Origin of the sequence: Photobacterium nomapromontoriensis (assembly GCF_050336815.1) — a bacterium.
Taxonomy (GTDB): Bacteria; Pseudomonadota; Gammaproteobacteria; order Enterobacterales; family Vibrionaceae; genus Photobacterium; species Photobacterium nomapromontoriensis.
In genome coordinates, this window is record NZ_JAKJSL010000043.1 from 1 (window position 1) to 57,671 (window position 57,671).

Genomic DNA, 57,671 nt, shown 5'->3' on the forward strand with positions numbered 1-57,671 from the left:
CTCAAGCTCTGGAAGAAGCCAAGTAAGCTTCATCGAGAATTGAAACAGCGAGGATATAAACCGCCGTTTAGTCACATACGAATGACAGGCTGGAGAAGCTCTGCGAGTCCGTTATCGAGCTACGCTATGACAAATCAATGGTTCAATGAACTTGGTTTAGTCAATATTGAACATGTTGTGACAGGGCATGTGTTCAGCACTTACGCTGAATGGAAATGTACATGAGCCGTATACGAGGTCCGTACGTACGGTTCTGTGAGAGGGATGAGGCGGCGACGCCTCACCCTACTCGATGTTTTAAGGGGCGGAGAGAGCGGCCCTGTGATTCTGTGCCCCTATGGAAAAAATAAGAACGGATAAGCTGGTCTAGTTAGGTACGAGTATGAAGGTACGAGTTGCTAGGACGAGCGATCTTACGGTTCTATGGAAAGAACCAGAAAGGATAAGTTTACAGGGTCATTTTTTCTCGCAGTTGGAATCCTACCTGCAGAATCACAGAACCACCTGCTTTTCCGCTCTTCCTCGCCCCTCGTCCCTTCTCTTGTTTTTCCTCGCTCCTATAAATCTTCTCTTCCGCTTCTTAGTTGCTGGTGGACGTACTCACGGATATACGGCACCACTTCTTCTTCAAACCATGGGTTTTTCTTCAGCCACAATGTATTACGAGGGGATGGATGTGGCATTGGAATATAGCGTGGTGCCCATTGGCGCCACTGCCTGACCGTGTCGGTCAGTGTTTTGGGTTTATCACTCAGGTAGCGCTGCTGGGCATACTGGCCGACCAGTAGAGTCATACCGAGGTTGGGCAGCAGGGGAAGAGTCTGTGGGTGCCATTGCGGAGCACATTCCGGTCGTGGCGGAAGATCGCCTGATTTTCCCTTACCGGGATAGCACAATCCCATCGGCATAATGGCAATCTGCTGTGGATCATAGAACGTCTCACGATCTAACTCAAGCCAGTGGCGGAGGCGATCGCCACTGGGGTCATTCCAAGGGATCCCTGTTTCATGAACTCGGATACCGGGCGCCTGACCGATGATCATCAGCTTGGCGCTGTGAGCGGCTTGAATAACGGGGCGCGGACCTAGCGGGAGATGATCCTGACAGATCGTGCAGTGGCGAATACGTTCTAAGAGGTTATCGAGTTGTTGCTGGTCGTGTGGTTGAGGCATCGGTCCTCCTCGGAGGATGTTAATAGCCACGGCTGAAGTCAACGGTATAGCGCAATGGCTGATTGTTGATCCAGTGTAGGTAGTTATCGGTAAAAATGGCCATGACTTGCTCTGGAAAGCTTTCTGCCGCGATGTGTGGGGTAATTGTGATGCTTGGATGACGCCAGAACGGATGGTTTGCGGGTAAGGGCTCTTGTTTAAAGACATCCAAGAAGGCATGGCGAATTGCTCCCTGAGCAAGTGCGTGAAGCAGGCCACTTTCGCAAACTGCATTGCCTCGTCCTACATTGAATAGCAAGCTGTCACGGCAGTGGCTGAGAGTTTGCTGATTGAGTAAATCATCCGTATCCCTTGTAGCTGGGAGAGTGGATACCACAACATCTGCCAGTGATAGGGCGAGGGGAAGCTCGGTAATAGCAAAGATTTGGTCAAATTCGGTGGCTGAGCTTTGTCCTGAGCGGTTGACGCCCGTGACGTGCATTCCTAATGCCCGAGCAGAGCGAGCAAGGTGACTACCTATACTGCCCGTGCCGAGGATCACCATGCGCTTGTTTACTAGGCTGGAGTATGGATGAGCGTGCCACTGACATTGTGTCTGTTGTCGGTGATAGTCAGGAAAGTGGCGGGTATGCTCCAGCAACAGGCCAAGGACGTATTCACTGATCAACTGGCCAAAGCAGCCTTTGATATTGGTCAGAAGGTAATCCTGTCGCAGGTTTGGCTGGATTAAGGCGTCAATACCGGCAAAGGTGGATTGAAGCCAGTGAAGGCGTGGAAATTGGTCGATTAACGGGAGAATAAGGGGAGGATCGGCTAAAATAATGGTTGCCTGCGCTGGATCGGCAGTAATGTTCAAATTAGGCAGTGTGGCGTCAAGCAGTAAGCTTTCGTAGAAATCCCGCTGACGAGAGACAACCATGACGTTATGCATTCTTTTTATATCCCTTGTTCATATATTGAAGTAGCCGGGGGATCAAAGTAAGATCCGGATCAAATCACTATTGCAGATAATCCCATGCTAAAGAACCCAGTTCAGCTTCGTCTAGAAAAACTAGAACCATGGCAACACATTACCTTTATGGTATCGCTTTGTGAAAGAATGTATCCCAACTATGTTTTATTCTGTGAAGAAACAGATTTTGCGGATGCGCAAAAGTACCGCTCTATCCTTGATAGCATTTGGGAAATCCTGACAGTTAAGAGCGCGAAAATTAACTTTGAAAATCAGCTAGAGAAGCTGGAAGAGTTAGTGCCAAGTGCTGCTGATTTTGACCTTTATCTTGTTCATCCTGCGATTGATGCTTGTGTGGCGCTGGCTGATCTACTGCATGCGATGCTTGATCGTGATCTGATGCTGGAAACACTGGAAAAACTCAGCTCACTATCAGCAGAAACCGTGGCTGATTTGGAGTATGCCCAAACGGGTGTTGAGATCACCAATGAAAACCAGAAAGAGAATGAAGCTGTCTGTGCGGAGTGGGATATGCAGTGGGCGATCTTCCGCGCACTGAAAGAAGCAGAGCGACGTGATATTGAACTGATCAAAGGACTGCGCAAAGAACTGCGTGACGAGCCAGTCAGCAATATCGGGATTGAATTATAATTCACTCCATGAACTGAAGAGAAAGAGCCGTGATTGGCTCTTTTTTTATGTCTTAGATTGGATGTTTGTGGTTGTTGTCTTGCGCTAAAGTATTCGCACAAGCTGTTCCGTGTTCGTTCATCGAGATGAAGTGCAACGTAATGCTTGGTGGAATATTCTTTAGTTTATCCATTTATTGGTGTTAGATTCTGGTTTTTAGCGGTGTGACTCTGGTATTACGCTTATTTTGTTTTGCGGCTTGTGCTTGGTGTTGGTTGACGTTTATAACTGTAGACGGACCAGAAAGCGTGTCGCTTTCTTTTAATTTTACCTGTTAGTGAGGAATGAGCATGCGTGGATTGGTAACGACACCGTTTATCGCTTGCAATGGATTGACTTCCGTTGCTGTTAGCCTGCTCCTCCTGCTCTCTCTGGATCTTATTCAGGGCTGACAGGCCACACCTATTTTCTGTCAGCTTGTGTTGAAGCTGACAGGTCCGAAATTTCTTCCGATATTTTACCTTTCAACTTCCTCCAAGCGACTGCTGTAGAGGATGACTATGTTAAGCACCCGTAATATTGCCGCTTTAGGCTTCATGACTTTTGCCATGTATCTTGGAGCAGGTAACCTGATCTTCCCCCCTTTTCTAGGCTATCAAGCCGGAGAGCACTTTGCGGCGGGTATGACAGGGTTCTTGCTGACTGGCGTGGGGCTACCAGCTTTGGCCTTGGTGATGGTTGCCATGGTACGTGGGTCTGATAACCTGACCGCAGCCTTACCCCGTCCTGTCGCAACCAGTTTCTGGATTATGGTCTTTATCGTTATCGGCCCAGCTTTTGTCATCCCGCGCGCCATTACTGTCGCATACCAATTTAGCGTCGTGCCCTTTTTCGGTGACAGCGGTCTTGCAATATTTACCGCTGTGTTCTGTACTGCGGCGATTGTTTTTGCGCTGTACCCGGGCAAACTGGTGGATACGATGGGGAAATGGTTGACCCCGATGCTGTTGGTTATCTTGGCCGCGATGGTGATGGTTGTCTTTATCTCGCCGGGAGTAGCGGTGGAAAATGCAACGGGGCCTTACCAGAGCGGGGCGTTTGCCGAAGGCTTGACTCAGGGGTATATGACGATGGACGCATTAGGGTCGATCGGCTTTGGCTGGGTGATATTCCGAGCGATCAAGAGTATGGGAGTTAATTGCCCGAAAGCCACGGCGAAATACACCTTAATTGCTGCCTTTATGTATGCTGTTGCGATGGCCATGGTGTATCTGGCGTTGGCTTATATAGGCGCGACGAGTGCCGATTTAGGGGAGAGGTTCACCAATGGCGGCGATATCCTGACCGCGTTCACGACAGCACATTTTGGTCTGTTTGGGGTGTTATTGCTGGGGGTGGTAATGATCTTGGCTTGCCTGACCACGGCTATTGGCGTGACGACAGCTGGCAGTGAATTCTATAGTCGAACATTTAGCCGAGTGACATACTCGCGCAGCGTGTGGGCGACCATGCTGGTGGCTGGGCTTGTGGCGAATATCGGGTTGGATCAATTATTGGCGATCACATTACCAGCCGTAGTGGCGTTACACCCGATTGCGATCAGTTTGCTGTTGCTTGCACCGCTGCGTAAGACGTTAAGTATATCTTCCGTTATGGCTGTCTTAGTCACAGCATTGGTCTTCGGCGGTATTGATGCGTTGCATATTCTGGCGATGATGCCGGTAGGGAGTGAGCCTTTCTTTATGCAGCATTTACCGCTGTATGCATATTATGCAGGTTGGGTTGTGCCAACGTTAATGGTACTGGGGACGGGATGGCTGTGGTGTATGCTGCGCCAAACACCGCCGGCTGATGTTGCTACGCAGCAATAATCGTGAAAAGGGACAGATAAAGAAAAAGGAGCCATCAGGCTCCTTTTTGCAAAAGAGGACGGTGTTAATGTTTATTCGTCGTCTTTGCTTTCAATCACACCGTGGGTTTTTTTCCACTTATCCCAACGCTGGTAAGCCAGCTGCTGCATGTCGGTGTTCTTATCGGCTTCATCGACAATCTCTTCGCCAACCAGATGCTCGAAGATATCTTCCATGGTTACCAGCCCCTGGACTGTACCGTATTCATCTACTACCAATACTAGCTGAGAGCGTTCTTTCATCAGTTGCTCAAACGCTTTTGGCACGCTGGCGTTATTCATGATAACAGGCAGCGGACGCATTAAGGAGCCCAGTTCTTTCTGGCCACGGCCAGCCTGACTTTCAGCAAACAGTTCTAAGCGGTGAACAAAGCCCAGAATATTGTCTTTCTGCTCGCTGTAGATCAATGGGCGAGAGAAGGGGCTGTCTTTGTGTTGTGATAGGAACTCATTAATGGGCTGTTCGGCTTCGACACGGAACAGTACCGGGCGTGGTGTCATGATTTTGGTGACATTGACATCACGGAACTCGAGCAGGTTGGTCATGATTTTTGACTCGCCTTCCGCTAGTTCGCCGGATTCTATCGCCAGCATTGCCATTGCAGACAGTTCATCACGAAGTTTCGGAGCCTGATGACCACGTGATAATCGACGGGTAATTTGCTCTGAGACCCAGACTAATGGGATCAGTAGTACTACCATCCAGCGTAATAGTGTTGCTGTCAGTGGTGCCAATTGGCGCCAGTAGGTTGCACCAATCGTTTTGGGAATGATTTCAGAAAGTAGCAGGATACCTATAGTTAGCACGGCAGAGAATACGCCAAGCCATTCGCTACCAAACACGACTGTGGCCTGAGCACCTGCGGTAGCCGCACCAATAGTATGGGCAATGGTATTAAGCGTTAAAATTGAAGCCAATGGGCGATCGATATTGTCTTTTAGAGCAGTCAGGCGCGCTGCTGCAGGGTGGCCCTGTTGGCGCAGGGTGCCAATATAACTTGGCGAAATACTAAGGAGGACAGCCTCTAGTACCGAGCAAATAAACGAAACACCTATCGCAACTGCGATGTAAATCGTAAGGAGTATCATGCTTACCTTGGTTAGCTATTATCGAATGACGTCTATATTAATTGGTGCACGAGTGAATAAATACAACTATTTCAGCTTTCACATTCGTAACATTTTGTGAACTTGCGCTCAGTTTATGGTTAAAGAGCCCGCACCTAACCACATGATAGCCGACAAACCTTTGCCACACGGGCTTCTTTTGAATTAGAGTTGTCCCGTCTTAAGAAAAAACCTTAGAAGGGAAACCTAATGAACAAGACCCAACTGATTGACCTGATCGCTGAAAAAGCGGATCTTTCTAAAGCTCAAGCTAAAATTGCTCTAGAGTCTACACTAGAGGGCATCACCAGTGCGCTGAAGGAAGGTGACCAGGTTCAACTAATCGGCTTTGGTACTTTCAAAGTGAACCACCGTGCTGCACGTACTGGCCGTAATCCTCAAACGGGTCAGGAAATTCAGATTTCGGCGGCAAACGTTCCTGCATTCGTTGCTGGTAAAGCACTGAAAGACTCAGTGAAATAATCTATACTCCGCCAGGTACCTTATCTGGCGGAGTTTTTCCATGAAACGCTTATTGACTGTATTTACCCTTTCACTCCTTGCTGGATGTGCTTCTACGCCCACGGTACCTGAAAATAATATTACTCCTGTCTTGACCCATACCGGCGGCCAGAGCCTCGGTAACTCTACTTATCTCTATTGGTATACCTCACAACAAAACCGTCCTGTAAAGCTTGCTGATACGGTGTTGGTCGGGGATGACGGTTACTACCAGTCAAACTACCGTTGGCGTGATGGTCAGCTTCGAGAGATCCGACGCCATGGTGAGCAGCGTGATGAACTACAGCTCAAGCCTTTTTCATTGAATGTCCGCTACGACATTCAAGGCAGTGCGGTATTCCAACGCTATACGCTGGGGGGGGACGTGATCCCATTGAGTAATACTCAGATGCGCCAATTGCAACAAGATGCCCAAGACGGGGTTGAAGTGGTCAAGCAGCAGCGCAATGATGATATTTCTTTGGTGCAGGGATATTGGGAGCAGGGGCGATTTTACCGCTGTGGCGATAATCGCCCGTTAAGTGTGACCTTCAGCCCTGCGCTTTCCGTGCATCAGGCTCAGCAGTTACAGTCTTTACAGCAGCAAGCTTTTATGGTGGTCACAGGAAAGGCGCATCGCAATACGCTTGACGCGAAGGCTTTGCTGATGTTGAAGAGGCAGCAAGCGACTTGCCTAGTTGTGCCGGATCTCCCAGAGTAATCGTCTACGGAGTGTATTTTTCCATCCCATAAAAAACGCGCCCTAGGGCGCGTTTCTGTTTTCGCAATACCTAGGCATCTTGTTGCTCGCGGGCAATGGCTCGGTAGCCAATATCATTACGGTGGAACATGCCATTCCAACTCACCTGTTTAGCGAGTGCGTAGGCTTGTTGTTGCGCTTCTGAAACCGTCTTTCCCAGTGCGGTGGCGCACAATACACGGCCACCATTGGTCACCGTCTCACCGGTTGCATTGGTGGTCGTGCCAGCATGGAAGATTTTCTGACCTTCAATTTCAATCTGTGGCAGCGAAATCACGTCACCTTTCGCATAATCTGCCGGGTAACCGCCAGCTGCCAGTACCACGCCAATCGAGGCGCGCGGATCCCAGTGCGATTCCGCTTGATCCAGCTTCTCGTCAATGGCCATCAGGCACAGGTCAACTAAATCAGATTCCATGCGCATCATGATGGGCTGGGTTTCTGGATCGCCAAAACGGCAGTTATATTCGATCACTTTCGGTGTGCCGTCTGCGGCAATCATCAGGCCCGCGTAGAGGAAGCCCGTATAAGGATAACCTTCGGCGTCCATCCCGCGAACCGTCGGGTAGATCACTTCTTCCAATATCCGTTCATGGATCTCAGGAGTTACCACAGGGGCCGGTGAGTAAGCTCCCATGCCGCCAGTGTTAGGGCCGGTATCTTTATCGCCCACGCGTTTGTGATCCTGGCTGGTGGCCATCGGCAGTACGCTAGCGCCATCGACCATCACGATAAAACTGGCTTCTTCGCCTTCCAGGAACTCCTCAATCACAACGCGATTGCCTGCTTCGCCAAAGGCATTGCCCGCCAGCATGTCTTTGATGGCGTTTTCAGCCTCCTCAAGGGTCATAGCGACGATAACGCCCTTACCGGCAGCTAGACCGTCGGCTTTAACGACAATCGGCGCACCTTGCGCTTTGACGTATGCTAACGCAGGGTCGATTTCCGTGAAGTTAGCATAGGCGCCTGTTGGGATGTTGTGGCGAGCCAGAAAGTCTTTAGTAAACGCTTTTGAACCTTCAAGTTGTGCTGCCGCTTGGGTCGGCCCAAAAATAGGCAGTCCCGCCGCACGGAAGGCGTCAACGACACCGATCACCAACGGCGCCTCTGGGCCAACAATGGTCAGCTCAATTTGCTTCTCTTTGGCAAAGGCAACGAGAGCGGTAATGTCTTCCACGCCAATATTGACGTTTTCCAATTTAGGTTCCAGTGCCGTTCCGGCATTACCCGGTGCGACGAAAACCGTTTCAACGTTAGGGTTCTGGGCGGCTTTCCAGCCTAAAGCATGTTCACGACCGCCGGCACCAATAATCAATACATCCATTTTGCAATCCTTTATAGCGGCGTCAGTGGCTCGATTTCGGTGTCAAAAGTACTCATTGATGGGCATCAACTGCGCGCGTTTTCCTAGAACTCGAGGTACTGACTTGCTCTAACGTATTTCAAATTAAAATTGTTTGATAAAACGTAGATCTGGTTTTATCAAAAGTGATGAATCTTTTCTCAAAGTAGTTGGTGCAGTGGCTAGGTAGAACTCATTAACAACGCCACTTAGTCAAACTAAGAGTAAGTACTCTCTAAATCATTGGGGCCGCGAACAAGGCGACAAGGGAGCTTATCCCTATGAGCATAGCTCGCTATGTGATTAGGGTAAGCGAGCGTAGTCAACACAGTTATCGCCCCAATGATAACGAGAGAGTTAGTGACGGAAATGGCGCATGCCCGTAAAGATCATCGCCATGCCATGCTCGTCGGCTGCATCAATCACTTCCTGGTCACGCATCGAGCCGCCCGGTTGGATCACACACTTAATGCCTGCTTCAGCGGCGGCATCAATGCCATCACGGAACGGGAAGAAGGCGTCAGAGGCCATTACGCAACCTTCCACTTGCAGGCCTTCATCAGCCGCTTTGATCCCTGCAATCTTGGCCGAGTAGACGCGGCTCATCTGGCCTGCGCCGACACCGATGGTCATGTCACCTTTGGCGTAAACAATGGCGTTAGATTTAACGTATTTCGCCACTTTCCAGCAGAACAGCGCATCGTTTAGCTCTGTATCTGTTGGCTGACGCTTTGACACAACGGTCAGATCATCCGCAGAAACCATGCCCTGATCGCGGTCTTGTACCAATAGCCCGCCATTGACGCGCTTCATATCAAATCCAGTGGTTTTGCTAGACCATGTGCCACACTCAAGCAGGCGAACATTTTTCTTCGCGGCAACTACGTCTTGTGCTTCTTTTGAAACTGATGGAGCAATGATGACTTCAACAAACTGACGCTCAACAATGGCAGAGGCCGTGGCTGCATCCAGCTCTTGGTTGAATGCAATGATGCCACCGAATGCCGATGTTGGATCGGTTTGGTAGGCGCGGGTATAGGCTTCGAAGATGTCTTTCCCCAGTGCAACGCCACAGGGGTTAGCATGCTTGACGATCACACAGGCTGGCTGATCGAACTCTTTGACGCACTCAAGCGCGGCGTCAGTGTCAGCGATATTATTGTAAGACAGCGCCTTACCTTGGATTTGGTGAGCGGTAGCCACCGACGCTTCTTCCGGATTGCTCTCGACGTAGAAAGCAGCAGCTTGGTGGCTGTTCTCACCGTAACGCATATCCTGTTTTTTCTCGAACTGCTGGTTGAAAGTGCGCGGGAATTGACTCTCTTCGTCACCTTCTTTGTTGTCACCATAGCTTGGCACCATGGTGCCGAAGTAGTTCGCGATCATGCCGTCATAAGCGGCAGTGTGTTCGAATGCAGCGATAGCCAGATCAAAGCGAGTAGTGAGAGTGAGGGAGCCATCGTGAGCGGCCATCTCGGTCAGAACGCGATCATAATCATGCGCATTAACCACAATGGCCACGTCTTTGTGGTTCTTTGCGGCTGAACGCACCATAGTCGGGCCACCGATATCGATATTTTCGACCGCGTCTGCCAAGGTGCAATCTGGATTGGCGACGGTTGCCGCAAAAGGATAGAGATTCACCACCACCATGTCGATAGGGGTAATGTCGTGCTCAGCCATCACGGTATCGTCGGTACCGCGGCGGCCAAGAACCCCACCGTGTATTTTCGGGTGTAGGGTTTTGACCCGGCCATCCATCATCTCAGGGAAGCCTGTGTGATCGGACACTTCAGTAACCGCAATGCCTTGCTCGGCAAGCAGGCGTGCAGTACCACCAGTGGAGAGGATATCGACACCTCGCTCAGCCAGAGCTTGGGCGAATTCAACAATACCTGTTTTATCTGACACGCTAATAAGCGCACGGCGGATAGGACGAGCGTTTTCCATTGCTACCATCTCTTGTTATACACGGGGGAATATTTGCCAAAAGCCAGTAGTAAAGTGGGCTGGCTTTTGGTAAATACCCTCGGCTAGAATCGAAGATACAGGGTGTGCCTAAATGGGATCGCAGTAACCGAGTTACGATTGTGATCTATCCGGCATATTTTACATTAATTCTGATAACGCGCAAACGTTTGCTTTTTGTGGTTTGTGTTTCAACGAAGGAAAGGGCTGGGTATGTATTTGATCGGACAACTGGCAAAGCGCTGTGAGGTCAGTAGCGACACATTGCGGTTCTATGAAAAGAACGGGCTGTTGGTACCCTCTGGGCGCAGTGACAGTGGCTATCGTCTGTATAGCGATGACGATCTGTCACGTATTCGTTTTATTCTTCGGGCCAAGGCTGTGGGTCTGAGTCTGGATGAGATCCGTGAGTTACTGGATATCCGGCTGGAGGCGAGTCAGCATAGCTGTGCCGAAGTAAAAGCGATCACTCAGGCCAAGTTAGACGATGTCGACCGTAAAATGGCTGAGTTAAAACGGATCCGAGTCGCGTTGAAAAAGATTAATGATGCGTGCTGTGGCCATGCCGATGATGATGCCAGCCACTGTTCGATCCTCGAGGCGCTGGGGGATGAGGAGAGTACGGATACGGAACATTTAGCATCCGGGTGCTGCCGGGGTCATTCCCACTTGTGAGCACGTTGTGCGTGGTGTGCTGTTTTGCCATAAATTCTATTGGGCGCACGAGAGAGTTGTGATAGCTTCAATCTATTAGATTGTTATTGATAGGGAAAGTCATGTTAAAAGTGAACGAATACTTCGATGGTCAGGTGAAATCACTGGGCTTTGAAACCTCAGGTGATCGTGCCAGTGTCGGCGTAATGGCCCCAGGAGAATACACCTTTGGAACAGCCGCTCCGGAACGCATGACGGTAGTAAAAGGGGCGCTGACAGTAAAATTGCCCGGCCATATTGAGTGGGAAACCTACTACGCCGGTGATGACTTTGAAGTACCTGGCGATTCATCGTTTGATTTGAAAGTGTCTGAGTCGACAGCGTATCTGTGTGATTACTTGTAGTTATATTGTTGATGCGAACGTTAGACATAAAAAAGCTTCGCATTGACGAAGCTTTTTTTAGGCCTGTATTTATCATAGGGGTCATTCACTGTGAACGCCCCTTGGTGGCTGACCCTCGTTATGACTGCGGTGGGATAAGCACAGTATCAATCACATGGATGATGCCATTGCTCGCAGGGATGTCAGCCGTGATCACTTTTGCATCGTTGACCATTACCCCATCATCCGTTTCGGTAATGGTGATTGGCTCGCCCTGTACTGTCGTAGGCAATTTTAGTTTGGTGACTTCTTTAGATGAAATTGCCCCGGGCAATACATGGTAAGTCAAAATGGCTTGTAGTTTTTCTTTATTTTCGGGTTTAAGCAGGGCTGCTAAGGTGCCTTCGGGGAGCTTAGCAAAAGCCTCATCGGTCGGGGCTAAAATAGTATATGGCCCTTTGCCTTCCAGCACCTCCGCTAAATCAGCAGCTTTAATCGCCATGACTAGCGTTTGGAAATCATCGTTATTGGCTGCGACCTGAACGAGATTTTTTTCTGCTTGTGCGGCTTTGCTGTCCCCTTCGTGGTGATCGGCCCAAGCCAGTTGAGTGATCGAGAGTAGCAGCGCTGTGAGTGAGAGTGAAAGGATACGTAACATCTGATTCATCAAGGATTACCTCTTCTGTGTGTATGGATGGCTCTAGGTAAGCTAACCAAAAGAGAATACGTACAGATAGGCAGTATGGTTCACTTGTGATGAGGACTGATCTTGAGACTGAGATAAACAAAAAGGCCTGCACAATAATGCAGGCCTTTTTGTTCGCAGAATTAAGCAATAATGCTTAGTTCATGCCGTATTTCTTAAGCTTCTTGCGAAGCGTACCACGGTTGATACCCATCATGGTTGCAGCGCGTGTTTGGTTACCACGAGTGTACTGCATGATGGTGTCTAGTAGTGGCTGTTCAACTTCAGCTAGCACTAGCTCGTACAGATCATCGACTTCCTGACCGTTTAACTGAGCCAGGTAGTTTTTTAGCGACGCTTTAACAGAGTCACGTAGTGGCTTCTGTGTAATTTGGTCTTGTGAAGTTACAGTTGTTACTGTTAATGCTTCGGAAGTCAGATTTTGTTCGAACATATTCTGTTAGCTCTTCTCGTATTTATGCAACGTTTTCGAAGTAGCCTTGCAGCGCATCGAGTTGCTGTTGGGCGTTCTCGATAGCGTTGAAGGTCTGGCGGAAGCTCCCTGCAGGGGCATGCTCTTTCAAGTACCAGGACACATGCTTGCGTGCGATACGCAGGCCCAGGTATTCGCCGTAGAAACGGTGTAGCTCCTGAATGTGCCCTAGCATAATGCCACCGACTTCATCCATGGATGGGGCCGGCAGGTGTTCGCCAGTTGTTAAATAGTGGTGGATTTCCTGAAAAATCCACGGCCGACCCTGTGCTGGGCGGCCAATCATCAAGCCATCGGCACCGGTGTAATCCAGTACAAAGCGGGCCTTTTCCGGCGAGTCGATATCACCGTTCGCAATCACCGGAATCGAGATCGCTTTTTTCACAGTCTTGATGTAGTCGTATTCTGCTTCGCCTTTGTACATACAGGCTTTAGTTCTGCCATGCAGAGCTAACGCTTGGATACCGCACTGTTCGGCAAGCTTGGCAATATCAACGCAGTTTCGGTTATCAAGATCCCAGCCGGTACGCGTTTTCAGCGTAACCGGTACATCAACAGCATCCACCACGGTACGAAGAATGTCTTCGATTAAATGCGGGTACTGCAGCAGGGCAGAGCCTGCCAGGCGTTTGTTGACCTTTTTTGCAGGGCAGCCCATGTTGATATCGATGATTTGCGCACCGTTTTCAACACTGAACTGTGCTGCTTCAGCCATCAGTTTAGGATCTGCACCAGCAATTTGCACCGAACGGATCCCGGACTCGCCTTCATGCACCATACGGTTCTGGGATTTGGCGGTTTTCCACAGGTCTGGATTTGACGACATCATTTCGCTGACAGCCATGCCTGCACCGTAGCGCAGACACAATTCGCGGAATGGCCGATCGGTCACACCTGCCATGGGTGCAACTATCAGCTGGTTATTTAGTTGATAAGGACCGATCTTCAAACGTCTATTCCTGACTATGCCAGTAAGGGCGCGCATTTTACGCATTTTTTCTCTTTGTGAAAAGGCCAATAATTGAGCATTTCGATTTTGGATTACAAAACTGTATGATTTTCAATCGATTGGCTATTTTTCAAGCAGAAAAAACGATTTATTGCAAGGTGGTTTATGCCTTGCGTCCGGCAATGCGGCACCATTCTTCGCGTACTGCTGTTGGGTCTAGCTGCAGCTCATCACTGTAGTAGGTCGCAACGTCTTCGGCTTGGCTTTCTAGTACACCAGAAATTGCCAGTAGACCATTCTCTTTGACGAGGCTCTTGATCACGGGTGACAGCTCACGTAATGGACCGGCAAGGATGTTAGCAACCACTACGTCAGCTTGGATCCCTTCTGGCTGATCCTGAGGCAAGAATAGCTCAAGCTGCTCAGCCACGCCGTTACGTTCTGCGTTATCGCGAGAAGCGAGAATCGCTTGTGGATCGATATCGATACCGATCACTTTAGCTGCGCCTAGTTTGATCGCGGCAATCGCCAAAATGCCAGAGCCACAACCGAAATCAATGACGGTTTTGCCGGTTAAATCTTGGCCGTCAAGCCACTCAAGGCATAGTGATGTTGTTGGGTGAGTACCGGTACCGAAAGCCAGACCAGGGTCGAGCATCACGTTGACAGCATCCGGTTCTGGCACTTCACGCCAGCTTGGACAGATCCACAGGCGGCGGCCAAATTGCATTGGGTGGAAGTTGTCCATCCACTCGCGTTCCCAGTCCTTGTCTTCCAGTTGCTCAACTTTATAGGCAAAGTCAGCAGCTAGCAGTGGGCTGTTTTTCAGCATGTCTAACACGAACTTCATATCGGTTTCTGCATCATACAGGCCGACAACATCAGTATCACCCCAGAGGCGGGTTTCACCTGGCAATGGTTCGAAAACCGGTGTGTCCTGCGCATCGAGAAAGGTAACAGATACTGCACCAGTCTCTTCCATCAGCATGTCGCCAAGAGCTTCAGCATTTTCTGCATTCGCGTTGAGTTTGATTTGAATCCAAGGCATGGTTTATTCGCTTTTCGGTTAGCTACGGTTCAAGGGGGCGGAGTCTAGCATGAATTTTAGACAGTATAAAAAAAGATAGCACCCGAAGGTGCTATCTGATGATGGTTTTTTGGGGAATTTAAATCTGTGGCAGCGGTTGCGCCGGTACTGGTTTGATGAGGCTGCCAGTGATAAAACTGATCAGGCCGATAACCAGTGTTGGGATAATTGCGTGAACGCCACCCAGATCCGGTTTGACCACAGACAGGGCAATGTAGCAACTCAGGCCGCAGATCATAGAGGCAAATGCGCCAGTGGCAGAGGCCTTTTTCCAGTACAGGCCTAACACCAGCGGCCACAGGAACACGGCTTGTAAGCCACCAAAAGCCAGCAGGTTAAGCCAGATGATCATATCGGGAGGGTTGGTTGCCGCGACAAAAACCAGTAAAGAAAAAATACCCGTAACCCACAGCGACAGCTTCGGTAGACGGCTTTCTGCCTCTGGGCCTTCTGCTGCTCGTGGATTGATGTAGTTGATATACAAATCCTTAATCAGCGTTGCGGAGGCTTGAATTAGCTGGGAGTCGATGGTGGACATAATGGCAGCCATGGGACCGGCGAGGAACACTCCGGCGATAGCCGGCGGTAGTACCGTCATCATTAAGGTCGGCATGATTTGATCCGGACTGGCAATATCCGGAATGATAGCTCGGCCCAATGCGCCCGCGAGATGCATTCCGAGCATCAGAATTGCCACCATCGCCGTGCTGACCACCATCCCTTTATGTAGCGAGCCGCTGGATTTATACGACATACAGCGAACAGCGGCGTGGGGTAAACCTATCACACCAAAGCAAACCAGTACCCAGAAGCTGAGCATAAACGGCTGGCTGAGGAAATTATCGGGTCCAAACGGGGTGATCAGTGCAGGATCGATGTCATGCAGTTTAGTGATCATCTCACCGACACTGCCGCCAGCATGGATGATCCCAATCAGCAGGGCAATGGTGCCGATGATCATCATGATCCCTTGCACGGTATCGGTCATGACCACTGCGCGGAATCCACCAATGGTGGTGTAGAGCCCGACAGTGATTGCAAACAACATTAAGCCGTGGTTATACGACAATCCTGTGACCGTTTGCAGCAGGCGTGCCCCCCCGACAAATTGCACCACCATGGTACCGAAGAAGGCGAGCAGTAAGGCCAGTGAGGCAAAAATAACGACGCCGCGATTTTTATAACGGGCATATAAAATATCATTCAATGTCAGCGCATTATGGCGACGGGCTTCGATGGCAAACTTTTTACCCAGTACCCCCAGCGTTAACCACGCAGCAGGTAGTTGGATCATCGCCAGTAACACCCAGCCTAAGCCCATTTTGTAAGCGGCGCCGGGACCGCCAATGAATGAACTGGCACTGGCATAGGTCGCGGCGAGTGTCATGGCTAGCACAAAGCCACCCATACTGCGGCTACCGACTAAGTATTCGTTAAGAAACCCCGTGCTGCTATCACGATGGCGACGAGAGTAGAGAGCCAGTGCGAAAACAGCCATAAGGTAAAGGATTAGCGGAATAATGAGTTGGCTATTCATCGTTGGTCTCCGGTTCGATTTCCAGCGACATGTCTTGATAGCAATATCTCACCATCAGGGCACAGAGCAGGGTAAAGACAATGGGGCCAATAATGCAGGCAAGCAGGAACCACAAGGGAAATCCCCAGTAGAGGGTCGGCAGGGTTTGTTCAATACCTGCCGGCGCAAAAGCATAGGCAGATATATACCACCAGGCGAAGTAGGCCAAGGCCAGGGCGATGGCCCATTTGGCTTCTTTATGGGCCTGCTGATAGCGCGCAGTCAGCGTTTTCATGGTGTTGTTTCCGGTTGATGAGCATCCCGCTAGCAGGATAACCTGAGCAGGTTGCTTATTCTTCACACAAATAAAGGGGGGGTATTGTGGCAAAAGTTGGCGGGGATCGCTAGAACGACAGTAATCTGCCGATAATGGAAATAAAAAAGGCCGCCGAGGCAGCCTTTTGTTTTGCGGATGAATCGCGGCTTATTGCAGGCCGAGTTTTTTTTCCAAATAGTGGATATTCGCGCCACCGTGCTGGAAGTTTTCGTCTGCCATGATCTCTTTTTGCAGCGGCACATTGGTTTTGATGCCGTCGATGATCATTTCGCTCAAGGCGTTTTTCATGCGCGCAATCGCCACATCGCGGTTTTCACCGTAAGTGATGAGCTTGCCGATCATAGAGTCATAATGCGGTGGTACGGTGTAGCCTGCATAGATATGAGACTCCCAACGCACACCCATGCCACCTGGTGGGTGGAAGCGAGTGATTTTACCCGGACATGGTAGGAAACGCTCAGGATCTTCGGCGTTGATACGACACTCTACCGCATGGCCTTTGATCTTGATGTCATCCTGAGTGAATGACAGTGGTTGACCGGCAGCGATACGCAATTGCTCTTTGATCAGGTCAACGCCGGTGACCATCTCGGTCACAGGGTGTTCAACCTGAATACGGGTGTTCATTTCAATGAAGTAGAACTCACCGTTTTCATACAAGAATTCAAACGTACCAGCACCGCGGTAGTTAATTTCCAGACATGCACGGGTACAGCGCTCACCGATGTACTTACGCATTTCTTCAGTGATGCCCGGAGCCGGTGCTTCTTCAACCACTTTCTGGTGACGACGCTGCATTGAACAATCACGCTCACCAAGGTGGATCGCGCCACCTTGACCATCAGCCAATACTTGCACTTCGATATGACGAGGGTTTTCTAGGTATTTCTCCATGTAAACCATGTCATTACTAAAGGCCGCTTTAGCTTCTGCGCGGGTCATGGCAATGGCATTGATCAACTCAGACTCATTACGTACAACCCGCATACCACGGCCACCGCCGCCACCTGATGCCTTGATGATCACTGGATAGCCGATGCGTTTGGCGAAAGCTTTGTTTTTTGCTTCGTCGTCATCCAAGGGGCCGTCAGAGCCAGGTACACAAGGTACGCCCGCTTTTTTCATTGCATTGATAGCGGCCACTTTGTCGCCCATAATGCGGATGGTTTCCGCTTTTGGGCCGACAAAAATAAAACCTGAACGCTCTACCTGCTCGGCAAAGTCAGCATTCTCTGATAGAAAGCCGTAACCAGGGTGAATAGCAACGGCGCCAGTGATTTCCGCTGCACTGATAATACGCGGAATATTCAAGTAGCTTTCAGCACTTTTGGCTGGACCGATACAGATTGACTCATCGGCCAGCAGGACATGTTTCAAATCGCGGTCAGCTGTTGAATGCACAGCAACCGTTTTGATGCCGAGTTCTTTGCATGCGCGTAAGATACGCAGCGCAATTTCGCCTCGGTTGGCAATGACAATTTTATCTAACATAACGCGTCCTGGTTATTCGATGATAACGAGTGGCTGATCATACTCAACGGCATCACCGTCTTCGGCCAGAATAGCGACAACAGTACCGGCTTTGTCTGATTCGATTTGGTTCATCATTTTCATCGCTTCAACGATGCATAATGTGTCACCGACGTTGACTGTCTGACCCACTTCAATAAATGATTTTGCTTCAGGGCTTGGCGCACGGTAGAAGCTACCGACCATAGGAGAAAGAACTTGATGGCCAGCTGGAGTCGAAGGCGTGGTGGTTGCGACTGGTGCTTCAGCCACAGGCGCTGCGATAGGTGCAGGAGCGGCAACAGGGGTTGGCGCAGCGAACATTTGTGGTTGTGCTGCAACAGGGGCAACAACAGCACGGCTGATGCGTACGGATTCTTCACCTTCTGAAATTTCTAGCTCAGCAATACCAGATTCTTCAACTAGCTCAATCAGTTTTTTGATTTTACGAATATCCATTTATTCTTCTCTTATATGTTCAGTTGGCGTCTGCTTGCAAGCGGCGTACCGCAGCGTGCAGGGCGAATTCATAACCTTCCGGACCCAGGCCACAGATCACCCCAACAGCTTTATCTGACAGGTAGGAGTGATGGCGGAATGGTTCACGGGCATGGACGTTTGATAGATGCACTTCGATAAATGGGATACTGACCCCTAGCAGAGCATCACGGATAGCTACGCTGGTATGCGTAAAGGCGGCCGGATTAATTATGATGAAATCAACGTTGCCATAGGCCGAGTGGATAACATCAATAAGCTCATGCTCTGCGTTTGATTGAATGTGGTCTAGCGTCACACCTAATTCAGTTGCTTTGGCAGTTAAATGCGTCACGATTTGAGCCAGAGACTGCTGGCCATAGTGCCCAGGCTCCCGTAAACCTAACAGGTTCAGGTTCGGGCCATTGATCAGTAAAATGCGTTGAACGGTCGACATCTTGACGTAATATCACTTATTTTTGAGGTTTTACTCTAACAACGTGCAGAAGCCTGCTGCGTTGCTTCCCTGTGTTCCGATTTTAACTGCCAAAACATGTTTGATGAGCAATTATAGAGACTTCACCGCAAATCGCAGCAAAATACTGGTCTAATCAGCGCTTTTTAATCTGAACACGTGTAAGCCGTGATGATTATGAGGAAATGCCTTGCCAGGCAGAAAAGAGGGTTAATCACTGACAATGCTTGACCTTTATGGTTCAGACAATCGCGGTTAGGGATGATTCCATGCATTTTGGTCGTTGTTCAAAAAAGCCGCACAGAGGCGGCTTTTGATTTGCAATAAGTTGCAAAAAGTTGGTAATACTGTGGTGTTATAGCACTTTTTGTTTCTCTGCGATCAGCTTATCCACCACACTTGGGTCGGCTAAGGTTGAGGTGTCACCCAGAGTTGCGGTATCGCCGGTGGCGATTTTGCGCAAGATCCGGCGCATGATTTTGCCTGATCGGGTTTTCGGCAATGCATCAGTCCAATGCAGGAAGTCTGGTGTTGCGATAGGACCAATTTCCTTGCGCACCCAGTCTTTAACTTCTTTATGCAATTCCGCACTGGGGATTTCACCGTCATTAAGGGTGATGTAGGCATAGATAGCCTGACCTTTAATATCGTGCGGAACGCCCACAATCGCGGCTTCGGCTATTTTATCGAATGCGACCAGCGCTGACTCTATTTCTGCTGTTCCCATCCGGTGGCCAGAGATGTTCAATACATCGTCGACACGGCCTGTAATCCAATAGTAGCCGTCTTCATCGCGGCGAGCGCCGTCACCAGTAAAATACATGCCTTGGAACGTTGAGAAATAGGTTTGTTCAAACCGCTCGTGATCGCCCCATAGGGTACGCATTTGCCCTGGCCAAGAGTCGATTATTACCAGGTTACCGTCGGTGGCATCGTCGAGAATATTGCCCATATTATCGACCAGCGCGGGCTGGACACCAAAGAATGGGCGGGTGGCAGATCCGGGTTTTAGCGCGGTTGCGCCGGGAAGCGGGGTGATCAGAATGCCGCCGGTTTCGGTTTGCCACCACGTGTCAACTATCGGGCAGCGGCCATCACCAATGGTACGGTGATACCATTCCCAAGCTTCGGGGTTGATGGGTTCGCCGACCGATCCCATTATGCGTAGTGATGAGCGGCTAGTGCCGGCTATTGCTTCATTACCTTTCGCCATCAGGGCGCGGATCGCGGTGGGCGCCGTGTAGAGAATATTAACCTGATGCTTATCGACCACCTCACTCATCCTGCTAGTGGAGGGGTAGTTAGGCACCCCTTCGAATAGCAGGGTGGTTGCTCCGTTGGCGAGCGGACCATAAACCAGATAGCTGTGACCCGTGATCCAGCCAACATCGGCGGTACACCAGTAGATATCGCCCTCTTGATAGTCAAAAACATATTTAAAGGTCATCGTCGCATAGACTAGATAACCGCCGGTGGTGTGTAGTACCCCTTTGGGTTTTCCGGTTGAACCGGAGGTATAGAGGATAAACAGGGGATCCTCGGCATTCATTTCTTCTGGCTGGCAGTGCGCAGAGGCAACGGCTGTGGCTTCATGCCACCAGACATCCCGATCACTGTTCCATTCAACATCCCCACCGGTACGTTTTAGCACTAGCACTTTTTCGATACTGGTCACCGCGTCATTGGCGATCGCATCATCGACGTTCTTTTTTAGTGGGACGGCTCGACCGCCGCGCACGCCTTCATCTGCGGTGATCACCACTTTGGCGTTAGAGTCAATAATACGACCTGCCAGTGCTTCCGGTGAAAACCCCCCAAAGACGATTGTGTGAATGGCGCCAATGCGGGTACAAGCCAACATGGCAACAGCCGCTTCGGCTACCATGGGCATATAGAGGCAAACCACATCGCCTTTGCGTACGCCCTGACTTTTTAGCGCATTGGCAAATTTACCCACTTGTTCGTGTAGTTCGTTGTAGGTCAAGGTTGCATCATCATTGGGATCGTCGCCTTCCCAGATAATCGCGGGCTGATCACCGCGGGTCGCAAGATGGCGGTCAATACAGTTGACAGAGACATTCAGCGTGCCGTCATTAAACCATTCAACATTGACGTGACCGGTATCAAATGAGGTGTTCTTGACGTTGGAAAAGGGCTTGATCCAGTCAACAATCTGGCCGTGCTCGCGCCAGAAACCTTCAGGGTTGATCACTGACTGTTGGTACATTTCACGGTATTGCTCGTCGGTGATGTGGGCGCTGGCTGCAATGTCCTGATTTACTGGATACACATGAACCTCACTCATTCTTATTCTCCTTGTGTTCCGTCACTGTCCATTCTGGACCGGATTCTCTGGTGTGCTGGATGATGTTGTCTAGTTGTTAACTTCCGCTAGTTCGCCGTCAGTCTCAATTAGACTTTAGGATGAGATAGGTAAAAATGGGCGTGCCACCTTGCTGTTGCATTGTGTTTGCAATGAATTTTTTGCACTTGGGTCGGATTTTTTACGCTCTGGAAATCACCCTCGAGGTATGGATGTCCGAGGCGTGTCGCCATGTTTAAGCCGAACATAAATCATGGCTGCGGTGATCGCATCTTGTAAGGCGTCATGACGGGTGGGAACAGGAAGATCAAGATGGCGGCTGATTGCTTCGAGGCTGAGGTCGAAATAGGCATTGGGCAACAGGCGCTCAAGTTGTGCGTGATAAAGGTGACTCACTTCCACCAGCTGGTTGGGCAGCGGGAAGCCGAAATGGCGCCGAAAATAGCGGTTGAGGATCGTTTTGTCGTAGCGGATATGGTAGCCGACCAGTGGTCGATTACCAATAAAAGCCAGCAATGTGTCGAGCGCCTGTTTTTCATCTAATCCATGGCTGAGATCTTGATGACGGATGCGGTGGATGGCAACCGATTCTGCATCGAGGCTGGTAGGTGCTCGCAGGGTCAGGTGAATGGATTGACTGGTTAAAATACGATTGGCTCGGATCCTGGTGGCGGCAATGGTGACCAGTTCAGCGCTATGAGGATCAAGACTGGTAGTCTCACAGTCGAGTGACACCAACTCATCCCCCTGATAGTCCTTGAATAAGGCGGCATGTTCGCTATCGCGGTATTGGCGTTGATACCACCATCGTCTTAAGATATTCACCGTCGTTACCCCTTTGGTCTTGAATATTGATATTCTATTTTTTAGCTTTTTGTTCCTATCTAGCCCCTAGATTTTAGTCCCTCGAACCTCGAACCTGATTCCCTCTTACCCCTAATCTCTGATCTGATAATGGTAGCCGAGCCATTCTTTGAATTTTTTAACAATATGCAGACTGTGGCGGAGCAGATCGCGGTCGGTACGGCTAAGGCGATTGAGATTAAGATGTTGCTGCAGGCCGCCAGCTGGTAGATCAAGCTGTTGGCGTAGGCGAAGTTTTATAAACAGTTTGAGTGCTTCACTGAGGTTAGAAGCGGTGGTCGGTTCGAGCACTTTGCGGGCGGCTAGCTGTTCGATCCGGGTGAAGGTGTTGGTGTCTTGGATATTCGCCTCTAAGGCAAGCGCCCGGCAGCCATGTACAACGGGGAAAATCCCGCCTTGTTTGATGTCTAATCCGTCTTTACCAGCCTTGAGGTTGCCAAACAGCGACAGTGGCACACTAAAATGCAATGCCGGACGGGTAAATGTTGCCAGTAGGAGTGCATTGTCAGTCATCTGCCGATGCAGTTGTTGCTTAAGTGGTGTGAATAATGTCAGGTTACCGGCAATCGCATGACTATCGGTCAATATTGCGAGATCCATCATGGCTTGCTCGTTGCCTGTCGTGGTGATGTCTGTGAGAGCATGACGCCATGCCGATTGTGGCTTGACCCATTTGGGATTATTCACCATGACCTTGCCGGGGCAGGGCGGGTAGCCGAGTTGACTCAGGGTATGAGTCAGGGTGGCCATGACGGCGGGTAATGTTGGCCAGTCGAACCCGTCTTCCACAATCAGACCGTTATCCTGATCGGTTTTGAGGATTTGCTCGCCGCGTCCTTCCGAGCCCATCACAATCAGGCAGCAATGGGATTGCAGATCATACGGCACTACCAGCCGGAAGGCTTTGTCGATGATCTGTTCGTTCACTGTCGCAATCAGTTCCATCACAAACCGGGTATGAATGCCGTTATTGAACAGGGTTTCCACTAAGCGTTGCTGACTGCTTGCGGCCAGTGCCAGTTCATCGATTGAGCGGGCTCTGGCGATACGCAAGGTCAGGACATGGGAATGCGTGGAAAAGAGACTCAATACTTGAGTGAGATCCAGCATCCCGGCCAATTGGTCGCCATCATGGACCGAGACCCGTTTTACCTTGTGGCGGGTCATCGCCAGCATTGCATTAAACAGATAATCTCCTTTGTTAACACAGATCACCGGCGCCGTGGCGACATGATCGATTGCGGCTTCCGGCGGGAAATTGTCGAGCATGACGGCATGAAGCAGGTTGGTACGGGTGATGATGCCATAGGGGTGTTCGTCTCCCGCTTCGACCAAGGCGGCGTCCATGCGATGTTGTTGTAACTGCTCGGTGGCCGCGCGCAGTGAGCAGCTGCGAGGCAAGAGCAGGCAGGGTTGGATATTGCTATCGTCAATTTTGGTCAGAATAAACTCGGCTAAATTTTGCTGGTGCTGGGCGGATTCGATTAATTGCCGACGGCGTGCGAGATCGGTGTCGAAATAGGCCGCAAACAGTGGATTACCGTGGTAGAACTCGAGAAATAAGGGCTTTGGCAGCAGGTAGCATAATGTGTCTTCTAACGCGGTATAGCGATGGCGGCAGTCGGGCTCAAGCTGGGCTCGAACATCAAACAGATCATCACTGGTGTAGTGGGCATGAGTGGCCTCTTTACTGGTTTCTTCTACGCTGCCTTTAATCATGATGTAGAGGTGATCGCAGCGGCTTCCCGCGTCAATCAGTATTTCACCATGGCGGTAATAGGCGACATCCAGAGCGTCAGCCAGCTGTTGTTGTTGGCTTTCCGATAGGCGATCAAACGGAGGCTGGGTAGTATTAAAGGGCTCGGTCATGGCTATTTTCCGACTGGTGAAGGCGTGATGTAAGTGTCGGTCGGTTGGGGGGCGGATACCAGACGACTTTAGTCTACCCTGATAACAGACCGCTGCAGAAACAGTAAAAGAGGAAGGAAAGTCGCGGGATTATTTCATTGGGGCAATCGATTGTTATAGGCATAATGTCGCCCTTCACCCTTTTTCCACTTTCCACATGATAGGACATGGCATGTTTAGAAGTAGCCCCTATGGATGGACCTCGCAGTACCTGCTCGGTTTTTTCTTTAACTATGGCGTATATCTCCCATTTTGGGCCCTATGGTTAGCACATTTAGGTGTGAGCGCCCAGAATATCGGTTTGTTATTGGGATTGGGTTTTGGGGTGCGTTGCTTAGCCAATTTGTTTATTACCCCGCGTATTCATAAGGTTGAGCATCTTATTCCTGCGTTACGCTGGTTGGGGTTCGCCGCATTGATCAGCTGTATCGCGTACATCTATTGCGGTGTAAGTTTGTGGGTACTTACTGTCATTACCGTGCTCTATAATGCGATGGTGGGGCCGATTGTCGCCTTGTCAGACTCATTGACCAACTACTATGCCAAACAAAGCCTCCTCGACTATGGTCGCACACGTCTGTGGGGCTCGGTGGCATTCATTGTCGGCTCCACCGTCGTGGGTTTGTTGGCTGCTAAGTACAGCCCGGAAGTGATCCCTTGGGTGGCTGCTGCAGGTTTGATGGTGGCACTAGTGCTGGCCATGCGTCAGCCGACCATTATTCCGGTTTCAGAGCCGGAGAGTGAGGAGCAAGCGCGTCCAGCCCTGATGCACATTCTGCGTGATCCTAAGATTTTCCGTTTTCTCACCATCATTGCTCTGCTGCAAGGCAGCCATGCGGCTTACTACAGTTTTAGTGCGATTTACTGGAAAAATATCGGTTATAGCGAAGACATCATTGGCTACTTATGGAGTTTCAGTGTGGTGGCCGAAGTGGCGGTGTTTGCCTTGAGCTCGCGTCTGTTTGCGGGCTGGAGTATCGCCGGTATGTTTCGTTTGGCGGCTGTTGGGGTGATGATCCGTTGGGGGCTGACCGCCAGCATGACAGAACTGCCGATCCTAATTGCTGCACAGGCCTTGCATGGCATCACATTTGCCGCTGCCCACTTAGCGACGATTCGTTATATTCAACAGGCAGAAAGTAATCGGATGGTCGCTTTGCAGGCACTGTACAATGCCTTGCCGATGGGAGCATTCATGGCTCTGATGACAGGATTGAGTGGCTATCTATATGGCCAGTGGGGGGCGAATATTTTCTGGTTGATGGCTGCCATGGGGATCCCGGCGTTGTTGATGAAAATTGACCCCACGCCGCGTCGCCGTTTGGTGTCTGAGCCTTAATCCCAAGTCTGTTATTGGTGATCACAGCGGAGAACTGTGATCACCCTGATTGGTGAGCGGCAGTGGTTTGGTTACACTGTGTTCACAATGTTGATTAGGGATAACACATGACGCAGGGATGGATCGTCGTGCCAGTAACACTGGCCTATCTCGGGTTACTGTTCTGGATTGCTTGGTATGGCGATCGCAAAACACAATGGATGGCCCGCTGGCGGCCATGGATTTATAGCCTTTCTATTGCCGTCTACTGCACCTCGTGGACGTTTTACGGTACGGTTGGTCAAGCCAGCCGTGATATCTGGTCTTTCTTACCTATCTATGTTGCCCCCATTCTGGTTTTTACCTTGGGCTGGCGGGTGCTTGCCCGGCTGATTTTGATTGCCAAGCGTGAACATATTACCTCGATTGCTGACTTTATTGCGGCCCGGTACGGTAAGTCTCAGGGATTAGCGGTGGTGATCACCGTGATCGCTGTGGTAGGGATCTTACCTTATATTGCGCTGCAGCTGCGTGGGATCACCATGGGGCTTGAGCAAGTGGCACCAAAATTGGGGCAGGATGTCGGGCTGTTTGGTACCGGAAAGGCCGATATTGCCTGGCTCGTTACCGCGGCGTTGGCGGGATTTACCGTGTTGTTCGGTACCCGCCATATCGATACCACTGAGCATCACCGTGGGATGATGATGGCGGTGGCGTTTGAATCGCTGGTGAAGCTTGCGGCTTTTTTGATCGTCGGGGTGTTTGCACTAAGCTTGCTGATGGATTTGCCGAGCGACTTATCGGAGGAACTGTCATCGCTGGGTAGTATGAGCCAAGGGTTGCTGCAAGCGTCATCGCCGAATATGGGCAGCTTATTGATCCATACTCTGTTTACGATGGCCGCCATTATTTGCTTGCCGCGTCAATTTCATACCACGGTGGTGGAAAATGAACGCGCACAAGATCTGCATCGTGCCCGTTGGGTGTTTCCTGGTTATTTACTGTTGATGGGGATCTTTGTGGTGCCGCTGGCCCTTGCTGGGCAAATTTTATTGCCGCATGTTGCCGCTGATACCTATGTGATCAATCTGCCGTTGTTGAAAAATGCAGAAGGGATCGCCTTACTGGCATTTCTGGGCGGCACATCGGCCGCCAGCGGGATGGTGATTGTCTCGACCATCGCATTGGCCATCATGGTTTCTAATGATTTGGTTTTGCCATTGTTATTGCGCCGACTAAGGGTCTCTGGGCGTAATTTTGATGCCTTTTCCGGTATTCTGCTAACGATCCGCCGGGCGCTGATTGTCTTGTTGCTTCTTGCGGCCTGGGGCTTTTACCAGATGCTGGGTGATATCCCATCTCTGTCAGCCATTGGGTTATTGTCCTTTGCCGCAATCGCTCAGTTTTCTCCGGCCTTGCTGGGGGGGATCTACTGGCGAGAAGGCAACCGCAAGGGAGTATATGCTGGTTTGTCAGGGGGGATTGCCATCTGGGTGGTGACTATGATGGGGCAGACTAACATGCTAGCGGGTAGTGCCGAAACTAATGTGCTGCTGTGGCTGTTATCCCCGCCAAGTCTCCCAGTGCTACATGCGTTGTCGAGTGTCGATTGGGGCATGTTGCTCAGTCTGTTGGTCAATATAGGGTTGTATATCACCATTTCACTACTGACCCGATCATCGTTGACCGAACGACTGCAGGCTGCTTCTTTTGTCGGGGCTCCGGTGCCAGAAAATGGGGATACCAGTTTATATCAGACCCGAGTGACGGTTGCCGAGCTGGAGATGCTCGCGGCTCGGTTTGTGGGGCCGAATCGGGTGCGCTATGCCTTCCGGCAATACAGTGATCAACACCTTGAGTCCCCTCAACCTCAGCAGCAAGCTCCCGCCGCCTTGATCCGCCATACCGAGCGAGTACTGGCGGGGGTGTTCGGTGCCTCATCGGCCCGGTTGGTGCTGACCTCTGCACTACAGGGACGCAAGATGCAACTCGAGGAAGTGGCAACCATTGTTGATGAAGCGTCTGAGTTGTTTGATTTTAGCCGAGGGCTATTACAAGGTGCGATTGAGCATATCAGTCAGGGGATTGCGGTGGTTGATAAGCAGCTCCGGCTGGTGGCTTGGAATCAGCGTTATCTGGAGCTGTTCACGTTTCCGTCTGGGCTGATCCAAGTCGGTCGACCCATCGCGGAGGTGATCCGCTATAACGCAGAGCATGGATTATGTGGTCCTGGCGATCCTGAAGCACATGTGGCCAAGCGGGTTGAGCATTTACTGCGGGGTTCGGCCCACACGTCATCTCGGATCCGGCCTGATGGTCAAGTGATAGAGGTGCAGGGCAATCCAATGCCTGGTGGTGGCTTTGTCATGAGCTTTACTGACATTACGGAATTTCGAAATGCCGAGCAGGCGCTGAAAGAAGCCAATGAAACCTTAGAAGAACGTGTTCGGCAACGCACCAGTGAGTTAGAACTGCTTAACCGCCGTTTGGTCACGGCTACGCAGCAGGCTGAGCATCAGGCTCATTCTAAAAGTCGGTTTTTGGCGGCCGTCAGCCATGATTTGATGCAGCCGCTTAATGCCGCGAGGCTCTTTTCTTCATCCTTGTCCGAAGTGGCCCGAGATGAAGAAAGCGCGAAGCTGGCTCGGCACATTGAGAGTGCGCTGGGGGCGGCGGAAGATTTGATTGGTGATTTGCTGGATGTCTCGCGGCTTGAAACCGGCAAACTGTCAGTGAATACCCATGCATTTAGGATTCGTGATGTGTTCGATACCTTGAGTGCCGAATTTGGTGCGTTGGCTCGTCAGCAGGGGATCGCGTTTAAGGTAGTGCACAGCGAGGCCGTTATCCACTCTGATCCTAAGTTATTACGCCGGGCACTACAGAATTTCCTGACCAATGCATTTCGTTACAATCCTAAAGGTAAGGTACTGCTGGGCGTTCGCCGCAAAGGCAGTGAGATGGTCATTGAAGTGTGGGATAACGGGCCTGGGATCCCAGTATCGAAGCAGGCCAATATTTTTGAAGAGTTCACTCGCATCGAACAAAGTGGTAGTGAGCATGGTCTTGGCCTCGGGTTGGCGATTGCTCGTGGGATCAGCCGGGTACTGGAGCATCCATTATCGTTACGCTCATGGCTGGGGCAAGGTACGGTGTTTGCACTGTCGGTCAGGCGTGGCTCCTTAGTCGTCCCAGTGACATGTACTGAGGCTGTCGAGTCACGGCCCGCACCGTTGGCTGGTGTTAAGGTTCTGTGTGTTGATAATGAGCCCGATATCTTGCTGGGAATGGAGACGTTATTATCGCGTTGGGGCTGTGAGATCCGACTCGCGGAAACCGTGATGGCAGTGATGCAGCAACTCGATGATGGCTGGCAACCGGATTTTGTACTCAGTGATTACCACCTCGCTAATGACCAAACCGGTTTACAGGTGCTACAGCAATGTAGCTTGCGGCTTGGTCAGACATTCCGCGGTGCCGTGATCAGTGCCGACCGAACTAAAGCGACGCGTAGTGCTATTGAGGGACAAGGTTTTGCTTTTATTCCCAAACCGGTTAAGCCTCTGAAGTTGCGAGCACTGCTTAACCAACATCACCAGCAGCCAGCCTAAGGTTGACGGTTACATTATCGATAACGGTGATTTTGACCAATAGCGAGCGATAAAAAAGGCCCGGTATACAGAGATACCGGGCCTTTGCTATTTATGGTGTATTTTTAGCCTAAATGGCCGACTACCGAGACACTGCGATTATCTGGGATCTCATTGAACGACAACACTTGCAGACCTCGAGCACAGATGCGGGCATAGCGGGCCAGCAACGGTCGCAGTTGCGGCATTACCAACAGTATCGGTGGGTGGCCATTCAGGCGCATATTATCCAGTGCTTCTGGCAAGCTGCGTTGCAGCTTTTCAATTACCGTAGGTTCAAGGGTAAAGCCATCGAGTTGGACATGGCCGCCTGCCTGTGCTTGACTGAGTGCACCGAGTAAGACATTTTCCAATTCGTTAGATAAGGTCAAGGCTGGTACTTCGGTGCGAGAGCCAACCAGGCTGGCTAAGATGACTCGGCGCAGTACGCAGCGCACATCAGCGGCGAGCAGGATCGGATCTTTGGTCAGCTCAGCGGACTCAACCAGTGAGTTGGCAATGGTGATCATGTCAGACAGCGGCACCCCATCGACCGTCAGCTGACGGAATACGCGCAACAACTGCTGAAGGGTCAACTTTTGCTGCAAATCATCGGCCAGCTTACTATTGATGTTGCCCAGGCGTTCGAGGATCCCGCTGACCTCGACAGGGCCAAGAATGTCTTCGATATGGTCGTTAATCACCTTGCTGACATGGGTCGAGATAATGGTCGCATGATCCACCACGGTGTAGCCAAGGTTAACGGCTTTATCTTTATCGTTAGCCGTGATCCATACCGCTTCCATGCCATAGGCCGGGTCTTTGGTCAGGATGCCATCGACACTGCCATAGACCTGGCCAGGATTGATGGCCAATAGCTTATCGACTTCGACTTCGGCACTGACCGCCACGGCGCCACGAACGGTAATTTGGTATTGGTTAGCATTGAGAGCCAGATCATCGCGAATATGAATATGCGGGATCACAAAGCCTCGTTGCTCCGTCAGGGTTTTACGTATCCCCAGTAAGCGGTTGAGTAACTCCGCACCTTGCTGGCGATCAATCAGGCTTACCAAGCGGTAGCCGACATTCAGATTCATGGCATGGATCTGTGGAATGTCGCTAGTGGCCAGCTCTTTGCTTTCCGGCTGGGTATTTTGCTCAACAATTTCTTCTGCCCGCTGGAGATCGGCATCATCAATCTCGGGTGCTGCCTTAAACGAATGCATTCGCCAGCCAGCAAAGCCCACAATGGCACTGAAGCAGAGGAAGGCGATGTGTGGCATTCCCGGGATCAGACCGAGTGCAAGCATGATACCTGAGACCACAAACAAGGCCATCGGCGAGGCCAGTACCTGCTTGCTGATTTGATCCGACAGATTATTGTTATCCGCTACGCGGGTCACAATGATCGCGGCTGATGTCGCCAGAAGCAGCGATGGGATCTGGGCAACCAGACCGTCACCAATGGTTAGCAGGGCATACGTTTTAAAGGCGTCAGAAAAGCTTAGGCCAAATTGGAATACACCAATACTGACACCACCAATAATGTTGATAAACAGGATCAACATACCCGCGACGGCATCACCGCGGACGAACTTAGATGCACCGTCCATTGAGCCGTAGAAATCAGCTTCTTGAGCCACTTCTTCACGGCGTTTTTTTGCCCCCTGATTATCAAGGATGCCAGCATTCAGATCAGCATCAATCGCCATCTGTTTACCCGGCATTGCGTCCAGGGTAAAGCGGGCACTAACTTCGGAAATACGCTCTCCACCCTTGGTGACCACCACAAAGTTGATGATCATCAGGATCACGAAGACTACGATACCGACAACGTAGTTACCGCCGATCACTACGTCACCGAAGGCCTGGATGACCTTACCGGCGGCGTCCCCCCCGAGGTGGCCATTAAGCAGTACGACACGGGTCGAGGCGACGTTAAGTGCTAGCCTGAGTAGTGTCGCCACCAGCAAGATACTGGGGAACACGGAAAAATCCAGTGGCTTGCGGCTGTACACACTGATAAGCATGACCAGCAGAGCCAGAACGATATTGAAGGTAAACAGCATATCCAACACGATGGCTGGGATAGGCAAGATCACCATTGCCAAAATCGTCATCAGCAACAGCGGTACACCGAGCTGACCTTTGGCTAATGCCCGGAGGAGCGGGGAGAGTTTCTGTTTCATAGCGTCATTACACTTCCGTTAACGGCGTAGTTCTCGGGGGATAGTGACCCGAGGGAATGGAGGTTTGCTTGGCTGTCGTCCCTGGCGGTATTGCTCCATCTGGAACACAAACGTCAGGATATGGGCAACGGCCACATATAACGGAGCAGGTACTTCCTGCCACTCGTTGGTTGAGTAGTAAACGGCCCGGGTGAGAGGCGGTACCTCGACCACCGGGATATCATGTTGCCTGGCAATGCTTTGCATTTGCAGTGCCGATTGATCAAGCGCCTTAGCCACCACATAAGGTGCTCGGGCTTTGGTCAGATCATATTTCAGTGCGACCGCATAATGGGTTGGGTTGGTGATCACCACATCGGCCTGTGGCACGGTGTTCATCATTCGACGTTGGGTCATCTGCCGCTGTAACTGACGGATCCGGCCTTTGATTTCCGGGTTACCGTCGGTATTTTTATGCTCTTCCTTGGCTTCTTGCTTCGTCATCTTCAGCTGCTTGGTGTAGTCCCAACTGGAGTAGGGGACATCCAATACCGCGATCAAGAGTAAGGCCAGTCCGAAACTCAATAATCCGAGCATTAAAAAGTCCACACTTTGACTCATTGCGCTGTTCAATGGCATCCGCTGGATGGCCATAATTTCCTTGATATTGTTAGTGATCAGGTAATAGAGCGTCGCCGTGATTAAGGTGACTTTCAGAATGCTTTTCACCAGCTCGACCAGTGATTTAGCCGAGAATATTTTTTTTATGCCACTGATAGGATTGAGCTTGGAAAACGTCGGCTGGGCGGCTTTGCCGGAGATATTCCATCCACCACGGATCAGATTCGCCAGTACGGAAATCGCCATCATTAACCCCAGCAAAGGGGTAATGACGCGCAGCATCACGATGACGCTGTCAACCAACACACTGAGCATCATTTTGGGATCAAAAATTTGGGCCTTGGTCAGGCTAAAACTCGTCTGGCTGATTGTCATCGCCATCTGCATCAGTTCACGGCCAAAGGCCCCAAATAGCAGGGCTGCACCCAGTATCAGCAAGGCTGTGACCAGTTCGCGAGAACGCGGAAGGTTACCCTCTTCTCTGGCCTTACGGAGTTTTTGCTGACTGGGCTGTTCCGTTTTGTCCTGACTACTGCTATCACTCATGGCGTGCCCCCTTCGAGTAATCGCATCATTTCTAAGGTATCGCTACTTAAGCGAACAAAATTTTCTGGGATCCCAGTGTTAGACAGTAATAGGCAGATCAGACCAAGTAGCATGGTCATCGGGAAACCAAGTGCAAATACATTCAGTTGCGGGGCCGCTCGGTTCATCATGCCAAAGGCACCATTAACCAGTAGCATTGCGGTTACCGCCGGTAAGGCTAATAGCAAAGCGGCCGCTATCATCCAGCCAAAGCGAAGAATGATTAGGTATAGCGCATGTTGGCTGAAAAACTCGCCGACAGGCCAGATTTCAAAACTACGGACAAAAATCTCCAGTGCCACCAGGTGACCATCTAGCGAGAGGAACAGCATGAAGGTGTACATCTGGTAGTATTTTCCTATCGCTGGCACGCTGACACCGTTAACCGGGTCATTCATCATTGCCATCCCTAGGCCCATCTGCATTGACAGGATCTGTCCCATAGTGGTGAAAACGGCGAACAGGAACTCAAGCAGTAAGGCGAGCAATGCACCGATCAGTACCTGCTGTCCGGCATAAATGAGTGCTTGCAGTGAGAGGGGGTCAACCGCGGGCATGGCTGGCATCAGTGGCGCAGAGAGTATCGAAATCATCAAGGCCAGAATGACCCTGACTTGTGCCGGGATGCTATTGCCACCGATGATCGGCATGACCATCAGGGCGCTGCCGAGGCGAACAAACGGCCACCAGATCTGGCCAAACCAGGCGGTTAGCTCGGCAGCAGTTAATTCGTACATGGGTCAGCCAATCAGATTAGGAATATCAAGGAACAAACGGGTGAACAAATCACTCATGGTGCGTAATAGCCATGGGCCAGCAAAACCCAGCATCCCAAGGGTTACCAGCAGTCTTGGCAGGAAGCTTAAGGTTTGCTCATTGATCTGTGTCGCGGCTTGGAAAATACTCACGACCAGTCCGACCAGCAAGCTAGGTACAATTAGAACGGCGACCATACTGATGATGATCATCAAGGCGTCGCCAAAGAAGGTTGCGACAAATTCAGAACCCATAGGTTTTATCTCTTATCGGCATGTTTGCTGTGACAGGTGGATGAAGAGGGGGAAGCCCCCTCAGTCGTGTAAGCCAGCACGGTTTGATGCTAGCCAAAGCTGGCGCTGAGTGTCCCTACAGTCATAGACCAGCCATCGACCATGACAAAAATCATGAGTTTGAACGGCAGTGAGATGATCAGTGGTGACAGCATCATCATACCCATCGCCATCAGTACACTGGCAACCACAATATCGATGATCAAAAAAGGGATAAACAGCATAAATCCAATTTGAAACGCTGTCTTGAGTTCACTGAGCACATACGCTGGCGTCAGTAGCAGGAAGTCCAGCTGATCATAGTTATCCGGGGCTGGCTCATTGGCAATACGCAGTATTTGCTCAATATCGGTCTCTCGGGTCTGCTGCAACATAAAGTTTTTGAGCGGTGGTGCCGCGGTATCCATGGCCTGCTGCAACGTTATCGTGCCGGCCTGATAGGGCATCACGGCATCGTTATAAATGGTGGTTAGCACCGGCCGCATGATGAACAAGGTTAAGGTCAGGGCGATCCCGACCAAGACTTTGTTGGGCGGGCTTTGTTGCAGACCAAGTGCTTGGCGTAAGATCCCCAGTACGATAATGATCCGGGTAAAGCTAGTGACCATCAGCAACATGGCGGGTAAGAATGACAGTGCGGTCATCAGCAGGAAAACCTGCATTTTAACACTGTATTCTTCTTGGCCGCCAGGGCCGGTAATACTGAGTAACGGGATATCTTTTGCCAGTACCGGCTGGCTCAGTAAGAGTAGTCCGAACAGTGCAATGCGGAGCAGTGGGCTCACTTTGCTAAGCCTTTTAGCATGTCATTTTCATCCATCACATCAATCAGACGCAGGCCATATTTGTTGTTCACGATCACCACTTCAGCATGGCCAAGTAAGGTACCATTGACCTTCACATCCATGGGTTCACCGCTCAGCTTATCGAGTTCAATCACGGTACCGAGACCGACATTCATCAGATCGCCGACCATTAGCTCGGTGCTGGCAACTTCTAGCGTCAGGTTAACCGGGATATTGCGGATAAAGCTCATGTCTTGCGCAGAGCGGCCAGCGGCCCCAGCGTGGACTTGCTGGTCCAGCGCACCAAGGTCGAGATCATTAAGATCGATATTTAAGTCAGTAACTTGTTCAGACATGATTATACCTGGGATGGGTTAAGAATATGTTGGATATGCAGTACTAAGCTAGCGTTATGCTCTGCCACTTTGGCTTCGAATAACGGGGTGCTCCCGGCCCTTACCGTAACCTGCTCAGGTAGCTCGACAGGAATCACATCGCCGGGTTTAAGATCCATGATTTGACCCAGCATGAGTCGTCGCTCTGCCAGCGTTGAGTGCAGGCGAATAGGGGCCTGACAGATTTTTTGCTGGATTTTAGCTTGTAGCTCAGGGTCGGTATCGACGTTTGCAGGCTGACATTGTTGATCGCGGAGGAAGTCCAGTCCCGCAAAGGGTAATGCGACCTCCATCCAACCTGTTTTCTGGCCAGCGATATCAATGGTAAATCGGCAGACCTGATACAGCTGGTTATTTTGTAACGGGCTGAACAGATTCAGGGTGTTTTTGGCGAGCAGCTGGCTTTGCCAGTCGGTAATACTGTGCCAACTGGTCGAGAACTGCTGCAAAATGGTATTAAAGAAACGTTCAACCAAGCGGAGCTCGGTATCGCTCAGTTCTTTATTTTTGGCGCTGGCAATGCCGTTACCGCCAAAGAATAAGTCCACCATAAAAAACAGCAGTTCACCATCCATTGCAATGGTCCCATGCAGGTCATGAGGTGTTACCATAAACTCGCGATAGACCGAGGGCTTTTTCATTTGCTGCAGGTATTCTTGCAGCTTAAGGGTATCTTGCTGCGTCAGCTTGAAGTCCGTGGGTTGACGAAGCATGTGATGGAAAGAGTGTCTTGCCAAACGCTCAAACTGTTTGCCGATATTGTCGATAATCGATTGCAGTGCACCTATGCGATGTTCCGGACTTGCTAAATCGAAATCACGGATATCTACCTGCTCAGTGCTGGCAATGACTTTACTCTTTTTGGTTAGCTTCATTATTGTGAAAAATATTCTAAACTAGTGGTTTAAATTCACGCCTTATTTCACACAAATAAACAGACAGTGCATAGGCCTAAAGTGCAGAGCGGTAGATTATAATTAATGCGTCGTTATTTACTAATGGATGTTGGGAAAAAAGTTGATCTTTTTTCCAATATTGAAACAGATGCTATTATAAACACCTAACTGCTGAAAAAACAACCACCAACATTCGTGTTGTTTGAATTAGAATGTAATCGAAAAGTAATACAGTAATTACGTCTTTTTTGTTAAATCACCGACCAGAAAGTCAGTGGTGTTAATTAACGCGCAAATTATGAGCATTGTTTAGTGTTTATTTTACTTGCCTGATTTTTTGTGCAACTTGTATTATATTTCCGCTGTCAAAAAAATGACGATGCAATTGTTTCAAGGAATTTTATTGCGATGGCTCTATACGGAGAATGCCATCTTATATTACCCTATACCCTTTAGATATGCCGAATGAGGCATTAATAAATGTGACCTTCATATTAACACGATGTGAAGGTCTGTTGGCGTCTGTTAATTGCTTTGTCAGAAATACAAATCATGACAAATAAAAACAAATCCGGACGTGTTTATTGTCTGAATTAATGCGTGTAGTTTTATATTTTATTCACGTTGGATTAATCATTTTCATTACGGTGTTGTTATGTATACCCGGATAGTGCTGGCGTCTTTTCTGTTATTTTTTTCTTTTGCGTCAAATTCATCCCAAAATAAATGGAATAATGACCTGGATGACAGCACTTGGTTATTTAAAGGGAATGCTCATCAATGCAAAATTAGTCAGGATATTGACGGATTTGGTATGGTGTCATTAATTAACAATGCAGGCGAGTCATTATCGTTGCATATAAAAAGCAATGAAATTGATTCGGCCACAAAATATGTGGGGATGAACGCTATTCCTGCCAGCTGGGAAAGGTTTAAACCTTATAAAATTAAAGGACTTGGCAAAATAACGCTTTCACCACTGACTGGGGAAATGGTGATTGCTGATGCGGCACCTATTTTAGATTTGCTCCATCGTGGCGATTGGTTTGAGCTTTCGTTATCCGTTGCTGGTCAGGTGACGCTGGTTGATGTGTCGAATGTGCGTTTTCCAGCGGCTGTAGCAGCCTTTTTAGATTGTAAAAATCAGTTGCTGCCAATGAGTTACCGTCAAGTGCGCGATAGTACATTTTATTTGTCGCCGTTCTCGACCGAGTTAACCACTGAAGAGTGGTATCGCATTGATGGCATTGTTAAGTACATAAAATCACAACGTAATATCAAAGCGGTATTGGTTGATGGTTATATGAATAGCCATCAGCGTGACAGTATGAAGCTACGTCAGTCCAAGGAGATGGCAGATGAAGTGGCTTCATTGTTTGTGGAGAAAGGCATCGCGCCTTCTTTAATTGAAGTTCGAGCTCATGGTGGCCGATACCCTAAGGAAGAGGGCCAGCCTGCCAGTAAAGGACGCGTCAGAGTTCGGATCGTTCAACTGTAAGGGGGCAAGACATGTTGCAAAAAAGTCATATCCTACTTTTCCATCCTCATCATGAGGCATTAGAGAGTGTATTGGCGGCATCGGCGACACCTGAGATAGAGATTACTTGGGTTCGCGAGCTTGGCCAATTTCTGTCTGCTGTGAGTGAGCGACGGTGGGATATGTTACTGATTCCCGCTATTTTGGACGATGGCCGAGAGGCGGCGGAGGTGATGCCGTTACTGACGTGGCCGGGGGCTCGTACTGCGGTGGTGATTCTGTCTGAAGTTCACCAGGCCGCTCAAGTTACACGGGCATTGAAAAAAGGGGCGACAGATTACCTGCTGTTACCTTTCGAGACGCGTCACCTGTCACAGCTGTTGCAACGCATGGCGGTGATGCAGACCCAATCAGCGCAAGTGGTGGCTGAATCAGAGCAGAGCCGGCAGTTATTCCAATTGGCCCAGCGTGTGGCTCAGACGGATGCGTCAGTATTGATCAATGGTGAAAGTGGTACCGGAAAAGAAGTACTGGCTCAGTTTATTCACCGAGCCTCTTCCCGCGCTCAGGGCCCCTTTATCGCGATTAACTGTGCGGCGATCCCTGAAACCATGATTGAATCTATTTTGTTCGGTCACAGTAAAGGGGCGTTTACTGGTGCCTCCGCAGCCCAAGCGGGAAAACTAGAAATCGCCAACAATGGTACGCTGTTTTTGGATGAAATCGGTGAACTGCCGTTAGCGCTGCAAACCAAGTTACTGCGCGTGCTTCAGGAGCGCGAAGTGGAGCGCTTAGGCAGCCACCAGAAGATAAAATTAAATATTCGCGTGCTTGCAGCCACGAATCAGAACCTTGAACAGCAAGTTGAGCTAGGGCTATTTCGAACCGATTTATATTACCGCCTGAATGTCTTTCCGTTGACCTGCACCCCATTGCGTGAGCGTCCTGATGACATTGTGCCGCTGGCCAACCATTTACTGCAGTGCCATGAACCGCATGGGGCGACCATGTTCACTGAACAGGCAAAGTTGCGATTACGTGAGTACCCTTGGCCGGGTAATGTCCGCGAGCTTGATAATGTGGTGCAGCGGGCGTTAGTGATGAGTCGTGGCTGTTTGATCCGAGAAGAAGAGCTGATGTTACCCGTGGTTAGCGCTGTGGATACGGTGGCTTTTGCTCTGGACTGCATGTCATGCGAGGAAGCGTCATTAGATACAGTGTCATTTGATACGGCATCAATCGATGTTGTCTCTGAGCCTATTCAGCCAGAGCGCCCAGCCAAGCCCAACTTGCAGCAGAGTCGCAAACAGGCGGAGTTTGAGACCATTATCGCGACCCTGCGTCGATTTAACGGTCACCGGAATAAAACCGCTCAAGAGTTGGGTGTCACCGCACGTGCTTTACGTTACAAAATTCAGACCATGCGTGAGCAGGGTTTCGATATCAATAAATTGCTCGCTGGCACTGAGAGTGCGTCAGAGAAAGCGATGATCAATTAAGCCTCAAAAAATAGATGACTGAGATCCGATAGATGCAAGACAAAATCATGAACATGCAGCTTCCTTTAAGCCAGATGAGCGAAATTCAGGCCCAGATACAAGCGGGTGAACCATTGCAGATTGCTGCAAATCCACGTTTTGCGGGTCAGGGTGCGGGTGTCGACTTCTCCGATATTATTGCCAATGTGGTGAAAGATGTTGACCAAAGTAGCCGCGCCGCCTCTGCCAAGATGGAAGCCGTAGATATGGGTAAAAGCGATGATTTGGTGGGTGCGATGGTTGCCAGCCAGAAAGCAAGCTTATCATTTGCCGCTATGTTACAGGTACGCAATAAGCTGTTGAGTGCATATGATGATGTTATGCGTATGCCGGTGTAAAGGAGCGTTTTAGTGACTGAAGTGATGAAACAGCAATTACGACGCTTTACGGGGCAAGGTGTATCAGGTACACGCTCGACGGCCTTACGTGGGATCTTATTGCTCGTCGTGGTGGCGATTATCGTCGCCGCCGTTGTCGTCTTTGCACTGTGGCAGGGCAACAGCCAGTACCGACCGCTTTATGGCGAGCATGAGCAATATGATAGCTCACAGGTCATTGCGGTGCTGGAAGAGAAGGGCATGGACTTTTACGTTGAGCCCCAGCAAGGCATTGTCATGGTTGAGCGCAGTGAAGTGGGTCAGGCGCGTATGGCACTGGCCGCTGCTGGCGTCAAGGCAAAGATACCGACGGGGTTAGAGATCTTATCGCAGGATGTTAGCCTGGGTACCAGCCAGTTTATGGAAAGTGCGCGTTATCGTCATGGCCTAGAAGGTGAATTAGCGCAAAGTATTATGACGCTGGATCCGGTGGGTAATGTGCGGGTGCACCTAGCGATCCCGAAACAAACCCTGTTCGTGCGTCGAGATAAAGAGCTGGCCTCCGCGTCGGTGGTGGTGTCTTTATTGCCTGGCAAGACGTTGACTCCGGAACAGGTGACCGCGATTGTTAACTTGGTCTCTGGCAGTGTGACGGATTTGCCTGCAGATCGCGTCAATGTTATTGACCAACATGGTAATTTATTGTCTGCACATCAAGGTCAGGAGCATGGCGGGCAAGCCAACGGCGCTTACCTTGATTATTTAGATCGCCTTGAGCAAAGCTATATCGAGCGCGCGACGAAAATGCTGCAGCCTATGCTTGGCGCGGGTAATTTTCAGGTAGAAGTGGCCGCCAATATCAATTTTGACCGTACTGAAGCAACGCAAGAAAGTTATGCCCCACAAGGCACGGTACGATCCGATTTTAACTCTTATGACCGTCGAACTGCTGCCGATGCGAAAGGTGTACCTGGGGCATTAAGTAATCGTCCGCCGGAAGAGGGGGATGAGGTTGAGCTTAATAAGGCCAATGAGCGCGGTGAGTCATCCCGTGAGTATTTGGTCGATCGCACCATGAAGCACATTAAATATCAGCAAGGGTCTCTAGAGCGCCTAAGTGTATCGGTGTTGTTGAATGGTAAACCTGACAGCTTTACGGCCGCACAGCTTGCTGATATGCAAACTATGTTAAGTAACGCCATGGGGATCAGTACGGCACGGGGTGACTCTATCAGTTTGAATGTGTTTCCATTCAATCTGGTGAAGAGCAGTGATATTCAGGACGAGCCAGTATGGTGGATGCAGCCGATTTGGCTGGAATACTTGCGTTACCTGCTATCTGCCGTTGTCGTCTTGGTGATCATGTTAGTGGTTGTTCGACCATTGATGCGCCTGCTAACGGGAGGTTCACGTGCTCGCGGGAGTGTCGATGCCTTACCGACTGGGACGACTGCCTCGTCTGTTGCTCCGACTAAATCGGTACCTGCTGTGACCGATTCCGCCGTGAATACTCCGTCGGTTCAAGGGACACAATCTGCATTGGTTGCGACCGTTAATGGGACCAATCCGGTGATGGATCACGACAGTATGATCGCGGATCTGCCAAGTCCGGAGACCGGCCTTGAAGCACAGTCCTCTTATTTGCAGATGTTGTCAGAGAAAGAACCTGAGCGTGTTGCACATGTTGTTAAACAATGGATAACCCCGAAAGATGCAGACAACTGAAATTAAACCGGATATTGAACAGGCAGCAATTCTGCTGCTGAGTATGGGTGAAGAAGCAGCAGCCAATGTGCTAAAGCAGCTAGAGCGTGAGCAAGTGCGTCAGCTCTCTATCGCGATGGCTGGGATCCCTGCGGTGAAAAAAGATCAGGCAGAGGCGGTTTTTCGCCGTTTTTTCGATGACTTCAAGACCGAGTCAGGCATTTCTGGGGCGTCACGTAACTACTTGGAACGCACCTTAAATAAGGCGTTGGGACAGTCATTGTCCCAGCCGCTGCTGGATTCTATCTACGGGGATTCACTCAAGCACAATCTGCAACGTCTGCAATGGCTTGAGCCGAATAAACTGGTTGAGCTGATTGCGGGTGAGCACCCGCAGATGCAAGCGGTGTTCTTGGCTTATCTGGATCCTGAAGTGGCGACCAAGCTGCTAGCGTTGCTGCCACAAGACGGGCTGGATGACTTGCTATATCGCCTGGCTAACCTCAATGAAATCCACCCGGATATGATTTATGAGGTGCAGGTATTGCTAGAGAAATTCCTGTCTCAGGTGGGTCAGCAGAACAGCACCCTGATTGATGGTACGCAAAAAGCCAGTGAGATCATTAACCGCCTTGACGGTACGCGCAGTGAAGGGGTGATGGCTGGCTTGCGTAAGCTCGATCCGGCGTTGGTTAGCCAGCTAGAAAACAAGATGTACAACTTCAGCGTACTTATTCGTCAGAGCGACGAAACCCTTGAGCGTCTGGTGGAAGAAGCCGATCAGGACATGCTGGCAACAGCATTGAAAGGCGCCGATAGTGAGTTGATGGATCGCCTGTATGGCACGATGCCAAAACGTGCTGCTCAGTACCTGCGTGAAGCAATTGAAGGTAAAGGCCGGGTGCGCCTGAGTGCGGTCGAAGAGGCGCGTACTCAGCTTATCCAGCTACTGCGCACGCTGGCCGAACAGGGTGAAATTGAATTGCAAATGTTCAGTGAGCCGGTGGTTGAATAATGAAAAAAGAGAGTTCCATATCGGTACTTGCTCCTCGATTGGGGGAGTTCCGTAATTACCGTTATCCTCCTTTGGTTAATGCGCCGGATGATGATTTATTTGGTGATGAGGGCGGTAGTAACTATCAAGATGAATTTAACAATGGTTTCCAAGATGGCCAGCAAAAAGGCCATGAGCAAGGTTATCAAGATGGTTTAAACCAAGGGCTGCAGGCTGGGCAGATGCAGGGGTTGGAGCAAGGCCATCAGCAGGGTTTGCAAGAAGGTCGGCAGCAGGCTCAGCAGCAAGTAGCCAGCACGATTCAGGCGACGAAACAGCTCAAAGAGCAGATTCAGCAAGCATTTCATCACCATGTCCAGCAGCAGAGTGAAATGCTGTGTGATTTGGTGATGAAGGTGGCGCGACAGGTCGTCCGTGCTGAGTTGACACTGCAACCTGGGCAGATGGTTAATCTGATCGAAGAAACCTTGGCGCAGCTGCCAGAGCATAAGCCAGATCTGACTGTCTACCTTAGCCCGCAAGACTGCCAGCGGTTGCATGAGTTGGTACCGGAGCAAGTGGCTCAATGGAACCTCAAGGCTGATGAGACGTTGCAGATCGGTAGTTGCCGAGTGGTGACTGCGGACTCTGAAGCCTTGGTCGACAGTGAAGAGCGACTGGCAACCTGTATGGATGTGGTGAAGGACACCTTGCTGGCCGATGCGTAATTTATCCGAAGAGCTTGCGGCCAAGCTCAGTATGGCAATGGATCGGGTACCTGATGTCCCCGTGGCCCGCACTTACGGTCGCTTGGTTCGCATGGCCGGCCTGACAATGGAAGCGGTCGGCTGCCGCTTGTCGACCGGGCAGCGCTGCATGGTGGAAAATGATCGCGGAGACTTGATCGAAGCGGAAGTGGTTGGGTTTGATCGGCAAGCCTCGGTATTGATGCCGATCCGTCATGCCACAGGTCTGCGACCAGGTAGCCGGGTATTGCCGTTGCATGGCGACAGTAAGATCAATGTTGGCTACGGTATGCTGGGCCGGGTATTTAACGGCCTTGGCGAGCCGTTAGATGACAAAGGCCCTGTGGCTCAAGAACACCGGATTTGCTTGCAGGGCGAGAGCATTAACCCGCTGAAGCGTTTGCCTATTTCTCAACAGTTGGATGTCGGTGTTAAAGCCATCAATGGCATGCTTAGTGTCGGCAAAGGTCAGCGAATGGGCTTGTTTGCGGGTAGTGGTGTCGGCAAAAGTGTGTTGTTGGGAATGATGACCCGTAACACCACCGCAGAAATTACCGTGGTGGGATTGATCGGTGAGCGTGGCCGTGAGGTACGTGAGTTTATTGAGCACTCACTCGGTGAAGAAGGGATGAAGCATGCGGTGGTGATTGCTTCGCCAGCCGATGATTCGCCCTTGATGCGCTTACGTGCCTCGGTGCTGTGTCACCGGATTGCCGAGTATTTTCGCGATCAGGGCCATGATGTGCTGCTGTTGATGGATTCTCTGACCCGTTATGCGCAAGCCCAGCGTGAAATTGCGTTGGCTGTGGGTGAGCCTCCCGCGACCAAAGGCTATCCGCCGTCGGTATTCAGCTTGCTGCCTCAGCTGGTAGAGCGAGCGGGTAATGGCGCGACGGAGCATGGGTCGATTACCGCGTTTTATACCGTGCTGTCCGAAGGGGATGATCAGCAAGATCCTATTGCCGATGCCGCCCGAGCGATTCTAGATGGCCATATCGTATTAAACCGTGAGTTGGCCGAGCAGGGGCATTATCCGGCCATTGATATTGAACAGTCGATCAGTCGTGCGATGCCGCAGGTCGTTAGCCCAGAGCAACTGGCTCAGGCGCAGCGGACCAAGCAGCTCTATGCCCGTTATCGTCAGGTTCAGGATCTGATCTCGCTTGGTGGTTATCAACCGGGACAGGATCCACAGTTGGATTTAGCCGTGCGCAGTTACCCGGCTATCTGCCAGTTCCTGCAACAGAGAATGGATGAAAAAGTCACCTTGCAAGATAGTCAGATGCAGTTATTGCAGCTGACTGGAGGGATGTTCTGATGCGTCGTTTAGCCGTTTTGAAAACCTGGCAGCAGCAACAACAGGGACAATTTGACGATCTCAAGCAGAACCAAGGTCAGCTGCAGCAGCAATATCAGGCACACCAGCAGCGCTTAGCGTTATTGGAAGATTTGCCCAGTCACTATATCGTCGCTTCTGGCGACCAGACCTCGGCAATCATGCTGAAGGGGATTGGGCGTTTTCGCCACCAGGTCGACAATCTGGCGCAATTGCAGCGTCAGGAGATTGCCTTGACCGAGGTGGAGTTGCGTAGTTTGAATCAACGCCTGGTTCATCAGCACCGTCAGCTTAAGATGGGCGAGACGGTGGTGGCTAAGCGGGAAGGCATGATGCAGCAGCGCCGTGATAAGCAAGAGCAAAAGATGTTAGATGAACTGGCTATGCAGCGCTTTATGCGTCGTTAGAGCGCCGGGCCGTAGCAATACTGCTGCTCAGGTTTGAGCAACTTATCCATCAGCTGTTTCTGATGTGCCAGTTGGCGGCCATTTTGGTTATTGAGCATCTGGCACTCTAGAGTTAGCTTGTGAAGTTGTTGCCAGAGTTGACGTCCTTGCTGACCTAATTGGGCCGGTAAGGCGGCAAATAACCGCTGCATCCCCTGATCATCCTGACTCAGTCCCATGGTGGCCATACTGGTTACACGCTGTTTGGCATGTGTACTCAGTGTTGCCATCAAGCGATCAAGCTCTTGGTTCAGGCTCAGCAAGGCTGCGCTATCACGATTGGTCAGCAATACGTGCTGCTGCTTGAGCTGCATAGCGAGTTGCTGATAGCCTTTCACATCCTGAGCTAAGTCATTTAATAGCTGTTTGATCAGCGGACCATGACTTGCCATTATGCGTCATCCTGATAAAAATCAATCATTTTGCTCGCAAGGCTGTCAATATTGACGCCTGTATCACGGCTGCGCAGTAAGGCTTTAGCCGCCGCGACTTTGTCCATATCTACATCACTTTGCTGCGCCGACTCTTGACGAGCTTGCTGCAGTGGGGTGAGCGACGGAGCGTTGATCTTGGCCTTTGCGGCCACTTTGGCTTCTGGCTGGCTTTGAGGCAGCGCGGCCGGTTGTGTGTTATAGGTGATTTTTCCAATCATGGTGATAGCCTGAATATCCGTAGGTGCAACAGCGTTCCAATATGAATAAGCGACCGGAATTTTACCCGCTTAACTCTTATTTATGAAATAGCGAATTTATGAAATAACGAATTTTTGAAATCGCATATGTGTACAAGCGCACGCTAGTGTTGCAGTGTTACCGTCTCGGTAAGTGGCCTCACTAAAATTGGGTTGCGACGGTGTGCGATGATTCAACACTTGCCATGATCTTCTTGCCTGACGAGAGATTACGAACCCAAATTTTATCCCCTTTATGCCCGCTTTCTAGTGCAACCCCCTTCATTGACGCTTTAAATCCCTGACGCTTGGCGATGATCGTGATCACGTCGTTGCGGGCGATCAATTCTGCCGCTTCGATCATCCGTGGGGTGATCACTGTCCCGGGTTGGATCTTGCGCCGGCTGTGTTTCCCGACCACTTGATTGAACCGCGTGAAATATCCCTGACGATGGTTACGCAGGCTGGTTCGGGACAAGGTTAGCGCTTGACGGGTGACCACTTCGTCACGTCGCAGGGGGCGACGGGTGGTGATTAGCTTTAGGTAGACATCGACATCGGCATAGGCACGAGCCTTCCAATAGTGTGGTTGTTGGCATTCCAGCGACACCGTGACTCGCCCCAGCGGTTGCTCGGGATTGCTTAGGCGCATGGTCACAGGGTGATCACAATGGGCATCGCTGGTCATCGGTTTGAGCTTAATCTGGATATCTTTGCTTCCTACGGTACGGGCATAGTCTCGGACTTCTTGTTGCAGGTAACGCTTGACCTGCTGCGATAGCGAGTCAGCTTGGGCCGGGAGGGTGATACCAAGCAATGTGCATACGAGTATTGCCCGACGTCTTTCCGAGCGGAAGCAGGGTTTCCGCTTCAAGTGTTCATCTCGAATGGTCACTGTGTAAGTCTTTGATATAGTTAAATAATAAAGTTGGCATGAATAGTGTATAAACCCAGCCATTATCGTTCGAAATAGCAGACTTTGATGGCAATCAATTTTGAACAGGCATTGGGGGTACACCCTAATACATTGGCCTTTAGAACACAACGCGCCAAAGTGCTGGCGAGTAACCTCGCCAATGTCGATACCCCACATTATAAAGCCAGGGACATTAGTTTTGACGAGGCGATGAAGCAGGCTGCGACCACATCGCGCCAGCATCATCTTGCTCGTCGTCAGCGTCCCGTTGAACACGAGTTGCTGTACCGGGTTCCACAACAGCCATCTCAGGATGGTAACAGCGTGGAATTGGGGGTTGAGCAGGCGGCATTTGCCGGTAATGCGATGGCCTTTGAAACCAGTATGAGCTTTCTCAATATGAAAATCAGCGGCCTGAAACAGGCCATTAACGGGCAGTAACTATGTCTTTTTCCAGTATTTATGACATTGCGGGTTCAGCAATGTCAGCACAAACCATCCGCCTGAATACGGTGGCGAGCAACATGGCCAATGCCGATGTGGTCTCCGGCACAGAGAAAGGCGCTTACCGGGCTAAACGGCCGGTATTCTCAACGGTGATGATTGATCTGAACAGTGAAGTAGCGGGTGCGAAAGTGCAGGTCGATGACGTGATTGAAAGTGATGAGCCGTTGCAACGCCGTTATGATCCGAGTAACCCCAAAGCCAATAAAGATGGTTATGTGTTCCACTCTACGGTGAACGTGGTGGAAGAAATGGCGGACATGATGGCCGCTTCGAGAAGTTTTGAAACCAACGTTGATGTGATGAGTCGGGCGCGCAGTATGCAGCAAAGTATTTTGCGCCTTGGCCAGACAGGCTAGGAGAGAACATGAGCTTAGCGCAAGTTAAAACTACCGCACAGTACAGCCAAGAGCAGGTACGTACCAGTGATAATGCACCTGTAACGGGTAATGGTGCTGTGCCTACTGGTAATGACTTTCTGACCATGATGGTGGCACAGATCCAGAACCAGAATCCGCTTAATCCAACAGACGGTACCCAGTATCTGACCCAGTTGGGCATGATGTCGGCGGTAGAAAGTCTGGAAGGGGTCAAGATGGGCATGATGAACATGAACATCGGGATCACCAACATGGAAATGTTGCAGTCGACTAACTTGGTCGGCAAGAAAGTGCTGATGGACGTGAACGGTGCGTTGGAAGTGAGCGAAGGTCAGACGTTAGAAGGCCGGGTGAAGTTTGATAAGCCTGTCGATAAAGCCACGGTGATGGTGTATGACGCGAGCGGTGAGGTCGTCGATAAGATTGAGCTTGGTCCTCAAGGATCAGGCATGGCGGAATTTCAAATTGACGGCGATGAGCTGGGCAGTGGCGAGTACAGTTTTGAAGTCGTGGCTGAGAATAGCGATCAGGCCTGGACCCAGAAAATGATGATTGCGGCTGACGTCGAGTCCGTGAATCTGCCAGCCAATGGTGGGGCGATTATGCTGAGTCTTAAAGGCATTGGCTCGATGTCGATGTACGACATGCGTGAAATCACCGCATAACAACGAATAACAATCAGGAGAAATCATGTCTATTAATGTTGGTTTGAGTGGCTTGCGTGCTACATCAGAGCAAATGAACACTATCAGCCACAACATTGCCAACGTTGGCACCGCGGGCTACAAGTCATCACGTACCGAATTTCAAGATATCTATGCGCCAGAATTTGGCGGTGGTCAGATGAACGGTGTGGAAGTATCGGGTGTACGCCAGAGCTTCATGTCTGGTACCACTACGCCAACAGGCCGTAATGGTGACTTGGCAATCAATGGTGAAGGCTTCTTCATGATCAAAAGCAATGGTCAGGATAAGTTTACTCGTAATGGTGTCTTCAATATGGATGCCGACGGCTATCTTGTAAGCGGTGACGGTAGTCGCCTACAGGGTTATGGCGTGACAGCGACGGGCACCTTGCAGACCGGTACCTTGTCTGATTTACGTATTCAAACCGGTGATATGCCTGCGAAGAAAACCGAAAACATTGAGCTGGGTCTGAACCTGAATGCGAACTCTGCAACCATTGATTCTACAGCGACTCCGTTTGACCCTGAAGATCCGTCTTCATTTACGTCAAGTGCGACATCCTCTGTGTATGACTCGCTGGGTGGTGAGCATGAGGTCACTCAGTATTTTGTGAAGACCGGCGATAATCAATGGCAGGTTAACTACCGGGTTGACGGTAAAACGCCGACCACCCCAAGTACAGCGATTGATATGACGTTTGATGGCGAAGGTAAAATGACGGCACCAACCAATCCGTCAATTGGTTTGACCTTCAAGCCTGATAATGGGGCATCAGAGCAGACTCTGGCGGTGAATGTTGCTGATCTTACTCAGTTTGGTAGTGACTTCTCGATCAACAAAAACACCCAGAATGGCCATGCGCCAGGTCAGGTCGCCGGCTGGTACTTCGACGCTGATGGTTCGGTATATACCCGTTATTCAAACGGTGAAGTTAAGCAGCAGGGGCAAGTTGCACTGGCGCGTTTTCCTAACCAAGAGGGGCTGCAACAGGCTGGCGCGACGTCTTGGACGCATACTTTTGCTTCTGGTTCGCCATTGGTTGGTGCACCGGGTTCGGGGCAGTTAGGTGAACTGCGTACTGGTATGTATGAAAACTCGAACGTTGATCTTACCAGTGAAATGGTGGGTTTGATGTCGGCACAAAGTAACTACCAGGCCAATGCGAAGACGATTCAGGTGTCGCAGGAAATGACACAAATCCTGTTCCAGAACCTATAAGTTCGAGGCTGATTGAATGGATAAGTTGCTGTTTACCGCGATGTCAGGTGCCAGTCGGACCATGATGGCTCAACAAGTGCATGCCAATAACTTGGCCAACGTCAATACAACCGGCTTTAGAGCCGATATTGAGCAAGCTGAGAGCGTTGACGTTAAAGGTGTGGGCTTACCGACTCGAACGTTGGTCGCGGCACGCATGGGGGGGACAGACTTTTCCTCTGGGGCTTTGCAGCGCACTGATAACCCGTTGGATATTGCCATTCAAGGTAACGGCTTCTTTGCGGTGAAGGTGTCAGATGCTGATGAGGCCTATACCCGAAACGGTAATTTTCACCTTACGGCGAACCGTGAACTGATGTTGGGTGAACGCCCGGTAATGGGGACGGGTGGACCGATTGTACTGCCTGAATATGATCATTTGGATGTGGGGAGTGACGGCACAATTTCTATTGTCCCACAGGGCGGTGGTTTGGTGCAGGAAGTTGATAAACTGAAGTTGGTTAACCCCGCGAAAAACACCTTGTACAAAGGTGAAGATGGTTTGTTTCGGGTCACCGGTGCTGCTGAGGCAGAGGCCAGTGATGAGGTTTCCGTTGCATCCGGTTATCAGGAAAGCAGTAATGTTAATGCGATTGATGCGTTGGTCACCAACATCTCATTGTCTCGAAACTTTGAGTTTCAGATCAAGATGATGAAAACCGCAGAAGATCTGGCTACGGCCGGTAATCGAATTATTCGCAGCTAAGGCTGTCATCGAGTTATTACCAGCAGCAGGCTATTGCCTGCTGCTGTTTTTATTTAGGAGAAAAGGATTATGCATCCAGCGTTGTGGGTCAGTAAAACGGGTCTGGCAGCACAAGACACCCAGATGCAGGTTATATCGAACAACCTGGCAAACGTGAATACGGTGGGCTTCAAGCAAGACCGCGTGGTGTTTGAAGATCTGTTTTATCAGATGAAGAAACAGCCCGGCTCCATGTCTGATCAGCAAAATGAAGTTCCTGGCGGCTTGCAGTTGGGTAACGGTGTCAGAGTCGTTGGTACCCAAAAACTGATGAAGACCGGTGCTTACCAAAACACCCAAGAACCGATGGATATGGCCATCATGGGTCAGGGCTTTTTCCAGATAGAGCTACCTGACGGGAATACCGGTTATACCCGTAATGGTCAGTTTCACCGTAACTCAGAAGGTATGTTGGTGACGGCTCAGGGTCTGCCGATGATCCCAAATATCGAAGTGCCAGAGAACGCCAAAAGTTTTTCTGTGGGGACTGATGGTATGGTGACCATCACCACGCAGGAAGACAGCATGCCGCAGGAGCTGGGGCAGATCACGCTGGTTAACTTCGCTAACCCATCAGGTTTGGAAGCGCTGGGCGGTAACATGTTCCGTGAAACTGGATCGTCCGGTGCGCCCGTTGAAGGCGTTGGTGGTGAAGATGGTTTAGGGGCGATCAACCAGCATACTCTGGAAGGTTCGAATGTCAGCGTGGTGGAAGAGATGGTGAATATGATCACCACCCAGCGTGCGTATGAAATGAACGCCAAAGTGGTATCCAGTGCGGATCAGATGCTGCAGTTTGTCAGCCAGTCAATGTAAGGATAGGGGCATGATGAGACAGACGTTGATACTGATAGCCACTTTGTCGCTGTCAGGCTGTATTGCCCCGGTATCGGAGATCATTGATAGCCAACCGGAGGAGTCAAAAACGAATATGACCTTTCCTGCCTATGATGTGGATCCGGATGGTGGCTTATTCAGTGCTAATTATGGAATGGCCCTCTTCCAAGATCGCCGTGCGTTCCGAATTGGCGACATCCTTACGGTGCAACTGGACGAGCAAACCCGTTCAAGCAAGAAGGCCGGCACCAGTTACGGTAAGTCGAGCAGTGTAAAAATGCCCGCCCCGATGCTAGGCGGCAGAGTGTATGATCAAGCCTCTGTGGGGATTGATGCTGATCGTGATTTTGCCGGTTCGTCATCCAGCTCACAGCAGAACTCGTTATCAGGCAACATTACCGTGATGGTGATGGAAGTACTCCCCAATGGCGTATTACGGGTACGTGGTGAAAAATGGCTTAAGCTGAATCAGGGTAATGAGTTTATTCGTTTGTCAGGTTTGGTGCGGGTCGATGATATTGATGGCCATAACCGGGTTCCATCACAGCGTTTGGGTGATGCGCGTATCACTTATTCCGGTCGCGGGGCGCTAGCCAGTGCCAATGAAGCGGGTTGGTTGTCTCGTTTATTCAATTCATCATGGTTCCCAATTTAATGATAAAAAAAATATTTCTCGCGGCTGCGTTGACATTGTTGCCCGTTGTCGCGACCGCACAGCCGTTGCTCAGTCTAGTGGATATCCAGGGGATCAGAGAAAATCAGCTGGTGGGCTACGGTCTGGTTGTTGGTTTGAGTGGTACCGGTGATAAAAGCCAAACAAAATTCACCTCACAGTCCGTGAAAAATATGCTGAGTCAGTTCGGGGTTCAGCTGGGGGCACAAGATGATCCCAAGCTGAAAAACGTTGCTGCCGTAGCGGTGCATGCGACGTTGCCACCGTTAGGGAGTAAAGGACAGGAACTGGATGTGACGGTTTCTTCGATTGGTGATGCCAAGAGTCTACGCGGCGGCACCTTGTTGATGACACCGCTGAAAGGTGTTGACGGTCAAATTTATGCCATGGCACAGGGCAACCTTGTGGTCGGTGGTGTCATGGCTGAAGGTAACAGTGGCAGTGGGGTGACCATTAACATCCCGACGGCAGGTATTATTCCCAATGGCGCTATCATCGAACGAGAGATTGTCACCTCGTTCCAGTCATCGTCAGAATTGGTCCTGAACCTTAAAGTGCCCGGCTTTAATACCGCACGTAATATCGAGCGGGCGATAAATAACTTGTTCGGCCCCGGTGTTGCGACAGCTGATAGCCATGCGCGAATTCGAGTGCGTGCGCCCCATAATGCCGATCAACGCGTCGCTTTTCTGGCGATGCTGGAAAATGTCGATGTCGTGGCGCAGAAATCGCATAACCGCGTGGTCTTTAACTCTCGCACGGGCACCATCGTTATCGGGCAGGATGTCAAAGTGCATACAGCGGCGGTGAGCCACGGTAACTTGACCGTTAGCGTGATGGAAAGCTCTGATGTGAGTCAGCCGAATGCATTTGGCCGAGGTAAAACTACCGTCACGCCAAAGTCCAATGTCAGTATTGATGAAGAACGTGGCAATGTCTTTATTTGGCCGCAGAGTGAAGGGGCGACATCATTGCAGACCATTGTCGATGCCGTTAACAGCCTTGGCGCATCGCCGACAGATCTAATGTCGATCTTGATTGCGCTGGATGAGGCGGGCTCCCTCGAAGGCGAGTTGATTGTGCTGTAAGGCAAGGTAGAGAGCAACACCGATGAAAATAAGCGAAAATGAAACCCATACAGCACTGTATAACGACATGAGCAGTTTGCAGGCAATCAAAGCCAACCCTGACTCTAAAATAGCATTGGAGAAAGCAGCCGAGCAGTTTGAGGCGGTATTTTTACAAAGTGTGCTGAAGAATATGCGTCAAGCCAGTGAGGCATTGCAGGTGGATGACGAGGATAACCCGTTTAATAGTCGTCAGCAGCAGTTCTACCGTTCGATGTACGACAGTCAGCTTGCGATGGAAATGAGTCGCCAGAAAAGCCTAGGTATTGCTGATATGCTAGTAAAACAACTTGGGCATCATGAAGCATTTAAGCCGCAGTCACAACTGGTCGCTATGACACAACAAGGCCCTGATCCGATAATGGCAGGAAGCCAGCAGTTTACGCCTGTTACCTCTCATCCTTACAGTCCTGCCAGCCCGATAACGCCGGTGAGCATGGGAATGGGATGGCAGGCATCAGGGGCCGCTTTGGCTGAGCATCTCAATAACTTAGGTGATCCAGAAGAATAATGAGCTTAATTAATATTGGTTTATCCGGCATGAGTGCCGCCAATGCCGGGCTATCGGTGACCGCCCATAACGTGACCAATGTCCTGACACCGGGTTACAGCCGTCAGCGTGTTGGTTTTGGCGCAGAAGTAAGCGGCTCAATGGGTGCTGGTGTGGGCGTCAGCAGCGTTGAACGCATGGCGGATAACTACCTGAATCAGCAGATCTATAAGCAGCAGGGGTCTTGGGGCTTTAACTCCATTAGCTCGAAGTACATGGAGAAAACTGAAACCCTGCTTAACAATGACAGTACCAGTATCAGTAAAGGGCTTGATCGTTTCTATGCTGCGCTGGGTGAAGCATCGACTGCGCCTCAAGACATTGCTCACCGCCAGACTATTCTGAGTCAGAGCAAGTCGATGGTGCAGCGTTTTAATAACCTCAGCAGCCAGCTTGATACACAGGCCAAGCAAGTGGACGGTCAGCTCACCGCCTCTGTGTCTGAAGCCAATACCTTGATGGCCAGCATCGCCAGTATGAATGAGGGCATTCGCTCTGCGGGAGCCAATGGGCAGAATATGTCCAGCCTGTTGGATTCGCGTGATGAAGCGGTACGTCAGCTGTCGGGTATGATGGATGTTAACACCACGTATAATGATGACGGTACAGTCAGTCTGACGCTCGACAAAGGACAGCCATTGGTGACGGGGCAAACAGCCAGTCAACTGAAAAAAGCACCCGATGGCACCCTGACGGTTGTGCGTGGCAATAGCGAGCTGGCACTGGATGAAAATCTGGGCGGCACTATCGGCGGCCTGATGGATTACCGTGATGGCGAGCTCAACGATCTTAAGCATGAACTGGATGTGATGGCCTACAGCTTCGCCACCCAGTTTAATGACACCCACGCCAAAGGTTTTGATCTCAATGACAATGCAGGGAAACCTGTGTTTGGTGGGGTTGATTCAATTGACGGTGCTGCCAAGAACCTGACCATGCTGATTAATGATCCGAAAGAGCTGGCCTTTTCTGCGGCACCGGGCGAGCCGGGTAACAGCACGAACCTGGAAGCGTTGAATGATCTGCGCAATAGCGCAGTCAGTATTGATACGACCGGCATGGATCCCAAGGTGCTGGATCAGTATCAAAGCGCGATAGACCGTCTTGATGGTAAGTCGATCTTCGATGGTTATACCAGCCTGAGTGGTGACTGGTCTATCAAGACCGCCCAGCTGGAAAGTGATGCGGAAGCGTCTCAAGCGCTCGTGAAACAGGCACAGGGTGAACGTGATAGTATTGCCGGGGTGCTGCTTGATGAAGAGGCTGCCAATATCATGACCTACACCCAGATGTATCAGGCCAATGCGCAGGTGATCTCTACTGCTCAGCAGCTGTTTGACGTCACCTTGTCGATGTTCCGCTAATAGGATAGCCCCATGCGTTTAAGTACCTCACAACTTAATAATGTCATGCTGACCAGCATGCAGACCTCGACTTCCGGGGTCAATAAGGCCTTCATTCAGCTCAATAGTGGCGAGAAAATGCTGAAGCCGTCGGATGATCCGCTCGGTTCGGTTCAGCTGATGCTGCTTGACCGTGAGCAAGCCTCGATTGATCAGTTTCAGAAAAACATCTCCAATCTGAGAGGGGAATTGGGGCAGCTTGAATCGCATTTAGATGGCACTAATAATGCTATCCTACGCGTTCAAGAGTTGGCAACCAGTGTGCTTAACGGTAGCAACTCGACGCCGGATGGGCGCGAAGCGATTGCGACAGAGCTAGATAGTTTGCTCGAGCAATTGGTCGATACGGCAAATAGTCAATCGCCTAGCGGTGATTACTTGTTTGCTGGCACCATGACCGATACCCAACCGATTAGCCGCGATCCCGCGACAGGTAAGTTTGTCTATCAGGGTAACAGTGACCAGCGTGAAGTGCGGGTGGCTGAATCAATGACGATTCCCGCTAACCAGACTGCTGATGCACTGTTTTTTCAAGGTGGCGGTGATATCTTTAACGCCCTCGATGAGCTGGTAACGACGCTGCGCGACCCGTCGGTTACGGGCGATGCCCTGACCAGTAAAGTAACTGCGGCGCAAAGCAATATTGACAGCACGCTAACAGCGGTCAATCAGGTCTGGACATCGGTGGGTAGTGATATGAATTCACTGGACCGGGTGAGCGGTGCCCACGAAGATAATAGCTTGCTGAATAAAAACCTGATCGGTGAAGTGAAAGATCTGGACTACAGTGAAGCGATGTTGTCATTGAAGACTCAGATGGCGGCGCTTCAAGCCTCTCAGATGACTTATAGCAAAATTCAGAATCTGTCGTTATTTAACATGATGTAATCGTCAGATCGTCAACAACCAACGCGAGGCATTTTTGGTCAATCAAATCATATCAAGCACCAGTACGAGTACGCTGCGCAGTGGGGATAGTACTCAGCCCAACCGGATTGCGACTCAGCAACCGGTAGCTGCCGTTGCGCGGGTTAACGAGAAGAAAGACTCAGACTCTTCTCGTAAGTCCGCTCAGGGGCATAGCCAATCAGGCAGCGTATTGGTACAGACGGCGCGTGCTCACAGTCAGGTGGCACAGGCAGAGAGTGCGCAACAGGCACTCAAGGAAGCCAGCAATTTGCTGGGGCAATTGCGTAACATGGCACGCCGTTCACTGAACGCGCAGGAAAATAAAAAGGATCAACTGCAGCAGTCACTGCATCAGCTAAAGGGGAAGCTTACCCGTCTGACCCGCGAAGCCAAATATGAAGGTCAGCCCGTGCTGCACCATGATTTGACCCCACGGCTAGACGGTGAGCAACTGAGTGAGCACTTCTCAATCAAGGGGATGCGCTTCAACACCTTGCGTCAGCAAGATGAAATTTTGCGCTTTCAGTTCGAAGACGGTCAGCCGTCATCGGTACGGGCTAAGATTGAATCGCACCAGTCGCTGGAAGAAGTTGCTGACACGCTAAATACCGCCTTTGCGCCACGAGATATTCAGGTTAAGGCCGATAAATACGGCGACTTGGCATTCTCGGCACCGAAAGCGGAATGGCCATCGATCCGTCATGGAGTGTGGATGTCAGGTGGTGGCCAGATTTTACCATCGGGCAACCCCGTGAAAGCCAAGTTGGAAAATCAGGACAAGGGGCAGGTTGAACCTCAGCAGCTTGAATTTGGCAAGCCACAGTCCACCCGTAAGGCACTGGCTGATATCGACCGAATGATGCACAAAGTGTCCCAGTCGTTGGCACACATTGAAAAGCAGCAGCAGGATGTGATTCAGCAACTGGAAGCGGTGACTCGCAGTATGTCGATGAAAAGCGGCGTGATAAACAGCGACGGTAGCATTGAGGCCAGCTGGCTGAAGGCTCCGGACGATGTGTCACTGCAGCTGATCGACAACGCTGTGCCGACCTTGTTGGCACAGGCGAATGCGACCCGTCACAATGTCGTTGCTCTGCTAGAACCTGCGGTGTAAACCGCGAAAAGCAGGTGCGAGCTTACAGGGACGAGAGGTGAGGAAGAGCAGGGAGAAGTAGGCGCGAGTTGATAGCGGCTCGGCCAGAGGTCTAAGCTAAGCGGTGTGATTGATAGCGGTCATTTCAATTTTGACGCTCAAGATCAAGCGTATCGTTCTGCTCTTGGATTCTCTCATCATCGGGCTGATAACACTTTTGAACATCATCAGAGAAAGGGTGTTATCAGCCAATTAAGCCTAACGATCCATAGATATTTTTCCTTTTAAGGTTATGTGTGGGTGATGCCAACTGTAATCGTATTACTATTCAGAACTACCAACCATACTGTTTTGAAAAATATTTAATCTCTTCAATGAAGTGTTGAGATTCAAGCGTTAAAGGTCTTTTTTTTAATCTAACCAAACCATAATGGCTAATTGGTAATCTTTCTTTCACATTAAGAGTGCAATATTTGTTTTTATGCTCATCGTTCCTAAGTCTAGCCAGGCTTAAAACAGTTAAGTAATCACTATTAGATATAATATTCATGATACAGCTAATAGAGTCTGAGTATATTGGTGTGTTTTTTATTACTTTATTTTCTAAAAACGTTTCTTTAATTGTATGATAGTATCCCATCTCAGTTTCTGGCAATAACCATTCTACATCTGTTAATGATGAAATGGATTCTGAATGAGATAATGGATGATCTTTTCTTCCAACTATTGCAAATGGTGCTGAAAATAAAGGTTCAACAATAAATTCACATGAAGGTATCTCTTCATCTAGTGAGCCGATCGCAAAATCCAATTTACCACTTCTTAATTGAGGCAGTAAACTTGATAGCTGCCCTTCTGTGATATTTATTTCTGTTAGTGGGTTTGTTTTTTTATACGACTTTAATACAGAATCTAATATTGTAACAACAATGATTGGCGATAATCCAAATGATATTTTAGTCTTTCCTTCGCCAGTGATTTGCATTATTTCATTTACTGAGGTCTCTAATTCTTCTAATATGGCGCTTGCTTTGTTTGCAAATATTTTACCTTCTTTGGTTAACTTAATTCCATCATTACTTCTTATTAATAATGGCACTCCCAATATTTGTTCTAATGTTTTTAGTGAGTAAGTAAGTGATGGTTGTGACAAGTGCATTTTTTTTGCCGCTGCGTTAATGCTTCCACATTTTATCACCTCTGTAATAACTTTTAATTGTTGTATTTTTGGTAGCATAATTACGCTTTAAAACCATTTTATATCCCATAAAAAAATACTATAACTCACAATTTCTCAGCTTTGTTATGATACGTATCACAAATTTCACTATGAACGGCTTGCGTTATACCCACCAAGCATACATTAAAGGGATGTTATTTGATGTTTTTATCCACAATATCTATTGCTATAGTGTTACTCACAATACTCCTATTGGTTAAGCGATATGAAACAAGAATGGTATTGTTTTGTTCAGGATTAGTGCTTTGCATTTTATCCAATGATACTGCAAGTGCTTTTAAAGCATTTTCAAATTACATGACGTCTGCTAATTTAATTATGGCAATTTGTTCCAGTATGGGCTTTGCGATGGTAATGAAGTACACAAAGTGTGATATTAATCTCGTTCAACTGCTAACAAAGCCACTATCTAAATTAGGTTTTTTCCTTATTCCTACTGCAGTTATTGTAACGTATGCAATCAATATCGCTATTCCATCGGCGGCTGGCTGTGCGGCGGCGGTAGGGGCGACACTCATACCATTATTGATTTCATCTCGGGTGCATCCTGCGATTGCTGGTTCAGCAGTATTATGTGGAACAATTGGTTCATTATTAAGTCCAGGATTGTCCCACAATCCATTTGTTGCTGAAATGGCAAAGTTAAATGTAGTCGATCTTATTATTAGACAC

At 50.0% G+C, this 57,671-nt stretch carries 57 protein-coding genes and 1 pseudogene (1 of these 58 running past the window's edge); 30 read left to right on the plus strand and 28 right to left on the minus strand.

The window, feature by feature from the left end; genetic code table 11:
- Positions 1–225, plus strand: a pseudogene (locus tag L4D12_RS18110) (group II intron reverse transcriptase/maturase); the annotation flags it as partial.
- Between the two features lie 332 nt (positions 226–557).
- Here the strand turns inward: L4D12_RS18110 and L4D12_RS18115 are convergent.
- Positions 558–1,172, minus strand: coding sequence for a uracil-DNA glycosylase family protein (locus L4D12_RS18115; RefSeq protein WP_428449237.1), 615 nt, complete (start codon positions 1,170–1,172; stop codon positions 558–560).
- A 19-nt stretch (positions 1,173–1,191) separates the two neighbouring features.
- Entirely contained in the window at positions 1,192–2,103 is a 912-nt protein-coding gene (locus L4D12_RS18120; RefSeq protein ID WP_428449238.1) for a D-2-hydroxyacid dehydrogenase, read from the minus strand.
- An 84-nt stretch (positions 2,104–2,187) separates the two neighbouring features.
- On the opposite strand from L4D12_RS18120, the gene L4D12_RS18125 reads away from it, so the two are divergent.
- Positions 2,188–2,775, plus strand: a complete 588-nt coding sequence (locus L4D12_RS18125) for a YjaG family protein (RefSeq protein ID WP_428449239.1) — start codon at positions 2,188–2,190, stop codon at positions 2,773–2,775.
- A gap of 539 nt (positions 2,776–3,314) precedes the next feature.
- Positions 3,315–4,625 (plus strand): branched-chain amino acid transport system II carrier protein, encoded by a 1,311-nt coding sequence (brnQ, locus tag L4D12_RS18130; protein ID WP_428449240.1) that lies wholly within the window; start codon positions 3,315–3,317, stop codon positions 4,623–4,625.
- A 71-nt stretch (positions 4,626–4,696) separates the two neighbouring features.
- On the opposite strand, the gene L4D12_RS18135 is transcribed toward brnQ, so the two are convergent.
- The gene (locus L4D12_RS18135; RefSeq protein WP_428449241.1) at positions 4,697–5,752 is read right to left on the minus strand and encodes a CNNM domain-containing protein; all 1,056 of its coding nucleotides are present in this window, start codon (positions 5,750–5,752) and stop codon (positions 4,697–4,699) included.
- 228 nt (positions 5,753–5,980) lie between these two features.
- Here L4D12_RS18135 and hupA point away from each other — a divergent pair, with 228 nt between their 5' ends.
- Positions 5,981–6,253 carry a nucleoid-associated protein HU-alpha gene (gene hupA, locus L4D12_RS18140; protein WP_428449242.1) on the plus strand — a complete coding sequence of 91 codons (273 nt, stop codon included), beginning with the start codon at positions 5,981–5,983 and terminating at the stop codon, positions 6,251–6,253.
- A gap of 40 nt (positions 6,254–6,293) precedes the next feature.
- Positions 6,294–6,992, plus strand: coding sequence for a DUF1481 domain-containing protein (locus L4D12_RS18145; protein WP_428449243.1), 699 nt, complete (start codon positions 6,294–6,296; stop codon positions 6,990–6,992).
- Between the two features lie 70 nt (positions 6,993–7,062).
- Here L4D12_RS18145 and purD read toward each other — a convergent pair whose 3' ends face one another.
- Entirely contained in the window at positions 7,063–8,355 is a 1,293-nt protein-coding gene (gene purD, locus L4D12_RS18150) for a phosphoribosylamine--glycine ligase (protein WP_428449244.1), read from the minus strand.
- A 375-nt stretch (positions 8,356–8,730) separates the two neighbouring features.
- On the minus strand, positions 8,731–10,323 hold the full coding sequence (gene purH / locus L4D12_RS18155) for a bifunctional phosphoribosylaminoimidazolecarboxamide formyltransferase/IMP cyclohydrolase (RefSeq protein WP_428449245.1): 1,593 nt from the start codon (positions 10,321–10,323) through the stop codon (positions 8,731–8,733).
- A gap of 231 nt (positions 10,324–10,554) precedes the next feature.
- Here purH and zntR point away from each other — a divergent pair, with 231 nt between their 5' ends.
- Together zntR and ppnP are read left to right on the plus strand one after the other, a co-directional pair.
- Positions 10,555–11,016: a Zn(2+)-responsive transcriptional regulator gene (zntR, locus tag L4D12_RS18160; RefSeq protein ID WP_428449246.1), complete on the plus strand. Its 462-nt coding sequence runs from the start codon at positions 10,555–10,557 to the stop codon at positions 11,014–11,016.
- A 101-nt stretch (positions 11,017–11,117) separates the two neighbouring features.
- Positions 11,118–11,399, plus strand: coding sequence for a pyrimidine/purine nucleoside phosphorylase (gene ppnP, locus L4D12_RS18165; RefSeq protein WP_428449247.1), 282 nt, complete (start codon positions 11,118–11,120; stop codon positions 11,397–11,399).
- Positions 11,400–11,517: 118 nt separating this feature from the next.
- Here ppnP and L4D12_RS18170 read toward each other — a convergent pair whose 3' ends face one another.
- From L4D12_RS18170 to L4D12_RS18225, 12 genes are all read right to left on the minus strand, one after another.
- Complete coding sequence (locus tag L4D12_RS18170; protein WP_428449248.1) at positions 11,518–12,048, minus strand: fasciclin domain-containing protein; 531 nt, start codon at positions 12,046–12,048, stop codon at positions 11,518–11,520.
- 172 nt (positions 12,049–12,220) lie between these two features.
- Entirely contained in the window at positions 12,221–12,517 is a 297-nt protein-coding gene (gene fis, locus L4D12_RS18175; protein WP_005372656.1) for a DNA-binding transcriptional regulator Fis, read from the minus strand.
- Positions 12,518–12,539: 22 nt separating this feature from the next.
- On the minus strand, positions 12,540–13,505 hold the full coding sequence (gene dusB / locus L4D12_RS18180) for a tRNA dihydrouridine synthase DusB (protein ID WP_428449309.1): 966 nt from the start codon (positions 13,503–13,505) through the stop codon (positions 12,540–12,542).
- A 163-nt stretch (positions 13,506–13,668) separates the two neighbouring features.
- Positions 13,669–14,553 (minus strand): 50S ribosomal protein L11 methyltransferase, encoded by an 885-nt coding sequence (gene prmA, locus L4D12_RS18185; protein ID WP_428449249.1) that lies wholly within the window; start codon positions 14,551–14,553, stop codon positions 13,669–13,671.
- Between the two features lie 118 nt (positions 14,554–14,671).
- A complete protein-coding gene (gene panF, locus L4D12_RS18190; RefSeq protein WP_428449250.1) occupies positions 14,672–16,129 on the minus strand; it encodes a sodium/pantothenate symporter in 1,458 nt (485 codons plus the stop codon).
- Positions 16,122–16,403 carry a YhdT family protein gene (locus L4D12_RS18195; RefSeq protein WP_428449251.1) on the minus strand — a complete coding sequence of 94 codons (282 nt, stop codon included), beginning with the start codon at positions 16,401–16,403 and terminating at the stop codon, positions 16,122–16,124. The genes panF and L4D12_RS18195 overlap by 8 nt, the downstream gene beginning before the upstream one ends.
- Before the next feature lie 189 nt (positions 16,404–16,592).
- On the minus strand, positions 16,593–17,936 hold the full coding sequence (gene accC / locus L4D12_RS18200; protein ID WP_428449252.1) for an acetyl-CoA carboxylase biotin carboxylase subunit: 1,344 nt from the start codon (positions 17,934–17,936) through the stop codon (positions 16,593–16,595).
- 12 nt (positions 17,937–17,948) lie between these two features.
- Complete coding sequence (accB, locus tag L4D12_RS18205; RefSeq protein WP_428449253.1) at positions 17,949–18,413, minus strand: acetyl-CoA carboxylase biotin carboxyl carrier protein; 465 nt, start codon at positions 18,411–18,413, stop codon at positions 17,949–17,951.
- 19 nt (positions 18,414–18,432) lie between these two features.
- A complete protein-coding gene (gene aroQ / locus L4D12_RS18210) occupies positions 18,433–18,888 on the minus strand; it encodes a type II 3-dehydroquinate dehydratase (protein ID WP_428449254.1) in 456 nt (151 codons plus the stop codon).
- 373 nt (positions 18,889–19,261) lie between these two features.
- Positions 19,262–21,211 (minus strand): acetate--CoA ligase, encoded by a 1,950-nt coding sequence (gene acs, locus L4D12_RS18215; RefSeq protein WP_428449255.1) that lies wholly within the window; start codon positions 21,209–21,211, stop codon positions 19,262–19,264.
- Between the two features lie 213 nt (positions 21,212–21,424).
- Positions 21,425–22,054 carry a 3'-5' exonuclease gene (locus tag L4D12_RS18220; protein WP_428449256.1) on the minus strand — a complete coding sequence of 210 codons (630 nt, stop codon included), beginning with the start codon at positions 22,052–22,054 and terminating at the stop codon, positions 21,425–21,427.
- A gap of 111 nt (positions 22,055–22,165) precedes the next feature.
- A complete protein-coding gene (locus L4D12_RS18225) occupies positions 22,166–23,962 on the minus strand; it encodes a DUF294 nucleotidyltransferase-like domain-containing protein (protein ID WP_428449257.1) in 1,797 nt (598 codons plus the stop codon).
- A 211-nt stretch (positions 23,963–24,173) separates the two neighbouring features.
- Here L4D12_RS18225 and L4D12_RS18230 point away from each other — a divergent pair, with 211 nt between their 5' ends.
- A complete protein-coding gene (locus tag L4D12_RS18230; RefSeq protein WP_428449258.1) occupies positions 24,174–25,340 on the plus strand; it encodes a 3-phenylpropionate MFS transporter in 1,167 nt (388 codons plus the stop codon).
- Between the two features lie 107 nt (positions 25,341–25,447).
- The gene (locus L4D12_RS18235; RefSeq protein WP_428449259.1) at positions 25,448–28,930 is read left to right on the plus strand and encodes a PAS domain-containing hybrid sensor histidine kinase/response regulator; all 3,483 of its coding nucleotides are present in this window, start codon (positions 25,448–25,450) and stop codon (positions 28,928–28,930) included.
- A gap of 104 nt (positions 28,931–29,034) precedes the next feature.
- Here the strand turns inward: L4D12_RS18235 and flhA are convergent, their stop codons facing one another.
- From flhA to L4D12_RS18270, 7 genes are all read right to left on the minus strand, one after another.
- Positions 29,035–31,140: a flagellar biosynthesis protein FlhA gene (flhA, locus tag L4D12_RS18240; protein WP_428449260.1), complete on the minus strand. Its 2,106-nt coding sequence runs from the start codon at positions 31,138–31,140 to the stop codon at positions 29,035–29,037.
- An 18-nt stretch (positions 31,141–31,158) separates the two neighbouring features.
- Positions 31,159–32,286, minus strand: a complete 1,128-nt coding sequence (gene flhB / locus L4D12_RS18245) for a flagellar biosynthesis protein FlhB (protein ID WP_428449261.1) — start codon at positions 32,284–32,286, stop codon at positions 31,159–31,161.
- On the minus strand, positions 32,283–33,062 hold the full coding sequence (fliR, locus tag L4D12_RS18250; protein ID WP_428449262.1) for a flagellar biosynthetic protein FliR: 780 nt from the start codon (positions 33,060–33,062) through the stop codon (positions 32,283–32,285). The genes flhB and fliR overlap by 4 nt, the downstream gene beginning before the upstream one ends.
- Positions 33,063–33,065: 3 nt before the next feature.
- Entirely contained in the window at positions 33,066–33,335 is a 270-nt protein-coding gene (gene fliQ / locus L4D12_RS18255) for a flagellar biosynthesis protein FliQ (protein WP_428449263.1), read from the minus strand.
- A gap of 89 nt (positions 33,336–33,424) precedes the next feature.
- Positions 33,425–34,159 (minus strand): flagellar type III secretion system pore protein FliP, encoded by a 735-nt coding sequence (gene fliP / locus L4D12_RS18260; protein ID WP_428449264.1) that lies wholly within the window; start codon positions 34,157–34,159, stop codon positions 33,425–33,427.
- Positions 34,156–34,515, minus strand: a complete 360-nt coding sequence (gene fliN / locus L4D12_RS18265; RefSeq protein ID WP_428449265.1) for a flagellar motor switch protein FliN — start codon at positions 34,513–34,515, stop codon at positions 34,156–34,158. Before fliN ends, fliP begins: the two co-directional genes overlap by 4 nt.
- A 2-nt stretch (positions 34,516–34,517) precedes the next feature.
- Positions 34,518–35,429: a flagellar motor switch protein FliM gene (locus L4D12_RS18270; protein WP_428449266.1), complete on the minus strand. Its 912-nt coding sequence runs from the start codon at positions 35,427–35,429 to the stop codon at positions 34,518–34,520.
- Between the two features lie 676 nt (positions 35,430–36,105).
- Between L4D12_RS18270 and L4D12_RS18275 the strand changes: the two genes are divergently transcribed.
- Genes L4D12_RS18275 through L4D12_RS18310 form a run of 8 tightly spaced genes read left to right on the plus strand, consistent with a single transcriptional unit; the run spans position 36,106 to position 43,969 of the window.
- A complete protein-coding gene (locus L4D12_RS18275) occupies positions 36,106–36,948 on the plus strand; it encodes an OmpA family protein (RefSeq protein ID WP_428449267.1) in 843 nt (280 codons plus the stop codon).
- Positions 36,949–36,959: 11 nt separating this feature from the next.
- A complete protein-coding gene (locus L4D12_RS18280; protein WP_428449268.1) occupies positions 36,960–38,426 on the plus strand; it encodes a sigma 54-interacting transcriptional regulator in 1,467 nt (488 codons plus the stop codon).
- 32 nt (positions 38,427–38,458) lie between these two features.
- Entirely contained in the window at positions 38,459–38,803 is a 345-nt protein-coding gene (gene fliE, locus L4D12_RS18285) for a flagellar hook-basal body complex protein FliE (protein WP_428449269.1), read from the plus strand.
- Positions 38,804–38,815: 12 nt separating this feature from the next.
- Positions 38,816–40,507 carry a flagellar basal-body MS-ring/collar protein FliF gene (fliF, locus tag L4D12_RS18290; protein ID WP_428449270.1) on the plus strand — a complete coding sequence of 564 codons (1,692 nt, stop codon included), beginning with the start codon at positions 38,816–38,818 and terminating at the stop codon, positions 40,505–40,507.
- Positions 40,494–41,501 carry a flagellar motor switch protein FliG gene (gene fliG, locus L4D12_RS18295; protein ID WP_428449271.1) on the plus strand — a complete coding sequence of 336 codons (1,008 nt, stop codon included), beginning with the start codon at positions 40,494–40,496 and terminating at the stop codon, positions 41,499–41,501. Before fliF ends, fliG begins: the two co-directional genes overlap by 14 nt.
- Positions 41,501–42,208, plus strand: coding sequence for a flagellar assembly protein FliH (gene fliH, locus L4D12_RS18300; protein ID WP_428449272.1), 708 nt, complete (start codon positions 41,501–41,503; stop codon positions 42,206–42,208). Before fliG ends, fliH begins: the two co-directional genes overlap by 1 nt.
- A complete protein-coding gene (fliI, locus tag L4D12_RS18305) occupies positions 42,201–43,544 on the plus strand; it encodes a flagellar protein export ATPase FliI (RefSeq protein WP_428449273.1) in 1,344 nt (447 codons plus the stop codon). The genes fliH and fliI overlap by 8 nt, the downstream gene beginning before the upstream one ends.
- Complete coding sequence (locus L4D12_RS18310; RefSeq protein ID WP_428449274.1) at positions 43,544–43,969, plus strand: flagellar FliJ family protein; 426 nt, start codon at positions 43,544–43,546, stop codon at positions 43,967–43,969. The genes fliI and L4D12_RS18310 overlap by 1 nt, the downstream gene beginning before the upstream one ends.
- Here L4D12_RS18310 and flgN read toward each other — a convergent pair.
- The 3 genes from flgN to flgA form a co-directional block, all read right to left on the minus strand.
- Complete coding sequence (gene flgN / locus L4D12_RS18315; RefSeq protein WP_428449275.1) at positions 43,966–44,400, minus strand: flagellar export chaperone FlgN; 435 nt, start codon at positions 44,398–44,400, stop codon at positions 43,966–43,968. The two genes, L4D12_RS18310 and flgN, sit on opposite strands and share 4 nt — an antisense overlap.
- The gene (locus L4D12_RS18320; protein ID WP_428449276.1) at positions 44,400–44,660 is read right to left on the minus strand and encodes a flagellar biosynthesis anti-sigma factor FlgM; all 261 of its coding nucleotides are present in this window, start codon (positions 44,658–44,660) and stop codon (positions 44,400–44,402) included. The genes flgN and L4D12_RS18320 overlap by 1 nt, the downstream gene beginning before the upstream one ends.
- A gap of 181 nt (positions 44,661–44,841) precedes the next feature.
- A complete protein-coding gene (flgA, locus tag L4D12_RS18325) occupies positions 44,842–45,573 on the minus strand; it encodes a flagellar basal body P-ring formation chaperone FlgA (protein WP_428449277.1) in 732 nt (243 codons plus the stop codon).
- 87 nt (positions 45,574–45,660) lie between these two features.
- Between flgA and flgB the strand changes: the two genes are divergently transcribed.
- The 12 genes from flgB (at position 45,661) to L4D12_RS18385 (ending at position 55,780) form a co-directional block, all read left to right on the plus strand.
- Positions 45,661–46,035 (plus strand): flagellar basal body rod protein FlgB, encoded by a 375-nt coding sequence (gene flgB / locus L4D12_RS18330; protein WP_428449278.1) that lies wholly within the window; start codon positions 45,661–45,663, stop codon positions 46,033–46,035.
- 2 nt (positions 46,036–46,037) lie between these two features.
- On the plus strand, positions 46,038–46,457 hold the full coding sequence (gene flgC, locus L4D12_RS18335; RefSeq protein ID WP_428449279.1) for a flagellar basal body rod protein FlgC: 420 nt from the start codon (positions 46,038–46,040) through the stop codon (positions 46,455–46,457).
- 8 nt (positions 46,458–46,465) lie between these two features.
- Positions 46,466–47,143 (plus strand): flagellar hook assembly protein FlgD, encoded by a 678-nt coding sequence (locus L4D12_RS18340; RefSeq protein WP_428449280.1) that lies wholly within the window; start codon positions 46,466–46,468, stop codon positions 47,141–47,143.
- 25 nt (positions 47,144–47,168) lie between these two features.
- Entirely contained in the window at positions 47,169–48,383 is a 1,215-nt protein-coding gene (gene flgE / locus L4D12_RS18345) for a flagellar hook protein FlgE (protein WP_428449281.1), read from the plus strand.
- 16 nt (positions 48,384–48,399) lie between these two features.
- A complete protein-coding gene (locus L4D12_RS18350) occupies positions 48,400–49,128 on the plus strand; it encodes a flagellar basal body rod protein FlgF (RefSeq protein ID WP_428449282.1) in 729 nt (242 codons plus the stop codon).
- 69 nt (positions 49,129–49,197) lie between these two features.
- Complete coding sequence (gene flgG, locus L4D12_RS18355) at positions 49,198–49,983, plus strand: flagellar basal-body rod protein FlgG (RefSeq protein ID WP_428449283.1); 786 nt, start codon at positions 49,198–49,200, stop codon at positions 49,981–49,983.
- Between the two features lie 13 nt (positions 49,984–49,996).
- A complete protein-coding gene (gene flgH, locus L4D12_RS18360; RefSeq protein WP_428449310.1) occupies positions 49,997–50,659 on the plus strand; it encodes a flagellar basal body L-ring protein FlgH in 663 nt (220 codons plus the stop codon).
- Positions 50,644–51,765, plus strand: a complete 1,122-nt coding sequence (locus L4D12_RS18365; protein WP_428449284.1) for a flagellar basal body P-ring protein FlgI — start codon at positions 50,644–50,646, stop codon at positions 51,763–51,765. The genes flgH and L4D12_RS18365 overlap by 16 nt, the downstream gene beginning before the upstream one ends.
- Positions 51,766–51,787: 22 nt before the next feature.
- Positions 51,788–52,315, plus strand: a complete 528-nt coding sequence (locus tag L4D12_RS18370; RefSeq protein WP_428449285.1) for a rod-binding protein — start codon at positions 51,788–51,790, stop codon at positions 52,313–52,315.
- Positions 52,315–53,718, plus strand: a complete 1,404-nt coding sequence (gene flgK, locus L4D12_RS18375) for a flagellar hook-associated protein FlgK (protein WP_428449286.1) — start codon at positions 52,315–52,317, stop codon at positions 53,716–53,718. The genes L4D12_RS18370 and flgK overlap by 1 nt, the downstream gene beginning before the upstream one ends.
- 12 nt (positions 53,719–53,730) lie before the next feature.
- Positions 53,731–54,645: a flagellar hook-associated protein FlgL gene (flgL, locus tag L4D12_RS18380; RefSeq protein ID WP_428449287.1), complete on the plus strand. Its 915-nt coding sequence runs from the start codon at positions 53,731–53,733 to the stop codon at positions 54,643–54,645.
- Between the two features lie 34 nt (positions 54,646–54,679).
- Positions 54,680–55,780, plus strand: coding sequence for a hypothetical protein (locus L4D12_RS18385; protein ID WP_428449288.1), 1,101 nt, complete (start codon positions 54,680–54,682; stop codon positions 55,778–55,780).
- Between the two features lie 313 nt (positions 55,781–56,093).
- On the opposite strand, the gene L4D12_RS18390 is transcribed toward L4D12_RS18385, so the two are convergent.
- Entirely contained in the window at positions 56,094–56,996 is a 903-nt protein-coding gene (locus L4D12_RS18390) for a LysR substrate-binding domain-containing protein (RefSeq protein WP_428449289.1), read from the minus strand.
- A gap of 144 nt (positions 56,997–57,140) precedes the next feature.
- On the opposite strand from L4D12_RS18390, the gene dcuC reads away from it, so the two are divergent.
- Positions 57,141–57,671: the 5' end (the start) of a C4-dicarboxylate transporter DcuC gene (gene dcuC / locus L4D12_RS18395; RefSeq protein WP_428449290.1), read on the plus strand. Its footprint extends 732 nt past the window's final position; 531 of the gene's 1,263 nt are visible here — the first part of the coding sequence; the start codon lies at positions 57,141–57,143; the stop codon falls past the right edge of the window.

Coding starts and splice junctions, on each gene's coding strand:
- L4D12_RS18115 (WP_428449237.1), bottom strand. CDS start 1,172: ATGCCTCAACCACACGACCAGCAACAACTCGATAACCTCTTAGAACGT.
- L4D12_RS18120 (WP_428449238.1), bottom strand. CDS start 2,103: ATGCATAACGTCATGGTTGTCTCTCGTCAGCGGGATTTCTACGAAAGC.
- L4D12_RS18125 (WP_428449239.1), top strand. CDS start 2,188: ATGCTAAAGAACCCAGTTCAGCTTCGTCTAGAAAAACTAGAACCATGG.
- brnQ (WP_428449240.1), top strand. CDS start 3,315: ATGTTAAGCACCCGTAATATTGCCGCTTTAGGCTTCATGACTTTTGCC.
- L4D12_RS18135 (WP_428449241.1), bottom strand. CDS start 5,752: ATGATACTCCTTACGATTTACATCGCAGTTGCGATAGGTGTTTCGTTT.
- hupA (WP_428449242.1), top strand. CDS start 5,981: ATGAACAAGACCCAACTGATTGACCTGATCGCTGAAAAAGCGGATCTT.
- L4D12_RS18145 (WP_428449243.1), top strand. CDS start 6,294: ATGAAACGCTTATTGACTGTATTTACCCTTTCACTCCTTGCTGGATGT.
- purD (WP_428449244.1), bottom strand. CDS start 8,355: ATGGATGTATTGATTATTGGTGCCGGCGGTCGTGAACATGCTTTAGGC.
- purH (WP_428449245.1), bottom strand. CDS start 10,323: ATGGAAAACGCTCGTCCTATCCGCCGTGCGCTTATTAGCGTGTCAGAT.
- zntR (WP_428449246.1), top strand. CDS start 10,555: ATGTATTTGATCGGACAACTGGCAAAGCGCTGTGAGGTCAGTAGCGAC.
- ppnP (WP_428449247.1), top strand. CDS start 11,118: ATGTTAAAAGTGAACGAATACTTCGATGGTCAGGTGAAATCACTGGGC.
- fis (WP_005372656.1), bottom strand. CDS start 12,517: ATGTTCGAACAAAATCTGACTTCCGAAGCATTAACAGTAACAACTGTA.
- prmA (WP_428449249.1), bottom strand. CDS start 14,553: ATGCCTTGGATTCAAATCAAACTCAACGCGAATGCAGAAAATGCTGAA.
- panF (WP_428449250.1), bottom strand. CDS start 16,129: ATGAATAGCCAACTCATTATTCCGCTAATCCTTTACCTTATGGCTGTT.
- L4D12_RS18195 (WP_428449251.1), bottom strand. CDS start 16,403: ATGAAAACGCTGACTGCGCGCTATCAGCAGGCCCATAAAGAAGCCAAA.
- accC (WP_428449252.1), bottom strand. CDS start 17,936: ATGTTAGATAAAATTGTCATTGCCAACCGAGGCGAAATTGCGCTGCGT.
- accB (WP_428449253.1), bottom strand. CDS start 18,413: ATGGATATTCGTAAAATCAAAAAACTGATTGAGCTAGTTGAAGAATCT.
- aroQ (WP_428449254.1), bottom strand. CDS start 18,888: ATGTCGACCGTTCAACGCATTTTACTGATCAATGGCCCGAACCTGAAC.
- acs (WP_428449255.1), bottom strand. CDS start 21,211: ATGAGTGAGGTTCATGTGTATCCAGTAAATCAGGACATTGCAGCCAGC.
- L4D12_RS18225 (WP_428449257.1), bottom strand. CDS start 23,962: ATGACCGAGCCCTTTAATACTACCCAGCCTCCGTTTGATCGCCTATCG.
- L4D12_RS18230 (WP_428449258.1), top strand. CDS start 24,174: ATGTTTAGAAGTAGCCCCTATGGATGGACCTCGCAGTACCTGCTCGGT.
- L4D12_RS18235 (WP_428449259.1), top strand. CDS start 25,448: ATGACGCAGGGATGGATCGTCGTGCCAGTAACACTGGCCTATCTCGGG.
- flhA (WP_428449260.1), bottom strand. CDS start 31,140: ATGAAACAGAAACTCTCCCCGCTCCTCCGGGCATTAGCCAAAGGTCAG.
- flhB (WP_428449261.1), bottom strand. CDS start 32,286: ATGAGTGATAGCAGTAGTCAGGACAAAACGGAACAGCCCAGTCAGCAA.
- fliR (WP_428449262.1), bottom strand. CDS start 33,062: ATGTACGAATTAACTGCTGCCGAGCTAACCGCCTGGTTTGGCCAGATC.
- fliQ (WP_428449263.1), bottom strand. CDS start 33,335: ATGGGTTCTGAATTTGTCGCAACCTTCTTTGGCGACGCCTTGATGATC.
- fliN (WP_428449265.1), bottom strand. CDS start 34,515: ATGTCTGAACAAGTTACTGACTTAAATATCGATCTTAATGATCTCGAC.
- L4D12_RS18270 (WP_428449266.1), bottom strand. CDS start 35,429: ATGAAGCTAACCAAAAAGAGTAAAGTCATTGCCAGCACTGAGCAGGTA.
- L4D12_RS18275 (WP_428449267.1), top strand. CDS start 36,106: ATGTATACCCGGATAGTGCTGGCGTCTTTTCTGTTATTTTTTTCTTTT.
- L4D12_RS18280 (WP_428449268.1), top strand. CDS start 36,960: ATGTTGCAAAAAAGTCATATCCTACTTTTCCATCCTCATCATGAGGCA.
- fliE (WP_428449269.1), top strand. CDS start 38,459: ATGCAAGACAAAATCATGAACATGCAGCTTCCTTTAAGCCAGATGAGC.
- fliG (WP_428449271.1), top strand. CDS start 40,494: ATGCAGACAACTGAAATTAAACCGGATATTGAACAGGCAGCAATTCTG.
- fliH (WP_428449272.1), top strand. CDS start 41,501: ATGAAAAAAGAGAGTTCCATATCGGTACTTGCTCCTCGATTGGGGGAG.
- fliI (WP_428449273.1), top strand. CDS start 42,201: ATGCGTAATTTATCCGAAGAGCTTGCGGCCAAGCTCAGTATGGCAATG.
- L4D12_RS18310 (WP_428449274.1), top strand. CDS start 43,544: ATGCGTCGTTTAGCCGTTTTGAAAACCTGGCAGCAGCAACAACAGGGA.
- flgN (WP_428449275.1), bottom strand. CDS start 44,400: ATGGCAAGTCATGGTCCGCTGATCAAACAGCTATTAAATGACTTAGCT.
- L4D12_RS18320 (WP_428449276.1), bottom strand. CDS start 44,660: ATGATTGGAAAAATCACCTATAACACACAACCGGCCGCGCTGCCTCAA.
- flgB (WP_428449278.1), top strand. CDS start 45,661: ATGGCAATCAATTTTGAACAGGCATTGGGGGTACACCCTAATACATTG.
- flgC (WP_428449279.1), top strand. CDS start 46,038: ATGTCTTTTTCCAGTATTTATGACATTGCGGGTTCAGCAATGTCAGCA.
- L4D12_RS18340 (WP_428449280.1), top strand. CDS start 46,466: ATGAGCTTAGCGCAAGTTAAAACTACCGCACAGTACAGCCAAGAGCAG.
- flgE (WP_428449281.1), top strand. CDS start 47,169: ATGTCTATTAATGTTGGTTTGAGTGGCTTGCGTGCTACATCAGAGCAA.
- L4D12_RS18350 (WP_428449282.1), top strand. CDS start 48,400: ATGGATAAGTTGCTGTTTACCGCGATGTCAGGTGCCAGTCGGACCATG.
- flgG (WP_428449283.1), top strand. CDS start 49,198: ATGCATCCAGCGTTGTGGGTCAGTAAAACGGGTCTGGCAGCACAAGAC.
- flgH (WP_428449310.1), top strand. CDS start 49,997: ATGAGACAGACGTTGATACTGATAGCCACTTTGTCGCTGTCAGGCTGT.
- L4D12_RS18365 (WP_428449284.1), top strand. CDS start 50,644: ATGGTTCCCAATTTAATGATAAAAAAAATATTTCTCGCGGCTGCGTTG.
- L4D12_RS18370 (WP_428449285.1), top strand. CDS start 51,788: ATGAAAATAAGCGAAAATGAAACCCATACAGCACTGTATAACGACATG.
- flgK (WP_428449286.1), top strand. CDS start 52,315: ATGAGCTTAATTAATATTGGTTTATCCGGCATGAGTGCCGCCAATGCC.
- flgL (WP_428449287.1), top strand. CDS start 53,731: ATGCGTTTAAGTACCTCACAACTTAATAATGTCATGCTGACCAGCATG.
- L4D12_RS18390 (WP_428449289.1), bottom strand. CDS start 56,996: ATGCTACCAAAAATACAACAATTAAAAGTTATTACAGAGGTGATAAAA.